Genomic DNA, 55,973 nt, shown 5'->3' on the forward strand with positions numbered 1-55,973 from the left:
GGTGACGTACGTGGGGCTCGTCGCCTTCCGCATGCACAGGATCGGATGGCTCGGGCTCCCGGGCATGCCCTACGTGGGCACCTTCCCCGAGACCAATGTGCGCCTGTACTCCGTGGACGGCAGGGGACAGCGCGGCGTGGTGTTCCGCTCGCTCGACGCCGCCCGCCTCATTCCGGTGGCCGTCGGAAGAGCAGCCTTCCGGCTGCCCTACGTGTGGTCCCGCATGACCGTGGACCGCGACGGGGATCTCCTGACGTACACCAGCCGCCGACGGGGCCCCGGACCGCCGGGCGCGTTCAGCAGGATCGGGCTGCGGATCGGGGAACGCGTCCGGGAGCCCAGCGAGCTGGAGCACTTCGTCACCGCGCGGTGGGGACTGCACACGAGCATCCTCGGCCGTCCGGTGTACCTGCCCAACAGCCACCCCCGCTGGCCGCTGTACCGTGCGGAGCTCACCGAGTGCGCCGAGAACCTCGTCGCGGCGGCAGGGCTCCCCTCGCCGGCAGCCGCCCCCGTCAGCGTGCTCTATTCCCCCGGCGTCGCTGTGCGGTTCGGCCGTCCCCTGCCCGCACGGTGAGCACCAGCACGTACTGAAAACCCCTGCGTTCCCGTCCGAAGACCCCATGGCATCCGCGCCGACCTGGCCATTCGCCTTTTAATAATGGCCAGCATTAAGGTAGGTGCATGGCGAGGACATCAGGACCCGAAACCCGGGAGAAACTGATCCGCGCGGCCGAGGAGATCTTCGCCGCACAGGGCGTCGACGGCGCACAGCTGCGCGACATCATCCGGCTGGCGGGACAGAGCAATCCATCAGCGGTGCAGTACCACTTCGGTTCGCGAGGTGGCCTGCTCGACACGGTGATGGCCGGACGCCAGCGGCGTACGGAGGCCGTCCTGGCGGAGCTGCTCGGCGACGGCGGACAGGACCTGCACGGACTGCTCACCGCCCTGGTCACCGCCGAGGCGACCGAGCTGCGCACGGAGCGCGGCCAGCGCTGTCTGCAGATCTCCGCTCAGCTCAGCCACGAGAGCGGGGTGCGCGCCCGCACCCCGCACCCGACCCTCGAAGGCACCGTCTACTGGCAGCTCATCGGCCGGCTGGACCGCTGCCTGGAAACGCTGCCGGAGCCGGTCCGGCTGGAGCGCGTGGACCTGGCGCTGACCCTGGTCGGCGCTTCGATGGCGGACCGGGCCCGCCAGTACCTCGCCGGCGCCGAGCCGCTCACCGGCGAACCGTTCTTCCTCGCCGACCTCGTGTCGATGACGGCCGCCCTGCTGACGGCCCCCGTACCGCATGAGGCTCACGACAGAGCCCGTGCACAAGCAGAACGAAGGAATGAATCATGAATGACCTCACCGGAAAGACCGTCGTCATCACCGGTGGCGCCCGCGGGCTGGGCGCCGAAGCCGCCCGGCAGGCCGTCGCAACCGGAGCCCAGGTGGTAATCACCGACGTCCTGGACGAGGAAGGCGCGGCCACCGCCGCCGAGCTCGGCGCACGGGCCCGCTTCCTGCACCACGACGTCACATCCGAGGAGGAGTGGGCGCGCGTCGTCGCGTTCGCGACCTCCGAGTTCGGCGGGATCCACGGCCTCGTCAACAACGCCGGCATATCGACCGGCGCGTATCTGGAGACCGAGTCCGTGGAGAGCTTCCGGCGGGTGCTCGACATCAACCTCACCGGGGTCTTCATCGGCATGAAATCGGTCATTCCGGCGATGCGGGAGAGCGGCGGCGGATCGATCGTCAACATCTCGTCGGCCGCGGGCCTGATGGGCCTGGCACTCACCGCGGGTTACGGCGCGTCCAAGTGGGGCGTACGCGGACTGACGAAGATCGGGGCCGTCGAACTCGGCACCGAGCACATCCGCGTCAACTCCGTACACCCCGGGATGACCCACACCCCGATGACCGCCGCGCTCGGCATCGAGAAGGGCGAGGGCAAGTACCCGAACACTCCGATGGGCCGGGTCGGCGAGCCCCCGGAGATCGCCGGCGCCGTCGTGTTCCTGCTGTCCGACGCCGCGTCGTACGTCACCGGCGCGGAGCTCGCCGTGGACGGCGGCTGGACCACCGGCCCCACCGTGAAGTACGTCATGGGCCAGTGAGCCGGCAACCGGCCCGTCCGCAGTCCCGCCGGAGGATTCCCCGGACGCCGCCGGCGGGACACGGCCGGGCGGCGGGGCAGGTCGGCGTCCCGGTTCTCTACACCCCCGGCGTCCCGCACGGAAGGCTTGTTCCACTCTGTACGGTGTCTGCGCCAACTGGGAGCCGATACCGACAGAACACGCCAACACCGCTTTGCCTTCTGGTTGTTCACAACACACTATCGGCCAATTCTGGCCGTTCCTCGCCGCGCATATCGGCCAAGGACCGTCTCGGGTCCAAGATGTACCCGTGGCGGGATATCTTCCGGTCGTCGCGACCAGTTTCGTCGGCAGGACCGGCGAACTGCGCGGTGCGGCACGGGCACTCGAAAAGCACCGTCTGGTGACTCTCACCGGCGGGGGCGGGGTCGGCAAGAGCCGGCTGGCTCTGAGCGCTGCCGAGCGGGCCGGAGAACGGTACGCCGACGGGGTGTGGTGGGCCGACCTCTCGCACCTCTACGACGACCGGCTGCTGATCGGCACGGTCTCCGACGCGGTCGGCCTCCTGGACCACGATCTGGCCCGGCCGGTGGAAGCGCTCTGCGAGCGGCTCGCCGACCGGAATCTGCTGCTGGTTCTCGACTGCTGCGAGCGGGTCCTGGCCTCCTGCAGCCATCTCGTCGGCGAACTCCTCGCTGCCGCACCGGGGCTGGCCGTACTCGCCACCAGCCGGGAACCGCTCGGGCTCCCGGCCGAATACCGTCTGGACGTGCCGCCGCTCACCGCTGACGGTGACGGCGAGGAGGCCATGCGGCTCTTCCGGGACCGCGCCGCCGCCGCTGCCCCGCGGCTGTCCCTCGACTCACCGGAGGCCTCAGCGACGGCGGCGGGCATCTGCCGGCGTCTGGAGGGCATCCCCCTCGCCGTCGAACTGGCCTGTGCCCGGCTCGCGGAGAACAGCCTCGACCAGATCGCCGAACGGCTGACCTCCCGGCTCGACTTCCTCAGCGACGGGCACGCCTGGCCGCAGCGCCACCGTGCGCTGCGTACCGCCATCGGCTGGAGTCACGAGCTGTGCACCCCGGCCGAACGCCTGTTGTGGGCACGGCTCTCCGTCTTTCCCGGCGCCGTCGACGAGGTCGACGTACAGGCCGTTTGCTCGGGCGGCCCGCTCGCCGCGGCGGACATCCCCGCCGTTCTGGGGAGGCTTGCCGCCCAGTCCGTACTGCATCGCGACGGGACGCGCTACCGGATGCTCGACACCCTGCGCGAGTACGGTGCGATGTGGCTCGGGGAGCTGGGAGAACAGCGCGCGCTCGCCGGACGGCACGCGATGCACTTCGCCGAACTGGCGCGCCAGGCCCACAGCGGATGGCTCGGTCCGCGACAGGTCGACTGGTACCGCCGGATCGCCGACACCGACGCCGACCTCTGCGCCGCCCTCGACCACCTCCTCACCGTGGACCCGGAGAAGGCAGTGGACATGGCCGGGTGCACCGGGCTCTTCTGGAGCTGCTGCGGGCATCTCCAGCGGGCCCGGGTCTTCCTGCAGCGGGCTCTCGCCCTGGAGACCGGCGGCGGCCCGCACCGGACCCGAGCCCTCTGGGCCCTCGGGATCACTCTCACCCTGCAGGGTGACCACGAGGCGGCACGCGGCCTCGGCGAGAGGTGCAGCGTGGCGGCCTGGCACGACCGTGACGCGGAGTCCATGCTCTCCGCAGCTCACGCCGTCAGCTTCAACTACCTGATGATGGGCCGCCCGCAGACCGCTCACGACGTCAGCGACCACGCACTGCGGAACCTCCCGGGCGATCCTCTCGAGGCCCCGTCGCAGATGCGGTGCCGGGTGATAAGAGTCTTCGCCCTCTCGGCCCTGGGCCGGCTCGACGAGGCGTACGAGGACGCAACCGCTCTGCAGCAACTCAGCCTGCGCTACGGCGAGTACTGGGCCCGAGCCTACGCCGACCACCAGCTCGCGCTGATACATCTGCTCCAGGGCAGGCCGCAGGAGGCGGAGAGCCACGCACGCTCGATGCTCTCGGGCAAGCACCAGCTCCACGACAGCCTCGGCATCGCACTCGGACTCGACCTCCTCGCCGGGGCCATCGCCGCCAGGGGCGACGGGGTGGAGGCCGCACGTACCTCGGGTACCGGCCATGTCTACTGGCTCATGATCGGCCACCCGCACCGCGGCACCCCTGAGCTGGCCGTGATCCGAGACGTCTGGGAGCGCCAGGCCCGCGAGTCGGCAGGGGATCCGGCCTACGAGCAGGCCTACCGCCGCAGCCTGACGGGGGACGCCGAGACCGGCCTCGTCCGCGCGCTTCAGGGGGACCTCCCGGGTTGACCCGCCGGGCAGCGCCGGCCTCCGCTGCCGTCCCCGGCGATGGCCGGTCATACGCACCTGCGCCATGATGCTGCCGCGACGGGCCCTCACCCCGGGCCTGGAACTCGCACAGCCCGGGGGCCACCCCTGCGGCGGTCAGTGGCTCCTGAGCCGGGCGCCGCCGCCCGTGACGGCGTACCGGCACAGCCCGACGGCCCACACCGGCAGCGCCCCGAGTCCGCGACCCAGTCCGTCGTGATCAGTGCCGCTCAGCCTGCCCCGTCGTGGTCAGCTACGGTTCGTCGCGACCGGCTGTGATCCGGCGCGAAGAAAAGCTGGTTTCGCCGGGACTTTCTTCGAAATCAGCGGGTGCGCGGGCAAGACACCCGATCCATACCATCGATTTTCACCCAAGCTGTGTCCGAAAACATTCGTTCACCCTGCTCAGAGCCTCTGAGATCTCGACAACGGCACATCCACGCCCATAGCGTCTCGCCCATGACAACCCCACCGGAGGACCGGCGGTTCCGGCGCGAGATGGCCGTGGCCCACAGGTCCGGATGGCATCTCATCGACTTGCTCAGCGCACTGCCCGAGCCAGGCGATTCACTGATGGTGACCATCCTGGGCGAACCCGTCGTCGTCTGCCGTAACGCAGCCGACGGAGAACTCGAGGCATTCCGGTGTCTGCGACGACCACGCGGCGCGCCACAGCCAGTCCGGTGCGTCATCCGGTACGGGATGATCTTCGTGAATCTCCAGCAGAGCGATCACGAAGAGGTTCCTGCCGACGCCCTGCGAACCGCCACCCCACAGAGCGCCTGAGACGGACCCCCGATTTACAGCAGACCGCCGGGCGCTCCCCCCGAACAGCGGCGCCACCGTGACCTGAACACGGTGGCGCCGCTGCGGTTTCCCGGCTCACCGGCACAGGGCCGGGCCGGAATGCCGATGCCGTTCACGGGGACGGCACGGCTGGGAAGGAAAGTCAGGAGACCATGAGCAGACGGCTTTCCACTCCGATGTACTCGCCGTTGACCCCGTCGGCGTCCGGAGAAGCGAGCAGTTTGACGTTCTTGGCCGCGGCGGCCACCAGCGGCGCATCGACCTGCGTCTGCCAGAGGGCTGCCGGTTGCGTGGCGCCGCGCAGCGAAACCCGCTGGCCCAGGGGTGAATTGAGAGTGACGACATTGCAGGTGATGCCGTGAAACGCCTCGTCACGGGCCATTCGGCTGACGAACCCCCGGAGCGCGGCCTCCGACGTGCTGCCGAACTGCCGGGCGGAGAGGCCGTCCTGAGCGGAGGTACAGAGAAAGATGATGCGCCCCTGGCCGCTCGCCCTGAGGGCGGGCACGGCCCTGCGGATCAGCCGGAAGGTGCCGATGATCCGGTTGTCCGCGACCGAGACGAACCGGTCGTCCCTGAGCATCAGATCGCACGACAGGTCGATGGAGGCGATGACGATGCCAACAGGTCCGTGCCGCTCCTCGACGAGAGCGAGCGCTCCGTCGATCTGGGACTCGTCCGTCACATCACACGCCACGGTCAGGTCCGGCCCCATGGGCGCTTCCGGACCGGAGTACAGCGCGGCGACGCTGTCGCCGCACTCTTGCAGCGCCTTCGTGATCCCCTGGCTCACCTCACTGTGACCATCAACGATGAGCACGGACCGCTGGGATGGCATTGCAAGTCCCCTACCTTTCGCGAATGCAGCAGACACTCTGCACTTTCCACCTGCGACTGGTCAGAGTCTGGCCGGAGCCGGCCCGTCTTTCCACGCAAAAGACCTGCAGATAATTGTGGACCCGCCACACAGCGGGCAGTTACGGGGGAAATATGACGCTCTCCACCCAGGAAACAGCAGCTCTGCGCACGCTGCTGGAGAGCCGCCGGGCGGCCATCGCGCCCGAGACGGTCGGCTATACGGAGCGAAGCGGAGCCGGGCGCCCGGTCAACGGGCTGAGCCAGGAGCAGATAGACGCACTGACACACAGGGCCCGGGGCACCTACGGGCGGCTCATCAACGGGCCCGAGCACCGACCCAATCCGGCATACCTCGGCGATCTCGCACGGTTACTGAGGATGACGGAGCAGGAGTGGACGACGCTGTACTGGCTGACGCGCCGCGAAGTCCCCGCCCCGCTCCACAACACCTCGGGCATGGAGGTCCCGGGGGCCTGGAAGGCTGTGGAGCTGATCCACGGCGTCATGGCCTATCTGGTCGACTCCGCATGGAATCTGATCACCTGCAACAAGGAGTACCGGGAGCTGTTCCCCGGTGGCGAGGCACCGCAGAACGCACTGATGTTCATGGCGGTCCACCCCGAACGGCACAGCGTACTGCTGGACTGGGAGCGGAGCTGGGCGCCCTTCGTGCTGGGCCAGTTGCGGCGGGCGACCCAGGAGCGCCCGGACAACAAGGATCTGGCTCGGATCGAGGAGTACGTACTGCACGATCCGGTGGCAGGTCCGCTGTACGAAGCAACTCCCTTCCTGGCGCTGCCATTTCCAGATGGGGCACAACGCCCAGTCTGTCACCCCCAGTTGGGCGAGGGAATGGTAAGCATATCCGCGGCGGAGCCAGTCACATCACCGGGCTCCCGGCTGATGCTGCTCACCTTCCGGCCCGGACCGCCGGGCGAACACCGCAGGAATGCGGACTTGCGTGCAGCGCACAACCTCATCGATCTATTGGACACCTGATGGACGATCACACGACGCCCCTCCGGGGTTAACGGGTGATCAGACTGCGGGACTTTCGTGAAAGATGGAACGCACTGGCGTACGTTGTTCGTACATGTAATCGAGCATTAATGGGAGCTGCCCATGCCCGCCTACGTCAGCCGTCCCGCGATCGTTCTGCCGGAGTTCGAGGTGAGCACCCGGGACATCATCGACGACATCGCGCGGAACCACCCGGACGACCCGCGACTGAAGGTGTACGAGCGGGTGATCGACAACCTCCAGGTGGACAAAAGGTACTTCGTGGCCCCGCTGGACTCGCCGGTCATCTCGGGGAACGCGGGGGTCACGGAGCGGGTGGGCACCGGCTTCGGCCACGCGGCACGAATGGGCGAGCAGGCCGCGCGGCAGGCCATGGCGCAGGCGGGTGTCGAGCCGTCGGAGATCGGCGCCATCGTCACGTCGCACGCCACCACCTGGGGCATTCCGGGACACGATGTGGTGCTCAGCAATGCCCTCGGACTGCCATTGCGGACCCGGCGCATCGCGCTGACCACGGTGGCCTGCGCCGGCGGAATCCAGGCGCTGATCCGTGCCTTACAGCTTGCCGCCGCCGAGCCGGGTACGAAGGTCCTCGTGGTCGTCTCCGAGGTGCTCAGCTCCATCTACAGCCACCGGGAGACGACGATCCAGAGCATGATCTACAAAGCGCTGTTCGGGGATTCCGCGGGCGCCTGCGTCGTCTCGACGACGCCTCCCGACGGGCCGGGAATCCGTATAGAGGATCCGGTGAGCGCGAACGCCTTCGAAATGCGGCTGCCCGATACCGAGGATCTGTACAGCGGGAAACTCGACACCACTGGGATCCACTTCGACAGCACGAAGGCGGGCCAGAAGGGCGCAGCGGATTCGATGCCCTCCGTCATCGACTGGCTGGACCACAAGGTGCCCGACTGGGCCCTCATCCATCCGGGAAGCCCCAGCATCATCACTGACGTCGCCAAGAGCCTCGGACTCACCGAGGAACATACCCGGCACTCACGCGCCGTTCTGGCCGAGATGGGGAATCTGGGCGGGGTCAGTGTCCTGGCGGTCCTGGACAAGCTGCACGCTGCGCCGCCCGCGCCGGGCGAGTCGGGCGTCGCGGTGGCTTTCGGGCCGGGATTCGTCACCGCGGCCCTGCGCTGTTCATGGTCGGCGCCGGCCGGAGACTGACGGAGCTCACAGCGGCTTCCGTGCCCGGACGCCCAGGACGACAGGGGTGGGCGCACCGTGCTCGGTGAACTCTTCCAGTACGAGTGCCGCGTTCAGGAAGGCCTGGAACAGGCGGGGCAGCGGCAGATGCCCCGCTCCCACCTTGTCCCGCAGGCCCTGGCCGGTCCAGGACTCCGTGGTCCAGCGGTTGTCGAGGTAGCCCGGCCTGAGCAGCACCGCGTCCGGGTCGCTCCGGTCGGCGAACCCGCCGCAGAAGCAGGGGTGGACACCGACGTGCACGAACACTCCGCCGGGGCGCAGAACCCTGGCGACCTCGTGGAGCACCGCCGGATAGCCGGGCATGCCGGTATGGACCATCACCGCGACGACCGCCGGAACCGCGCCGTCCAGGACGGGCAGCCGCGCGGCGTCGGCCTGCGCGACGGCCAGCCGGCCCCGGGCATGCCCCAGCATCCCGGCCGAGAGATCGACCCCGACCGGCGTCCAGCCGAGACCGCGCACCCGATCGGCATGGATGCCGGTGCCACAGCCCACCTCGAGGCAGACACCGCTTCCTCCGCCGAGGAGCCCCGCCAGCTGCCCGCCCAGGGCGCGGGGGTTGCCGTCGGAGGCCCCGGCGTCCCCGGCGCCCAGGAAATCCCGCTCGTACCAGTCGGCTATCCGGTCGTATGCCGCTTCCATGCGCGTACCCCTTCCGGCCGTTCCCGCTGGGAGTCGCCCTGTGCGGCGACCGATGTCGTTCCCTGCCCCGAGGCAACGGTCCTGCCCCCGATTCCGCCCCGGGCGCAATTGCCCTGCCACCCCTCCCCCACAGCCAACTCTCAGCCTTGAACAGCGGCTGACGGGGCGTCGCCACGGTGGCGGGCGCGGCCGGAAGCGGCCTTGTCGATCCTTCCACCCTCTTGACCGGGCACGGTCAGCTACCTGAGTGTGTGGTGGGCCCGGCCCGCACCCTTTCGCAGGAGGTAATCGTGAGACGTTGGAAGACTCGCGGCGTGGTCGCCGCAGTCGCGGCGCTGCTGTTCGCCGGAACAACAGCTCCGGCATCAGCCGCCTTGACAACGTTGTCCAACGCCGCCGCTCCACCGGGCGCACAGCTCGTCGCCGATCCCGCCGACTACGTGGACCCACTGATCGGTACCGGAAGCGGTGGCTCCACCGTGGGCGAGATCAACAACTTCCCCGGTCCCGCCACACCCTTCGGGATGATGCAGTTCTCGCCCGACACGGTCGGTTCGTACGCGGGCTACCAATACCACAGCGACACCCTGCGCGGGTTCAGCGTCGATCACGCGTCGGTCGGCTGCACCGCCTTCGGCGATGTGCCGATCCTGCCGGTGACGGGCGACATCGGCTCAGCGCCGTGGGACAGGACCGAGCACTTCTCCCACACCGACGAGAAGGCGGAGCCGGGGTACTACGCGGTCACCCTGGCCGACTCGAAGGTCCGCGCCGAGCTGACCGCGTCGACCCGCACCGGGCTCGCGGCGTTCACCTTCCCCAAGGGCGCAGACACGGCGCAGGTCCTGGTCAAGGGCGGCGCGAGTCTCGCGGGCGACAAGCAGGCCGATATGCACGTCGTCGGCGACCGGCAGGTCACCGGCTCCGCCACCACCGGGAACTTCTGCGGCAAGGGGAACGAGTACACCGTTCACTACGCCATCACCTTCGACCGCCCCTTCACCGCCCATGGCACCTGGGACGGCAAGACGGTGTCCGAGGGAAGTGACACGGTGGACGCGCCGAAGGCCGGCGCCTATCTGACCTTCGGCACGGTCGGGGCCGGCACCGTGCGCGCCAAGATCTCCATGTCGTACGTCTCGGTGGACGGCGCCAAGGCCAACATGGCGTCCGAGGTTCCCGGCTGGAGTCTCGACAAGCTGCGCGAGCAGACCCGTGACCGGTGGACGTCGGCGCTGCGCAAGGTCCGCGTCGCGGGCCGGGACGCCGGTCAGCTGAAGACGTTCTACACCTCGCTCTACCACTCACTGATGCACCCGAACACGTTCAATGACGTGGACGGGCGCTACATCGGCTTCGACGACAAGGTCCGCGAACTCCCCGAGGGCCGTACGCAGTACGCGAACTTCTCGGACTGGGACACTTATCGCTCACTCGCCCCGCTCCAGGCCATGCTCTGGCCCAAGGAGGCGAGCGACATGGCGCAGTCCCTGGTCAACGACGCCGTGCAGGGCGGCTGGTGGCCACGCTGGCCGTTCGCGAACGGCTACACGGGACAGATGACCGGTGACAACTCCGTGGCGCTCATCGCCAGTCTGTATGCGTACGGCGCCCGGGACTTCGACCTCAAGACGGCACTCAAGTACCTGGTCAAGGGTGCGACGACGGTGGACAGCACGCCCGGCGCCTACCACGAGCGCCCCGACATCGCGAACTACGTCAAGCGGGGCTACGCGCCGAACAACGATGCCTCACGCGGCGACCACCAGCGCGTCGGCGGCTCGGTGACGCTGGAGTGGGCGATCGACGACTTCTCCATCGCACAGCTCGCGACCGCGGCCGGGGACAGCAGGACGGCCCGGACGTTCACGCTCCGCAGCCAGAACTGGCAGAACATCCTCAATCCCGCGACCGACTACCTCCAGCCGCGCGGTGAGGACGGCCGCTTCCCCGACGGTCCTGGCTTCCAGCCACCGCCGGAGGGCAAGTTCGGCCAGGACGGCTTCGACGAGGGCAACGCCGCCCAGTACAACTGGCTCGTCCCGCAGAACACCGCGGGCCTGATCACCGCCATGGGTGGCCGTGACGCGGCGTCCCAGCGCCTGGACACGTTCTTCACCAAGCTCAACGCGGGCCCCAACGAGCCGTACATGTGGGCGGGGAACGAGATCGACTTCGGGGTGCCGTGGGTCTACGACTATCTCGGGCAGCCGTGGAAGACGCAGAAGGCCGTACGGGATGTGGCCACCTCGCTGTTCACCCCCACACCGGACGGCGAGCCGGGCAATGACGACCTGGGCGCCCAGTCGTCGTGGTACGTCTGGGCCGCGCTCGGTGTATATCCCTCGACGCCGGGCACATCCGATCTGGCCGTGCACAGCCCATTGTTCGAGCGGGCCGTGCTCGATCTGCCCGGCAAGGGCAGCGACCTGGACATCCGTGCCCCGAAGGCGTCGGCCGGCACTCCGTACGTCCACGATCTGAAGCTCGACGGCCGCGACTGGGAACGCACCTACCTGCCCAAGTCAGCGGCGTCCCGGGGCGGTCGGCTGGACTTCACCCTGTCCGGGACGCCCGACACCCACTGGGCGACATCGGCGGCGGCAGCGCCCCCGTCGTACCGCACGGGTGAACGGTCCTTCCTGGCGAACGCGACCCCCAACCAGGTCACCGCGGCGCCGGGTGGCGAAGGCGCCGACATCACGGTCGACGCGCAGCGCCTCGCCGGGCGGGACCAGAGCCTGACCGTGGCCGCTTCCCCGCCGAAGGGTCTGACGGTGTCCGCGACCACGAAGCAGCTCAAACTGGACAAGGGCACCGGTTCGGGGCGTGTCGGCCTGGCAGTCCAGGCGGGGCCGAAGACGCCCGATGGCTACTACGAGGTTCCGCTGACCGTACGGGGTTCCGGGAAGGGGAACACCGTACGGCTCTCCGCGATCGTGCTGGTGGCGGCGGACGGCAGTCCGGCTGCCGCGTACGACAACACCGGGCTCTCCGACGACGCGGACCACGGGCAGGCCGACTTCGACGGCGCGGGCAACAGCTACTCGCGGCAGGCGCTCGCCGCCGCCGGTCTGAAGGGCGGAGCCCGGATCGAAGCGTCGGGCACGTCGTTCGTGTGGCCGGCGGCTCCGCAGGGGCGCCCGGACAACGTGGTCGCGGGCGGCCAGACGCTCGATCTGTCCCGGAGCGCCAAGGACGCGAAGCGGCTGCTGTTCGTGGGATCGGCCACCAACGGGGATCACCAGGACAGCGCCGAGGTGACCTTCTCCGACGGCAGCACCGGCACCGCCGATCTCTCGTTCGGTGACTGGACTCTGCCGGGCGGCGGTTCGGATCCGGTCTTCGGGAACACGCTCGTAGCCCGCGCCGCACACCGGAACCAGTCGGGCGGCACCGGCGGCGCGGCGTACGTCTTCGCCACCGCGCCCTTCGAGATCCCGGACGGGAAGCAGATCAGGAGTGTGACGCTGCCGAAGAATCCGGAGTTGCACGTGTTCGCTGTCGGACTCGGCTGACAGCTTCGGCCGACGGGCCCTGCCTGTGGGGTGGGGCCCGTACCGTACGAAAGGGGAAGCGGAGGCCCTAGTGACCGCGGCGGTAGGCGCTGCCGTCTCTCGCCCGCGTCAGCAGGCCGGACACCACGAGGTAGCGGCGCAGCGCCGCACAGTCGTCGTGCACGGTGCGCAGTGCGTCGTTCACCTCGCGCTCGGTGTACTCCCGGCCGCGCTCGAACAGGGTCTCCGCCAAATGGCCGAGCAACTGCTCGCGTCGCGCGGCCTTACGGGGGATCGCTGTCAGGCGTCCCCGGGAGAACAGGGTCATGACCCTGTGCGAACCGCTGGATACGTTGTTGGACATGGACGGAAGCTTCCCCCGCCGGGCGGCAGCGGGCAATGCGTTTTCCGGCGTTACCGCCCTGTACCGGCCCGGGTTACGGACGGTACGCACCGGCGAGCAGTCTCTGCTCCTGCTGGGGTGTGTAGCCACGGCGGATGGGCGGTTCGCCGCGTTCGCGGTCCCAGGCCAGGACGTCCGCCGCGGTGACCTCCAGCGGTGTCGCCGTCAGACCGGCCGCCCGTGCCCGCGCAGGACTGCGTTGCTGCGTGGCCCAGTTGGGCCGGACAAGCGGGAACATCGGCTCGACACGCTCCGGAGTCACCGGCACGATCTCGACCTCGGTGCCGGCGGCTCGCGCGCACGTCTCGATCAGCCCGCCGAGTGTGGTGGGCTCGGCGGGCCCCACCGCGTGGAACACACCGGGCCGGTCGTCCGAGAGCAGGCGCACCACGAGGCGGGCCAAGTCCCGGGAGTCGATGACCTGTACGGGCTGAGCCGGGTCGGCGGGCAGGGCTACCCGCCCGCCGCGTGCGGCCCTGCGCACCCAGTAGGTGAAGGTGTCCGACGGGTCATGCGGTCCCGCGACCTTTCCGGGGCGCACGATGGTCGCGCGTGAGCCGTAGCGGGCAAGGGCATCGTCCTCACAGGCCACTTTGGCCGGTCCGTAGGTGTCATCGTCGAGCAGCTCAGTGGTCCGCTCCGGTGCACGACGCGGTGCGTCCTCGTTCGATCCGGGCTGGAGGCCGGAGCGCTCGTAAACCGCGTGACTCGAGATGAACAGGTACCTTCCGCACCGGTCCCCCAGCGCGTCCATGGCCTGGCACACATGGCGCGGGACATATCCGCTGACGTCCACGACCGAGTCCCAACGGCCGTCTGCCAGCGCCGTGCAGTCACCTGTGTCGCGGTCACCGATGAGCCGGGGCACGCCGGGGAACAGCCCCGTACCTGTCCTTCCCCGGCCGAACAAGGTCACTTCGGCCCCGCAGCGGAGGGCCTCCTCCACGATGGCGCGGCCCACGAACGACGTACCGCCGAGTACAAGAAGGTGCATGACTGCTCAGCGTATCGGCACCGCGGGACATGGGCGCCGGCCGCCTCAGGGGATATCTCCCTGCCAGTCCCACAGCCGTGCTCCCGGGGCTCGTGGGCCGTACCGCGCGTGGCCGCCGGGCCCGTGAGAGCCGATCTCGGTCGCGAGGGCGGCCCCGTCCGCGAGATGTGGGGCCTGCCAGCCGGTGACATCGAGCAGCAGGCCGTCGAGCGGCCCTCCCACCAGCTCCCGGTAGTCGCAGCCCGGCTGCGGGCCCGGATCGGGGTCGTCGTGGTCCGCGCCGTACACCCGGCGCCATGTCCGTTCACTCATATCAGCAGCATCCCAGCCACCACTGACAGTCCACCCGGTGTGGTGGTGCGAAGTCGTCGCGTTCCCGGCCGATGGCGGTGAACGCGCGGGGCTTGCCGTACCTGTTGCCGGGTCTTGACAGGAGCAGTCCGACCGGCCGACCGTTCGTCCATGACGGAACCGATCACCGGTGCCCTGCCGTGCTGTCGCGGGGCCGATGAAGCCGCCGTTCTCGGCGGACCGCACCGCTCCCGCGTGGACGGCGCCAAGTGAGCGCGTGCTGCGGCCCCGACCGGGCAGCGGCTGCGGCGGTCGCCTGCGCGGTGCCGTCTGCGCCTCCGCCGGCTGACTTCGCCGTACCGGAGCGCCGCCCCGCCGAAGTGCTGCGCGGCATGGTGGCCGTCTCGGGCGGACCGTTCCTGATGGGCGGGGACGACGCCGACGCGTTCCCCGCCGACGGCGAGGGACCTGTCAGAGAGGTGGCCGTCGGGGCGTTCCACATCGACGCGACATGCGTCACCAACGGGAGGTTCGCCGCTTTCGTCAAGGCCACCGGGTACCGCACCGAGGCCGAACTCATCGGCTGGTCCTATGTGTTCGGCTCCTCCGTCCCCCCTCAGGCGCGCCACGCGGTCCTCCCGGGCACTGTCCCCGGGGCGCCCTGGTGGCGGGCGGTCGCCGGTGCGCACTGGCGCGCTCCCGAAGGCCCCGGCTCGTCGGCCGGTGACCGACGGGGCCACCCGGTGGTGCATATGTCCTGGAACGACGCGAACGCCTACGCACGCTGGGCGGGCAAGCGGCTGCCCACCGAGGCCGAGTGGGAGAAAGCCGCCCGCGGCGGGCTGGTGCGGGCCCGTTTCCCGTGGGGCGACGAACTGACCCCGCGTGGCAGGCAGCGCTGCAATATCTGGCAGGGCGACTTCCCCGTTCGCGACGCCCGTGGCTTCACCGGCACCGCACCGGCCACCGCCTACTCCCCCAACGGGTACGGGCTCTACAACACTTCGGGCAATGTGTGGGAATGGTGCGCCGACCGGTTCAGCCCGGACTGGCACTTCGCCGACCACCGGGAGACACGGTCCGACCCCACCGGTCCGCCCACCGGTGGGAACCGGGTGCTGCGCGGTGGTTCGTACCTCTGCCACCGTTCGTACTGCAACCGATACCGGGTCGCTGCCCGTACCTCGAACACGCCCGACAGCACGACGGGGCACGGCGGGTTCCGCTGCGCGCTCTGAGCGATGGCGGCGCGTGCCGGCCGCCCGGTCAGGCGGCCCGGCGCTCCTCGCCGGCCCCGACCGGCACGTCGAGGGTGCGGGCGAGGCCGACCACCCCCTCGTCGAGACGCTGCAGATGGCGCAGTACGCGGTAGGTGACCGTGCCCGACCGCAGTACCTCGGACGAACCGCTCTCCAGCATCGCGGCGATGCTGGCACCCGACTCGACCTCACCGACGGCGTTCTCGTCCGCCAGCTGTGCCGCGATCACGTCGATGTTGTGCGCGATACGCTCGCCGGACCTCTCCAGGCGCGGGTCGGCAGCGATGGTCTTGCTGTACGGCACCAGTTCGGCCGTGGCGGCGAGCGAACGCGCGTGGTAGGCGCAGGTCTCCAGCACCGCCACCAGGTAGCGGGCAGTCTGCCGCCGTACCCGCAGCGGGGTGATCGGGTGCGTCAGCGGCCGGGTGGAGCGGCGCAGGTCGTCCAGGGCCGTATCCAGATCGCGTGCCATGTCGAGGAGGTCGACCGGAGGGCCACCGCTGAGCTGGGACACCGCGGCGGATGCGACGTCCCGCAGCCGGGACAGCACCGTGGCGAGCTCCTCGTCGGTGCGCCTGTCGGTGTGCACGGGGAGCACCAGGACGGCCGCGATGACCCCGCAGGCGGCGCCCAGGGCTGTCTCCTCGATCCGCAGCACCAGCACGGAGAGGCTGTAGGTGTGGAGCAGCGTGTAGAGCAGCCCCAGCATCGCCGTGACGAAGAATGACATCAGGGCGTAGGAGAGGGGGGCGGTGAAGAACATGCCGAAGATGAAGAGCAGCACCAGGGCGAACGCGGTCCAGGTGTGGTTGCCGACGAGTCCCGCGAGACCCACACCGGCGATGACGCCGAGGACCGTGCCGAGCAGCCTCCGATAGCCCTTGACGAGGATCTCGCCGGTGGACGCGGTGTTGAGGAAGACCACCCAGCAGGTTAGCACCGCCCAGTACCAGCGCTGGCTGGAGAGGAACTCACCGCCGACGATGGCCAGCATCGAGCCGACCGCGACCTGGAACGCGGCCCTGGTGGTGCGCCGCTGAAGCCCTGTGCGGTCCTCCTCGGTCTCTTCGGCCCGCACGGTGGCCGCTACGTCCTCGGCCTCGAACTCCTCGCGCGAGCGGGTGGTCTCCGGGGTGTCGTCCGACTCGTCCTGCGGTCCGTCGAGCGCCAGCCGCAGCCCCAGGACTGAGCGCGCGGCCTCACCGAGTCCGCGGAACACGTCCTGTACGGCGAGGGAGGCGGGCGGCAGATTCTTCTCGTCGCGGTAGCCGAGCAACCTGTTGCGCAGATGGGCAAGGGCCGTGCCCCGCTCGTCGGGGGCCAGCCGGCCCACCAGCAGGTGCAGTGCGTTCAGGTCCCTGCGCAGGCGGGCCGTGATGTCGTCGGCGCCGTCGGTGCTCCCGGCGCTGCTGCCGGACTGGACACGGCTCGCGGCGGCGGGGGCCGGTGCGTTGGGCAGGTGCAGGGTGAGGGTGTCCGCCCGTTCGGCGCTGCGCGCGTTCAGCAGCAGCATTCCGAGTCGCTCCGCGGCGATCTCCGCGTCCGCGATCCTGCGCTGCACCAGCGCCGCCGTGGCCGCGTCCCGGGTGCCGGATTCCAGCTGACCCTGGATCATCAGCGCCGTCTCGTGCAGCCGCGCGGTTCGCCTGCGCAGCTCGTCGAGAACCTTGTCCAGCTGTTCGGGGGTGGCGTCCAGGAGCGCTGTCTGAGTGGCGACGAGCTGGGCGAGCCGAGCCCTGAAGGCCCCCCTCAGCCGGCCGAGGGTCCGTTCAGGGGTCTCCGGCACGACGGCGAACCGTACGACCGCGCTGCTCACGAAGGCGATGGTCAGTGTCAGGTACAGCTGGGGCAGGGTGGCGACGGTGGCGTGCACGAACAGCGAGACGAAGTAGACCTGGAACCCGATCAGGCCGAGCGATGTGCCGCGATCACCGAAGCGGCGGGAGTAGACGGCACCGAAGATCAGCAGCACGAAGAAGAGGTCGCCTGCGACGATGCGGGTGTTGAGCAGCGCACCCAGTGACATCGACGTGAGGGCGACGGGCAGGCCGAGTCCGAGCGTGATGGCCTGGCTGCGCACCTCCTTCTCCCTGATCGCGAAGGTGGACACCATGGCGGCCATCGCTCCGGCGACAAGGAGAGTGACCGGCGTGTGGAACAGCGCGAGCACGACGAGGGCGAGTCCGATCGCCGCGACGGTCCGCAGCCCCGCCATCAGTCGCAGAAATCCCGGGTCGGATGCCGCGTAGCGGTCCCAGGTTCCGGTCCGTGTCCGCCGTGTTGCTGCCATCGCGCTGCCGTACTCCCCTGTTCTCCGGCCCTGATCCGGTTTCGTCCCCCAGCATCGCACGGCCGGGTTCTTCAGTATCCGAGCAGGTCAGGGGCGGGTTGGATCGGGCAGGCCGGGCACACCGCCAGGTCCGGCCGCCGAACGCGACCTCAGGTGGCCGGCGCCTGAGCGGACCGCCCATCCGAAGACCGCCAGCGATACGGCTCCCACTGTCACGGAGTCGTACGGTGCCGGCAGCCGGCCCGACCCGCCGAAGCTGCCGAGCCACGACAGCAGCGTCAGGGCTGCCAGATAGAAGACCAGCCAGGCTCCGTGCCGCAGCTCGTCGAGGGGGGCAGGCCCGTCCGTGCCGCGCCGCAGCATCAGGAACAGCGGAACGCCGACGAGCACCAGCGGCAGCGCCAGGCGCAGATCGTGCCAGCCGGACCAGAATACGAACTCGCCGGCCACCATGAAACTGACCGGGGCGATCCAGCGCACTCCGGGCACCTGGCCGTCCGCGCGCGTCACTCCCCGCTCACGGTCGTGTGCCCGGAACACGGCGGCGGCGACCCCCGATGCCGCGTAGATGAGCAGATACATGTCGCCCATGACACTCACGATGTCCTGCCAGCCGCCGAACGGCAGCATGAAGACGATGATGACCGCGAGATTGAGCAGCAGCGCCCGGTGCGCCATACCGGACCTGGGATCGATCCGCATGAAGAAGCGGGGCAGCAAGCCGTTCTTGGCCAGTGCGTAGGTGTGCCGCGCGTCGATGGCCACGCCGACGTACGCCGAACCGCCCGGTGAGAGCACGGCGTCCGCGTAGAGCAGGGTCGCGAGCCAGTGCAGATTGAGCACCAGGGCGAGCTGGCCGAACGGTGACTCGAAGTTGACACCGTGCCAGCCGTGTCCCAGCAGGGAGTCGGGGACGGTGAAGAGGAACGCCAGCTGGAGCGCGAGGTAGACGAGGACGGCCAGGCCGATGCCGGTGAGTACGGCGGCGGGTACGGTCCGGCGCGGGTTGCGGGCCTCACCCGAGAAGTCGAGAGGCGCCTGGAAGCCGTTGACGGAGTAGACGATGCCGCCGCCAGCGAGGGCGGTGAGGCAGGCCGCGTACCCGTAGGGTGCGAAACCACCGTGGTCGGTGAGGCGACCGGAGTGGGTGCCGGAGAGGAAGAGGGCGATCACCGTGACGACGGGGATGACGACCTTGAGCAGCGACACCAGATTGTTCAGACGGGCGAAGACACGCACCGCGAACCAGTTGAGCACGGTGAGCAGCACGCTCAGCGCGGCGGCGACGCCGAGGCCGGTCGCGGTGAGTCTGCTTCCGCTGTAGAGGCCCGGCACGTAGTGCGCGGCGTACTGCATGATGGCGCTGATCTCCGCGGCCGTGCCACCGACCGACAGCAGAACGGACCAGCCGATCACCGTGCCGACGAGTCGCCCGCTGGCGTACAGCGGCCAGCGCACGGTGCCGCCGCCCTCCGGGCGCGTCGCCCCGAGTTCCACCATCACCAGGGCCACCAGGGCGCAGAGCAGCCCGGCCCCGATCCAGGAAAGCAGGGCGGCGGGCCCGGCGGTCTGGGCGGCGTAGAGAGCGGCGAACAGCCAGCCGGACCCGAGGATGTTGGAGAAGCCGATCGCGGTCAGGCCCCAGAAGCCGAGGTCCTTGCGCAGCCGGTGTTCCTGCGCGAGTGCCGCCGGGACGGAACCTGCCTCCGGTGGCTGATTCTGCGGCACGTGACACGTCTCCTCGGGCTGGTGCGTGACTCAGGACTCCTTATGGGTGCCCAGCGTGCCACGCGTTACCGCGGTCACCGCCGGGAAACTGCCGCGCGGCGCGGTCAGTGCTCCAGGGCCGGTGCCGTCTCCGGTGCCGTGGCGTCCGCCGGCGCTCCGGCCGAGACCAGTTCCACCCAGGCCTCGGCCAGCACACGATGGCCGAACGGCGTGGGGTGCACGCCGTCCCCGGCGATATGGGCGGCTCCGCCCGCACTCCGGGCGGCCTGGTTGAGCAGGCCGTCGGCTGCGAGCAGTGCGGCGCCGAACTCCTCGGCGAGCCTGCGTACCACGTGGATCCGCGGGTCGAGATCCTCCCGCCAGGCCCACTGTTCCGACGAGACCGGCACCAGGAAGGGCTCGATGAGGAGGAGTTGGGCGCCGCTGCTTTCCCGTACCCGGGTCAGGATGTCGCGGTAGTCGTGCTCGTACGACTCGATGGTGGTGACGAGTCCCCCGTCGTAGCGGCGCCAGGTGTCGTTGACCCCGATCATGACGGACAGCAGGTCGGGCGCGAGCGTGACGGCGTCCTCGTGCCAGCGGGCACGCAGGTCGGCGATGCGGTCGCCGCTGACGCCGCGGTTGATGAAGGTGAGGTCGCTGTCGGGGTGGAGTGTCCGCATCAGCTCGACGCTCATTCCGGCATATCCGTGGCCGAGTTCGTGCGTGGGGTGGATCACACGGTCCGCGTCGGTGATGCTGTCGCCCTGGAAGAGAACCGTGGCGCGGCTGGGCAGCTGAAGGGGCACTGGGACTCCGTGGAAGCGGTGTATGCGTCGGACCTGCCTGGATGGCCGGGTCCGCAGCAACGTACTAGGTGTATTGGCCCGGAGCGTTGTTCACGCGGTTGATGGACGGGTGTCCGCAAAGTCGCGTCGTCGCCCGGAGGGCGGGCGCGCGGCGTCCGCTGCGGCCGTCCCGCGTAGCCGGGGGCTCAGTCCTGGGCAGGGAGCAACGGCCCGAATTCGTCTCCGGCGAGAGACTGCAGAAGAAATACCGGAGGACCGAGAAGAAGGGGAGACGAAAAAGGGAATCCACGGGGTGGGGGCCACAAGTGCGGCGAGGGAATCACAGGCGGGACCGGACTTTCCGTTGTCCGGCCGACCGGATCAGTATGGATACATCTGTGCGCGCCGAGCACGGTGCGGAATGGCGCGGCCGCCGAGAACTTGCAGATACTCTCGCGCGAGCCGGCTCATGCGCTCAGGCGCTGATCACTTGCCTCAGAAGACGAACGGTCCGGGCGACTGGGCCGTCGTGGCATTGCAGTTGACCGTAACGCCGAAGATCGTCATCGACAGCGCTGTACCGCCGGTGTACGAGTCGAGGCTGTCGCCCGCGGCGACCGTACCGGTCAGTGGCCCGATGGTGACGGCGGAGCCCGCCGGGAGGTCCGGGTTCCTCGCGCCCGTGAACACCGTGGTGCCGCTGCCGTTCTTCGCGAGGGCGAGTGTCGCGTCCATGGAGTCCTGGGCGACGTGGACGGGGGTGGTCACTGCGGACGTCAGCGTGATCGTCGCGGCTGTGCCGCTCTGAGTGGCGGCCAATGTGGCCGAACCGCCGCCCCAGGTACCACAGTCGTACGTGGCCGTAGCCGTCTGCGGCGTGACGGCCGACGCGGAGGAGGTGAAGCCGAGTCCCACCACCGCCGCCGCTCCGACGGCGACCGCCGCGCGCAGGACTGCTCTGCCGCTTCTGCTTCCGTGCCTCATGTGTGTGTCTTCCTTCCAATTGGTTGGCCATCAGATCTTCAGGTGACCGACACCCGTCCCGTTTCTCCCGTGGGCTTCACTCCTGGGCACTCGGCCGGATCCTCGGCATGCTTCCCGCTCAGGATCCGGCGGGAATTTCCGACCACCCTGCCGAAGACCGGAGTGCTCACAGATTTCACGCGGACTACGCATCGCAACATCACCGATATCCGATACCGGCCCTGCCGAAGTCATCTGACGGGCCGTCGGATGTCGTTGTTCATTGATGCGCGGGAGGCAAGTGATTTCAAGGGATACGGCCTTGATTCTTAACAGCCCCTCACGCACCACGGGACTCAGAACAAGCCACGTCCGTGCTCGGCCTGTCCATCCGGCGAAAACGGACGGCATGACCGGGCACCCCGACGGAAGACCCCCCACTGCCATCGACGCCCGCCGCTTCGAAAGCTGCCCTCCCGTCCGCCGCGGCTGGAGGCGACCGAAGGGCGAGACCGGTCCGGGACGCCGTTGGTGGCGGATCCGGGGCAACGTCCCCCATTACCCCAGGTCCAGGCATCATTGCAGGTCAAGGCGGGTGGCGTAACAAAAGCGAAACATCTGGCCCTTAGTTTGGGTGACCGACGGTGAACGTCACCGCCAGGCCCTGCCCCTGAGCGGTGGCGTACGGGAGGAACAGGAGCGGCCCGCATGGAACACATCTCGGCGGCGTCCTCCGAGCGCTCCCCGGCGCGGCGCGCCGACCGGGCGCGTAACGTCGCGGAGGTGCTGCGGCAGCAGGCCGCTGCGGGCCTGTACCCCGACGGGTTCCTGCCGGACGAGCGCTTGCTCGCGGCGGATTTCGCTGTCTCCCGCAACACCGTCCGCCAGGCCCTGCAGATCCTGCGGGACGAAGGCCTCGTCGAACGCCGGCGGGGTGTGGGAACGGTCCTGCTCAACCGCAAGCACTCTCATCCACTGGAACGGCTGGCCGGACTGGCCGAGACACTGCGGTCGCACGGCACGGTGGACAACGAGGTCAGAGCCGGCGGCACTGTCGTACCGCCCTCGCAGGTCGCCCGACGGCTGTCGGTGCCGGAAGGCGAACCGGTGGTGCGACTTGAGCGCCTGCGCAGGCTGGACGGTACGCCGCTGTCCCTGGACCTCACCTATCTGCCGGTCGATATCGGCCTTCCGCTGCTGGACCTGGACCTGGAGAACCAGGATGTGTTCGCCCTGATCGAGCAGACCTGCGGACAGCGGCTCGGCGCCGCGGAAGTGACGGTCCAGGCCGTCAACGCCGACCCCCACACCGCCCGGATCCTGGCAGCACCCCCGGGGACCGCGCTCTTCGCCGTGGAGCGGCTCAGCAGGCTCGCCGACGGCCGGCCTGTCGACCTGGAATTCCTCTCCGTGCGCGGCGACCGGCTCTCGCTCCAGGCCGATCTGCACCGCGGCGGGCCTGACGCCGGCTGATTCGCCCCCTCCCCTTGCTTCGCTCCGCGTTTCGTTGCTCATTCCTTTCCTCACGCCCCCGGCCAGATCCTCAGCTCCGCCTCACACACGGGTCTGCCATCCGCGGCCGCGGCCCGCCCCGGCCCCTCTCCCCCGTCCGCGATCGGCAGCCGTATCGTCCGGTTGCCCTCATCCCCCTGTCCGCGCCGCGCCGCGGGCACTCGACATGCCTGCCGACCTGGAGGGTTCCTTGACCCGTTGCCCGGCCCTTCCAGTCCCCATCAGGCCCCGGCCCGGCCGCGCGGCCGGCGGCCCGACGGCCGCACCGCGCGCGACCGTCGTCGTCATGTGTCTGTGCGTCACCCTCGTGGTGGGCATGGTCTCGGCGGTCAACCTGGCGATTCCATCGCTGTCGGCCGGCTCGCTGCACCCGTCGGCGGCGGCTGTGCTCTGGGTGGTGGACGGCTACGTGGCCGTCTTCGCGTGCCTGGTTGTGCCTGCCGGCGCGGTGGCCGACCGCATGGGCCGCAAGGGGGTGCTCCTCACCGGCCTGGCCCTGTTCACCCTGGGCTGCGCACTCGCCGCCGCCTCACCCGGTGTGGGCGTGCTGATCGCCGGACGGATGCTCAGCGGAGTGGGAGCCGCAGCCGTACTGCCCACCACCCTGGCGCTCATGGTCGCCGGCGCACCCGAGAGCGGGAGGTCGCGCCCCATCGCACTGTGGGCCTCCATGACAGGACTGGCCGCCGTGCTCGGCAACGTCGGCGGCGGAGCAGCGATCCAGAGCGGCTCCTGGCGCTCGCTGTTCCTGTACGCGGCGCCCTTGTCACTCGTTGCCCTGCTGCTCGCCGCACTCGTCGCCCCCGCGTCGCCGCGTCTCGCCCGTCCGGTCGGCCCGGTCAGCGCGATGCTGTTGACCCTGGGGTTCCTGGCCCTGCTCTTCGGTATCGTCTCCGGACCGGAACGGGGCTGGGGCAGCGTGCAGGTCCTGGGCCCTTTCGCGGCCGCAGCCGCCCTGCTGGCGCTCTGGACCGTCCACGAACTGCGCGCGGCGCATCCGATCCTGGACCCGAGGCTTCTCACCAGACCGTCGGTGCGGGCGGGAGCCGTGGGCATGGTGTCCGTATTCCTCGGCATGTTCGGTCTGTTCTATCTGAACGGCCAGTACCTCCAGTACGTGAAGGGCTACTCGGCCCTCGGCGCCGGGATCCGCCTGCTGCCCATGGCCGCGGCCCTGCTGCTGGCCCCGCGCTGTGCGACGGCGCTCCGGCACCGTCTGCACAGCCGGACAGTCATCAGCCTCGGGCTGCTCGTGCTTGCGTGCGGACTGTGCACCGTCTCGCGGGTCGGCCCGGGTACCCCTTACGCGGTGTACGCGTTCGCTGCCGGACTGACCGCCGCCGGGTGCGGGCTCGCAACGCCCCTGCTCTCCGAAACACTCATGTCGGCCCTGCCACCGGACCGGGCAGGGCTCGGTTCGGGGCTGCAGAGTCTGACCCGCGAACTGGGCAGCGCACTCGGCGTTGCCCTGACCGGCACCCTGATCACCGCGGGCTTCACGGCCCGGCTCCCCGCGCCGCTGCGGGGCACCGGCGCGCCCACCACGGTGGCCGGAGCTGAGGCCATGACTCACGGCCCGGCGATGCACCGGGCCGTGATCACCGCCTTCACGGACTCGCTCGGCACCAGCATGCTGGTGCTGGCCGGACTCGTGCTCGCCGCGGGCGCTCTCGTCCTGGCCTGGCTGCCGGTGGAATCACGCGAAAGCACCTGACCCACGGGAACCAGCGCTCCTCGCCTCAGTGGGCCGCGCTGCGATGAGTTCCGGTCCGCGCGAGAGTCAGTACAGATGCAGAAGCGACATCACGACGACCGATGGAGAGACCCATGCCCCGGATCACCCCGAACCTCTGGTTCGACACGGAGGGCGAGGAGGCCGCCGCGTTCTACGTGTCGGTGTTCCCACACTCGGAGATCAAGAACGTCACGCATTACACCGCGGCCGGCCCCCGGCCCGCGGGCACCGTACTGACCGTCGGCTTCGTCCTGGACGGCCAGGAGTACACCGCGATCAACGGCGGCCCCGATTTCCCGTTCACCGAGGCGGTTTCGCTGCTGGTCAACTGCGCCGACCAGGAAGAGATCGACTACTACTGGGCCAAGCTGAGCGAGGGCGGCCAGGAGGGGCCGTGCGGCTGGCTCAAGGACAAGTACGGCGTGTCCTGGCAGATCGCTCCCGTGGCGCTGCACGAGTTCCTGAACGACCCCGATCCGGCACGCGGCGAGCGGGCGATGAAGGCCGTGTACTCCATGAAGAAGCTGGATCTGGCAGCGATCCGCGCTGCTGCCGACCAGGCCTAGGCCAAACCCGGGCGGTCCGCCGAAGCCGGGACGTCCGTGGCGCACCCCGGCTCGGTATGCCCCGGTACGGCCGGTGGCACCGCGTCACGCCGCTGCGCCGACCGGAAGCGCTGCTGGTAGGTGCGCGGAGACACCCCGAGACGTGACACGAAAGCCCTGCGCAGTGTCTCCGCGCTGCGGTAACCGGCCCGCACCGCTGTCTCACCGATGGTGTGCCCCGCGTCCAGCGCACGTTTCGCGGTGTCAAAACGCACCGACTCGACGTAGCGCGCGGGCGTGGTGCCGACTTCCTCGCGGAAGAGCCTGGTCAGATGGCGTGGGCTCAGGGCCGCCCGCGCCGCGAGTTCAGCGATGGAGTGTCCGGCCGCCGGATCGGCAAGCACCGCGTCGAACACCGCACGCAGCGCCGACGTCTGCGGCCTCGGGCCCTGAAGGGCCGGAGAGAACTGGGACTGGTCACCCGGCCGCTGGAGGAACACGACCAGCGAGCGGGCCACCTGTCGGGCCATGTCCTCACCGTGGTCGTCCTCCAGCAGTGCCAGCGCCAGATCGATACCCGCCGTGACGCCGGCCGAGCTGAACAGCGTGCCGTCGCGCACGAAGATGGCATCGGGCTCGACGGCGATCGCGGGATAGGCGCTGCGGAGCAGTTCGGTGTGGCGCCAGTGGGTGGTGGCACGGTGTCCGTCCAGGAGACCGGCCTCGGCCAGGATGAAGGCTCCCGTGCAGATCGAGCAGACCCGGCCGGAACGGTCGGCCAACGCGGCGACGGCATCGCGCAGCGCGTGGCTGATCGGGTAGGTCGGGAGCGCGTCCCCGCCCATGACGAGCAGCGTGTCGTAGCCCAGGCCGCTCCGGGCGGCGTCGGTGTCGACGGGGATCCGCATACCGGTCGACGAGAGAACTTCGCCGCCGCCCGGCGCGCACAGTTCCAGCGCGTAGTCGGCGCCCAACTGGTTCGCTTCGCTGAAGACCTCGCTGGGGCCGGCGACATCGAGGAGTTTCACGCCGTTGAAGACGACGACCCCCACCCGGTGCGGGCGGCGGGTCCCGACGACGGTCATAGGAGCTCCTCGGGAGGGATCTGCGTCCGGATTCGTGTGGAGTGTGGCCGGCCTCGGGGAGCACGACACCCCTGGCCGGCCCCACGCTATAGGTACCGAAGCAAGCGGCCGACACCGACGGAGACCACGATGACCGAGACGATCGCGGGGATCACCATCCCCGACACCGCACTGGCCCAGGAGGCCACCGAGCTGGTCCGCGAGGCCGCCGGTCCGCTGCTTTTCGACCACTCGCGGCGAGTGTTCCTCTTCGGCTCCCTCAAGGGGATGCAGCGGGGGCTCTCACCGGACCCCGAGCTGCTCTATGTGGGGTCGATGTTCCACGACCTGGGGCTGACCGAGCGCTACCGGCGTACCGATCAGCGGTTCGAGGTGGACGGGGCCGATCTCGCCCGGGACTTCCTGCTGGAACACGGCCGCAGCGAGACGGAGGCACGCGCGGTGTGGCTCTCCATCGCCCTGCACACCACACCTGGGATCCCCGAGCACCTCGACCCGGAGATCGCTCTTGTCACTGCGGGCGTGGAGACGGACGTCCTCGGTCTTGGCCTCGACGAGATCGCCCCAGGGCAGATCGCGGCAGTCACCGACGCCCACCAGCGGCCCGACTTCAAGCGGCGCATCCTGAAGGCCTTCACCGACGGGATGAAGAACCGCCCCGACACCACCTTCGGCACCATGAACGACGATGTGCTCGCCCACTTCGTGCCGGGCTTCACCCGGCAGGACTTCGTGGACATCATCCAGAACTCCGCATGGCCCGAATAGGTGTCTGGCACTGAAGCCCCAGCCGCTGCCGGGGGCCGGCCGTCCCCGTAACCTGACGCGCATGAGTGGCGAGAAGGACCTGCGGAAACTGCTGAGTGGTATGCGCCCGGAACTCAATCCGGGCTGCTACGTCTTCACGACTGTCGCTCCGTCGGCACCTGTCCCTCCGGGACTGGACCCAGTTGTCACGGTCCGGGAGCGGGAGGGTCTCACTCTCGTCGTCGCTCAGAAGGACGCCGACGCCGCTGGACTGGCGTACGACTACGCGGCGGGCTGGATCACCCTGCGCGTCCACTCGGCTCTGGAGGCTGTCGGGCTGACCGCAGCTGTGGCCCGGGAACTCGCCGAGTACGGGCTGAGCTGCAATGTGGTGGCGGGTTTCCATCACGACCACCTGTTTGTGCCGCTGGACCGGGCCGAGGAGGCCGTCACCGTGCTGACCGGGCTCGCCCGACGCTCCGGCTGACACACCGCCGCTGCGGCCCCTGCCCGGTGCGGCTGCACCGGGCAGGGGCCGCAGCGGGCTCAGGCCACCGGCGGACGCCGGTAGGAACGTCCGGGGCCGCGGGCCATCGAGTATCCGGCGACACCTGCGAGCGCGCCGAGGACTCCGCCGCCCACCGTCCAGATCCAGCGGTCGGACCACCAGCCGGACGACCAGCCGTCCTCCGGTTCGGCAGCGGTACCCGCAGGCGTCGGTGTGTCCGGCGCACCGGCGTCGTCCGAGGGGGATGTCGCGGACGGTGAAGCGTCGGGCGCTGTGACAGCGGTCAGCGGCGCGGAGAGCGAACCGCCCACGGCGTGTGATCCGCCGCCGTCGGACGATGTGGCCACCACATCGGCCTGCACCGGCAGCCCGAGGTCCTCCTGAGGAAGGTCGAGGACCGTAAGCCGGATGTAGTAGCTGCCCGGCAGCGGGTCGTTGGCCCAGGGTTCCGCCCAGGACCGGACCGTACGCAGATGGCAGGTCATGGTGACGGATGCGGCATCGTCCGGCGCCACCCGGGTCTGGCTGCCGTAACGGCACGACTGCCGCCTGCGCAGCCCGTCGTAGACGTCGAGCTGCCAGGTCGAGGCGCCGTGGCGCACCGATTCCGGCAGTTTCACCGTGGCGTCGACCGTGGCCGACTGGCCCGCGTCGGCGGGGAAGACCCAGTACAGGTAGTCGCCTGTCGAGGCGCTCGCGGTGGCGTGCTGCCCCTGCCGGACGGCCGTCGCCGTACGGAATGACGTGCCGGCCTGGGAGGGGGCGCCCCCGCCGTCCGGCGAGGAGGACGACGAGGGGGAAGGGGACTCCGAGTCGGCGGCGGCGGCGCCCGCCCCGCCGATGAGAGCCAGACCGGAGAGCGCGGCCAGTGAGAGTGTCCGGGCGATACGCATCAGCTGTTCCTCCCGGCAAGACGCAAGCGTGAGATCCAGCCCCACAGCACACCCGAGACCAGGCCGGTGAGCGCGAGGACACCGAGCAGCCACCAGCCCCGGCCGAGCCCGAAGGCGGCCACGTCGGAGGCGTCGTCGGGGGCATCCACGACGGCGATGTTCAGTTCGACGGGCAGACCGGGCGTGGACTTGACCGACGCCGGCGCCGAGAAGGAGTTGCTGACCTGGAGGCAGACCGTCTCCGCAGCGCTCTGTGCGTCGTCCGGATCGACGGACGGCTTCGGGTAACGCAGGCCGGTGGAGATGGCGTCGGTGCGCCCGGTGCCCGATTCCTGCCCCCGCACGATCTCCCGCCCGTGGACGGTCAGCGCCCGGAGCAGTACACCGTAGTCGTTGTTGACGGCCCGGTCGGCGGCGACGCTGACGGAGGCGCGCAGCTCCTGGCCGGGGCGGACGTCCACCCGGTACCAGCGGTGCTCGGCGAACCTTTCCCGGTCGCTGTAGAGCCCGGCCTTCAGCTGGGGGGCGTTCGTACAGGTGTCCGCCCCCTCGGTGGCCACGGGTGTGGCGACCGGGTCCGCCGCGCGGTCCACCAACTGTGTGACGCGGCCGGAGAGTTCATTGGTGTGGCGTACGGAGGTGTACGTTCCGCCGGTGGCCTCGGCGATGCAGGTCAGCTGCTTGCGGGTCTTGGCGTCGGGCACCAGGCCCAGTGTGTCGATCACGAGGTGGATGCCCTGGGCCGCGATGTCACGTGCCACCACACACGGGTCCAGCGGCGCGCAGGTGTCCTCGCCGTCGCTGATGAGCACGATACGGCGGGTGGCCTCGCCGCCCTTGAGATCCCGTGCCGCGGCCTGGAGGGCGGGTCCGATCGGTGTCCAGCCGGTGGGCGCGAGCGTGGCCACCGCCGTCTTGGCCTCGGTCCGGTCGAGTTCTCCGACCGGGTAGAGCTGCCGGGTGTCCTTGCACCCGGTCTTCCTGTCGTCGCCGGGGTAGTCGGCCCCCAGCGTGCGTATGCCCAGCTGCACTTGCGCGGGCACCCCGTCGAGCACTTCGTTGAAGGCCTGCTTCGCCGCGGTCATCCGCGAGCCGCCGTCGATGTCACGCGTCCGCATCGACCCGCTGACGTCGAGCACCAACTCGACCTTGGGTGAAGGTTTTCCGGACGGTTCGTCGGCAGCGGCGGCGCCGGTGGGGAAGGTTCCGACGACCAAGGCGGCCAGAAGTGCGCACACTCCGGTCGCCAGCCGTTTTCTCATGATCATCACCGGATGGTACGGAGCCTGCCCCCATATCTCCAAAACGGTTCCCGGGGCGGGGAGTTCGGGCCGCACACGCCGTACGCCGAATCCGTACGAGTCCCCGGAACCCGCGCGAACCGGTGAGGGGTCCTTGCACTGTTGGGCGTCCGATGAGGTCGCCCGCCCAGGTGCTGTGCACCGCAGGACGCCGGAGAGTCCAGGATGGGGGTCCCCCTGGTCCTCAAGGCCTTGGGGGAGGAGCTGCCTGGGCTCTCGGCGACGCCGCGAGCCGCGGTGCCTGACCACCCGACGCGGGCGGGCACAGTGCAAGAACCCCCTCATTAGGCCAGGTCATGGGGCCAGGGTGAGTACGGCGGCCGTCGCCGCACCGAGCGAGGCGCCGGCGACCGTCTGCGCGACGGAGTGGTAGGCGAGCACGACACGGGACCAGCAGACCACGGCCACCAGAGCGTATCCGGCGGCCCACCACGGCGTGTGAACGGCAGCCAGCATCGCGACGACCGCCGACGACACCGCCGCGTCCACGCTGATCTTCCATACGGTGTTGACCGCCAGCAGGACGACGGTCATCGCCCACAGGGCGAGCATGGCCAGCAGGACGCCCCGCGGCGCACCGCCCGCGATCATCAGTGCGGCGCCGGTCCCGACCGAGCCGAGGATGACGAGGAAGATCGGGGCGCGCTGCCTCCGGTCGACCACATGGCGGTCGCCCCAGGTGCCGCGCCGGCGCTCCCACTCGATGAACGCCGCCGGCACCAGGCCCGCACACACGGCGCCGAGCACGCCCCAGGGGACGCCGGTCCAGTCCCCTGCCGCAGCAATACCGATACCGGGCATTCCGGCCAGCAGGACGTTGCGTGGCTGGAGTACGTCGCTGACGGTACGGGCCACCGTCTCACCGGGCATACGGCGATACCCACCGGCAGAGGCCTGTGAGCCGTCCCTCGCGGTGTCCGTGTCGGTCTTCATGGATCCGCACGATACCGGCGCACGGGACCGCCTCCCCAACTCGCCGCCTTCACCGGCACGATGACGGATCACCGCGGTACGGACGCGATGGAGCGCCCGCCGGTCCGGGACCCGCGGAAGCCCTGGCGGTCTGCTCAGACGGGCCGGTGGGCGATGACGCCGAATATGGTGACCGACATGTGGAGTGCACTGCGCTCCGCGGCGGCCGTGAGGTCCGCGTACAGCTGGTCCCGCTGCTGCTCAGTGATCAGTTCGCGCTTCACGCCCGAGTCCCCGAGCATCCGGACGAGGGGCCAGTTGACCTTGCGGTGGTCCTGGATGAGCGCCTGCGAGCCGAGGTCGTCGATCTCCAGCCCCGCGGCGGCCAGTTGGCCGGCCAGCTTGCGCCCCGCATGCGGATTGGCCGCCATCGACAGAGCGCCGCCGGTGAGGATCGCCACGACCTCCGCGTTCCCGGGGTGCAGGAGCGTGGTGGCCCAGTCGGTGTCGAGGAGGGCGACCCGGCCCCCTGGCCGCAGCACGCGAGCGATCTCCGCTGCCGCCCTGTCCGGTTCGTCGAGGTGCTGGAACACTCGCTCGCACCAGACGACATCGGTTGCGGCGTCCTCCACGGGAAGCGCACATGCGTCACCCGGCACGAAACGCGCACTGCTCCGCGCTTGCGCCGCACGCTGCTCGGCAACCGCGCGCAGGCCGGGGTTCGGCTCCACCCCGGTCGCCGCTCCCCCGGCCACCGCAGAGGCGAGCACCTGGGTCTCGGAGCCCGTCCCGGCCCCGATATCGAGCGCGAACTCGCCGGGGCGGGCAGTCAGCGCCCGGTGCGCCCAGTCCCGCAGCCGGCGCACGCCCGCACTCGCCGCCTGCGCGTCCAGCGCCCCGACCAGCCGATCGGTGGCCGAAGGTGTGATGTTCTGCGAATGGAACGCCGATGCCGGCCGCGAATCCCCCATACACGCCACTCTAGAGGCCCGGTACTCCGGACGTCAGGCAGGAACCGCCGGGGCGGCACCCGGCCGGCGCGGTTCATGCGACGCGCGGTCACCGAGGGGTCGAACGGGGCCCGGCGGACGCCCCGGCCGCGCACCCTGGGCACCCCCGGCGGGACCCTTCCGTGGGGTTCAGCAGGCGGACTCCCCTCCGGCCCGCGAAGATGGAATGTGCCAGGCAGCGGTCGGGCCGCGATTCACACGTGGCGTCACCCGTCCCACGGGGCAGGCGGGAGGGGACGACCGTGCAGACCTGAGAAGGGACGAACACCGTGGGACGACCCAGGATTCTCGTAGTGGGCGCCGGCTTCGCCGGAGTGGAGTGCGTACGCCGCCTGGAGCGGAAGCTCTCCGTGGGAGAGGCGGAGATCGCGCTCGTCGCGCCCTTCTCCTACCAGCTCTATCTGCCACTGCTGCCGCAGGTCGCGTCCGGCGTGCTCACACCGCAGTCGGTCGCCGTCTCACTGCGCCGAAGCCAGAAACACCGCACCCGGATCATTCCTGGCGGGGCCATCGGTGTCGACACCAAGGCAAAGGTCTGCGTCGTCCGCAAGATCACCGGCGAGATCGTCAACGAGCGCTACGACCAGATCGTGCTCTCACCGGGCAGCATCACGCGCACGTTCGACATCCCCGGTCTCACCGACAACGCGCGCGGAATGAAGACGCTCGCGGAGGCCGCGTACATCCGCGACCATGTGATCGCCCAGCTCGACCTGGCGGACGCCAGTCAGGACGAGGACGAGCGGATCTCCAGGCTCCAGTTCGTGGTGGTGGGCGGCGGCTACGCCGGCACCGAGACAGCCGCGTGCCTGCAGCGCCTCACCACGAACGCCGTCAGGCACTATCCGCACATCGACCCGAAGCTGATCAAGTGGCATCTGATCGACATCGCGCCCAAGCTGATGCCCGAGCTGGGGGACAAGCTCGGCCGCAGCGCGCTGGAGATCCTGCGCGGACGCGGCATCGAGGTCTCGCTCGGGGTGTCGATCGCAGAGGCCGGGGCCGACAAGGTGACGTTCACCGACGGCCGGGTCCTCCCCTGCCGCACGCTCATCTGGACGGCCGGTGTCGCGGCGAGCCCCCTGATCGCCACTCTGGGTGCGGAGACGGTGCGCGGGCGCCTCGCGGTGACACCCGAGATGACGGTGCCGGGTCTCGACGGGGTCTTCGCGCTCGGCGACGCCGCCGCCGTACCGGACCTCGCCAAGGGCGACGGGGCGGTCTGCCCGCCCACCGCACAGCACTCCATGCGACAGGGCCGGAAGCTCGCGGACAACATCGTGGCGTCGCTGCGCCACCAGCCGCTCCAGCCGTACGTCCACAAGGACCTGGGGCTCGTGGTCGACCTCGGCGGAAGGGACGCGGTCTCCAAGCCGCTCGGGATCGAACTTCGCGGCCTGTCGGCGCAGGCCGTGGCCCGCGGCTACCACTGGTCCGCGCTGCGCACCAATGTGGCCAAGACCCGGGTGATGACCAACTGGATGATCAACGCCATCGCCGGCGACGACTTCGTACGCACCGGCTTCCAGTCGCAGAAGCCCGCCACCCTGCGGGACTTCGAGTACACGGACTCGTATCTCACGCCGGAACAGGTGCGCGAGCACACCGCTTCAATGAACGCCCGCGGCTGACGCGCCACCCCGCCGGGCCACCGCCGGGGACGTATCCCGGTTACGCGTCGTGCTCCGAGCCGTGCTTGGCACGGCTCGGCTGCACGCGCTTGGGCTCCCCCGGCATCTTCGGGTATTCGGGCGGATACGGGAGGTCGCCCAGACCGCGGTCCCGCTCGTCCCTGTCGGCCAGTTCGAGCAGGGCGTCGAGACTGAAGCGGTGGTCGTCCATGTCCGCGTGCACGTCGCCGAGGTCGGCGTACCGGTCCCGCATGGAGGCGATGTCGAAGTCGGCGGGGTGCACGCTGCCGACCTCGTCCCAGCGCAGCGGCGCCGACACCTGCGCGCGGGGGTGCGGGCGGACCGAGTAGGCGGAGGCGATCGTGCGGTCGCGGGCCGTCTGGTTGAAGTCGACGAAGATCCGTTCGCCCCGCTCCTCCTTCCACCAGGCCGTGGTCACCCGTTCCGGCATCCGGCGCTCCAGTTCGCGGCCGCAGGCGATGGCGGCCCTGCGTACCTCGGTGAAGGTCCACCGCGGCTCGATGGGTACGAAGACATGGAGCCCGCGGCCGCCGGACGTCTTGGGCCAGCCGCGCATCCCACCGAAATCGTCCAGTACGGCGCGCAGTTCACAAGCCGCCGGCACAGCGTCGTCGAAGTCGGTGCCCGGCTGGGGATCGAGATCGATCCGCAGCTCGTCCGGGTGGTCCGGATCCTGGCGCCGCACCGGCCACGGGTGAAAGGTGAAGGTGGCGAACTGCGCGGCCCACAGCACCGCGGCCGGCTCCGTCGGGCACATCTCGTCGGCCGTACGGCCACTGGGAAAGGTGACAGTGCCGGTCGGGATCCAGTCCGGCAGGTTCTTCGGCGCGCGCTTCTGGTAGAAGGATTCGCCGGACAGCCCGTCCGGGTAGCGCTGCAGCGTGGTGGGGCGGTCCCGCAGCGCACGGGTGATGCCCGCGCCGACCGCGATGTAGTACTGGGCCAGATCGAGCTTCGTGAAGCCCCGCTCCGGAAAGTAGATCTTGTCGGGACTGGACAGCCGTACCGTCCGCTCCCCTGCTTCCAGCTCCACTGCTGCACCCATGCGCGTCACGGTAGGCGCGGGGCGACTACTTCGCATATCGGGCGGGACGCGACACCCGACCGCAGAATCGGGGTATGGATCTGCCTGTTCTGCCGCCTGTCAGGCCAATGCTCGCCAAGTCCGTGAAGAAGATCCCTCCCGGCATGCAGTACGAGGGGAAGTGGGACGGTTTCCGCGCGATCGTCTTCCGGGACGGCCCGGAGGTCGAGTTGCACAGCCGTACGGGCAAACCGCTCACCAGGTACTTCCCCGAACTGGCGGAATCGCTGCTGCGGAATCTGCCCCCGCGGTGCGTGCTGGACGGAGAGATCGTCATCACCCGGGACGGCCGGCTGGACTTCGACGCTCTCACCGAGCGGATCCACCCCGCGGCCTCCCGCGTGAAGCTGCTCGCCGAACAGACCCCCGCCTCCTTCATCGCGTTCGACCTGCTGGCTCTCGGGGACGAGTCACTCATGGCGACCGGCCAGGCTGTCCGGCGCGAGCGGTTGACGGCGGCGCTGGCCCCGGCCGCGCCGCCGGTGCACATCGCTCCCGCGACGACCGACGCGGCAGTGGCTGACGAGTGGTTCCACACCTTCGAGGGCGCCGGCCTCGACGGCGTGATGGCCAAGCCGCCCGACTTGCGGTATCTGCCCAACGAACGCGCGATGTACAAGATCAAGCACGAACGCACGGCCGACGTGGTCGTGGCGGGCTACCGCCTCCACCGGACCGGTCCCGTCGTCGGGTCACTGCTGCTGGGCCTGTACGACAGCGAGGGCGTTCTCCAGCACGTGGGGGTCTGTGCGGCGTTCTCCATGAAACGCCGCGCGGAACTCGTCACCGAGCTGGAGCCGCTGCGGATGGATTCGGCCGACTCGCACCCGTGGGCGGCCTGGACGCAGGAGCAGGCTCACGAGACGGCGCGGCTGCCGGGAGCGCCGAGTCGCTGGAGCGGCAAGAAGGATCTGTCCTGGGTTCCGCTGCGCCCCGAGCGGGTGCTGGAAGTGGCGTACGACCACATGGAGAACGGCGTGCGGTTCCGCCACACCACCCAGTGGCGGCGATGGCGTCCGGACCGGGATCCGCACAGCTGTACGTACGCGCAGCTCGACGAACCGGCCGGGCCGGGTCTCGCCGACATCCTCACCGCCGGGCGGGCCTGACATCTCTCGCGGCACTGGAGGGCCGTTCGTTCGACGGGGTGACCCGGCACGGCAAGGTCCGCCACCATCCCCGGTGCCACTCCGGTGACGTTCATCAGGCACCGCCCGCCAGCCTCATGTCCGGCCACCGGCCGGGCGAAGCACGCGTCGGCGCACCTCGTTGTAGGTCGTCATGCGTCGTCATACCCCGCCGACGCATGGAGGCGGAGCGATACTTGCAGGCGCGGCATAATCGCAGGCGCACTATAGTGGTGTACGCGGCGGATGCGAGCCACTCCGGGCGACAACAGCCCCGGAGAGCTTCCGTCGGAGGAGGCACCGATGACCACGACGGACCCGGCGATGACCGCCCTGAGCCAGGGCTGGTGCGCGCTCTCCCTGCTGCACGGAAGGATCGAGGCGCACATCGAGCGCGCGCTCCAGCGTGGCCATGGACTGAGCGTGCGCGAGTACTCACTGCTCGACGTCCTGAACCGGCAGCACAACGGGGAGGGCGGTCATCTTCAGATGAAACAGGTCGCCGACGCCGTGGTCCTCAGCCACTCCGCCACGACCCGGCTGGTCACCCGGCTGGAAGACCGGGGACTGCTCTCCAGGTACCTCTGCCCGACCGACCGGCGCGGCATCTACACCGACGTCACCACCGCCGGATCGGCCCTGCTCGAAGAGGCGCGCCCCACCAACGACGCCGCGCTGCGCGCCGCCCTGGACCGGGCAGCGGCCGATCCCGAGCTGGCCCCGCTCGTCAGAGCGGTCGAGGCAGTGGAGACCACCGCCACCGGGCGACCGGCGCAGGGACACGCCGCGTCCGAACGGTGAATATTTAAATTCCTCCGACGGGAATAACGGCCCGATGCGCCGATTTCCCACGATCCGGGCCGGCCGCAGAGAAAGCCCACCACACATCGCGGCGCTCACCGTGCTAGTGTCGTTACCAGTTGCAGTTGTGGTTCCCAAAGACTTCAAGTGCTCTCACTGGCTTTCTGTGCCGGTGAGCGCACTTTTGTATTTTCGGAGCAATCCGGACGTGGTAATCATCGCGGCGACGTGGGGTTCGCACAGTGCGAGCCTCCGGGCATTTTTGCCCCGAAGGAGAGTTTGACATGGCATCTGGCACCGTTAAGTGGTTCAACGCGGAAAAGGGTTTCGGTTTCATCGAGCAGGAGGGTGGCGGCGCTGACGTCTTCGCCCACTACTCGAACATCGCCGCCCAGGGCTTCCGCGAGCTCCAGGAAGGCCAGAAGGTGACCTTCGACGTCACGCAGGGCCAGAAGGGCCCGCAGGCCGAGAACATCGTTCCCGCCTGACGCTTGACACGCAGCTGGGGCCCGCACCTTGGGGTGCGGGCCCCAGCTCGTTGCTTTGTTCGGGCCGCCCCCGGTTCGCTGTTACCGTTCCGGGGGCGGCCTGACGCCAGGCGTGCACCGATGCCCCGCAAGGGACGGGGTGCACCGCCCATCGCTCCGGAGGACGGACGAGGGCCCGCCTGAGCCCCACATGCCGGCACACCAGCCGCTTCCGTTCGGCAGTCGCCGGCATTCCGATCTCATCGTCCCGGCTTTTCTTCGACCTGCCCGGCTTTGATTTCGCTCTTTACTTCGGCTCGTTCTTGCGATTCTTCGGCCCTGTATGTGCTGCCGAGAATTCCTCGATACGTGCCACATCGAGGGAGGATCCGCATGGACCGCACAGCCCGTACGAACGACCGTTACTCACGTACCCGCACCGGTGGTGGCGCAGGTTCCGGCAGGGGTGGCTTCCGCTCCCAGGCGCCGAGCCGCTCAGGTGGCTCCGGACGCTCGGGCGCACCCAGCCGCTCCGGCGGCCGCAGCCGCAGGCCGGCGCAGCAGGGCGAGTTCGCACTGCCCGTCACGATCACACCGGCGCTGCCCCCGGCCGCCACGTTCGCCGATATGGACCTGCCGCCCGAGCTGCTGAAGATGCTCACCAGTCTGGGGATGAACGAGCCGTTCCCGATCCAGTCCGCCACGCTGCCGAACTCGCTGGCCGGCCGGGACGTACTGGGACGCGGGCGCACCGGATCGGGCAAGACCCTCGCCTTCGGCCTGGGCATGCTCGTCCGTACCGCCGGTCAGCGCGCGCAGCCGCGCCAGCCTCTGGCCCTCGTCCTCGTGCCCACCCGCGAACTTGCCCAGCAGGTCACCGACGCGCTCACCCCGTACGCCCGGTCGCTGAGGCTGCGGCTCGCCACAGTGGTGGGCGGCATGTCGATCGGCAGGCAGGCGAGCGCGCTGCGGGGCGGCGCGGAGATCGTCGTAGCGACACCCGGCCGGCTCAAGGACCTCATCGAGCGCGGTGACTGCCGCCTCGACCAGGTCAGCATCACGGTGCTGGACGAGGCCGACCAGATGGCTGACATGGGCTTCATGCCTCAGGTCACCGAGCTGCTCGACCAGGTCCGCCCCGACGGACAGCGCATGCTGTTCTCGGCCACGCTGGACCGCAACGTCGACCTGCTGGTCCGCCGCTATCTGCACGACCCGGTGGTCCACTCCGTCGACCCCTCGGCGGGCGCGGTGACCACGATGGAGCACCACCTGCTGCACATCCAAGGATCCGACAAGTACGCGACGACGACGGAGATCGCCGCCCGCGACGGCCGGGTGCTCATGTTCCTCGACACCAAGCACGCCGTGGACCAGCTGACCAAGCACCTGCTGAACAGTGGCGTGCGCGCCGCCGCACTGCACGGCGGGAAGTCACAGCCGCAGCGCACCCGGACGCTCGCACAGTTCAAGACGGGTCATGTCACCGTGCTGGTGGCCACCAATGTGGCAGCCCGCGGCATCCACGTCGACAATCTCGACCTGGTGGTCAACGTCGACCCGCCCAGCGACCACAAGGACTATCTGCACCGCGGCGGGCGTACGGCGCGCGCGGGTGAGTCCGGCAGTGTCGTGACGCTGGTGCTGCCCAACCAGCGGCGCGAGATGAGCCGTCTGATGGCCGACGCCGGTATCACCCCGCACATCGCCCAGGTGAGGTCCGGGGAGGCCGAGCTGAGCCGCATCACCGGCGCTCAGGCCCCTTCGGGCATCCCGGTCACCGTCTCGTCGCCGGTCGCGGACCGGGCCAAGGGCAGCCCCTCGTCGGCGCGCGGCCGGCGCAGCCGCCCCGCGCAGGCGCGCCGTACCTCGGGCGCCCCCCGTGGCCGCTCCGGCAATCCGCCGCAGCAGGCGTCCTCGTTCAAGAATGTCGCCTGACGTACGCCCCTTCACCGGGTGAGCCACTGATCGCCGCTCCGCATCCGCGGGGCGGCGATCCGGCTGTTCCGGTGGGTCCGTCCGGTGATCCGCACCGGGCGTCAAGAGGCACATCTTGACTTCCGTTCGCCGGGATCTCTACCGTCGGCGCCTTGAACCGGTCCGCCCCGACGAGCAGGAACCCCATGGTCTCGCAACCCCGCCCTCCGGCCGACAACGGGCTTCCCACGGCCGGACACGACGCGTTCCACCCCGACTTCGCCCAGCAGGCCGGCGGCGGGAAGCCAACGTCGCTGAGCAGCAGGCTGCACCACGTACGCGCCGGCTCGCTCGACGAGGGAACCGCACAGACGGGCGGCATGACGCGGTTCGCCGCGATCAGCGGACGTACCGTCGGATCGGAGCGCATCTGGATGGGAGAGACGCACGTCGCCCCGGGTACGGCGTCCTCCGACCATCATCACGGGGCGTCGGAGACGGCTATCCATGTCATCGAAGGGCACCCGGAGTTCGTCTTCCTCGACGATGCGGGTGGTACGCCCGAGGAGGTGCGGATCCGGACGGCGCCCGGCGACTACATCTTCGTCCCGCCCTACGTTCCGCACCGCGAGGAGAATCCCAGCCCTGACGAGACGGCGGTCGTCGTCATCGCCCGGAGCACGCAGGAGGCCGTGGTGGTGAACCTGCCGGGGCTGTACGTACTGGGCGAGCCGACTGTCTGACAGCAGGACACCGGGCCGGGAGGCCGCTGTGTGCCTCCCGGCCCGGTAGCCGCCTGCCCTTCAGCAACTCAGGTTGGATCCCGCAGTGGTGCCCAGGATCTGGACGAAGCGCTGGTAGCTGTCGATCCGGCTCTGGACCTGCGCCGGGTTGCCCCCGTCGCATTCGATGCTGCCGTTGATGCTGCGGATGGTCTGGCCGAATCCGGCGCCGTTGACCATGGCGTTGTGCGGGGTCATCGTCCCCGGGCCGGTCTGGGTGTTCCAGTACCAGAGGCCGGTCTTCCAGGCCACGGCCGCGTCGGTCTCCACCAGGCTCGGGTTGTCGAGCAGGTCGATGCCCAGGGCGTCACCCGCCGCCTTGTAGTTGAAGTTCCAGCTGAGCTGGATCGGTCCCCTGCCGTAGTAGGAGGCCGTGCCCGCGGGGCATCCGTAGGACTGCGAGGTGTCGCAGTAGTGGGGGTAGTTGGAAGTGTTCTGCTCAACGATGTAGACGAGGCCGCCGGTCTCGTGGCTCACATTGGCGAGGAACGCGGCGGCTTCCTGCTTCTTGACCGTGTCGCTGCCGGTGTTCGCGAAGGCGGGGTAGGCGCTCAGCGCCGCCGTCAGCCCGCTGTAGGTGTAGAAGGAATTCCGGTTCGGGAACATCTGGTTGAACTGCGCCTCGCTGACGACGAAGTCCGAGTCGACGGGCGGCACAGTGCCGCCGTCACCGCAGGCGCCCTGGTCCGACCAGACATCGGCGGAGCCGGGGGTCTCGTTCTGGGTCCACCATTTCGCCGACCAGTTGTGCCCGTTGTACGAGGCGACAAGTCCTCCCGTATACACGGACGAGGAATTCCAGGCGGAGGCGCAGGTGGCGGCCGAGGCCGGCGTCATCGGCAGGAAGACAGCGAATCCGATGGCCGCCACCAGGGCGGTGAGCAGAGCCGTGAGGCGTCGTGACACGTGATCACTCCTTCGCGCGGCCATCGGGACAACGATGTCCGCTTGTGGGGTGAGGGCACTCAAGCGCGATTGGTCTGGACCTGTCAAGAGGTCGGTCGCATACTGGTGCACGTGCGGGGAGTCGTGGCGGCCTCGGGCCTCAGCGGGTGAGGCCGTAGGGTCGGAGCTGTTGTTCCAGCACGGTATGGAGGGTCTGTTGCACGCAGTAGCCACGCCCCTGTTCGACCCCGGCGCGGGCCAGGGGGCACGTCAGTTCGCCGAACTCGGCCTGGCCCTTCTCCTGTCGACCCTCATCGGTGCCGAACGGGCCACCCGGCAGAAGAGCGCCGGGCTGCGCACCCACACGCTGGTCGGCGTGGGCAGCGCCCTGTTCATGGAGGTGTCGCAGCACGGGTTCAACGCCGTCCTCGCGCTGCACAACGTCTCCTTCGACCCGTCACGGGTCGCCGCCCAGGTCGTCTCCGGTATCGGATTCATCGGTGGCGGGCTGATCTTCGTACGCCGGGACGCCGTTCGGGGGCTGACCACGGCGGCCACGGTCTGGCTCACCTGTGCCATCGGCATGGCGTGCGGCGGCGGGCTGCCCCTCCTCGCCATCGGCGCGACCATGGTGCACTTCCTCGTGGTCCACGGATACTCCTGGGTGACGCGCCGCATTCCCTCGATCGCGACCACGGAGCAGACCCGGCTGCATCTCGCGTACACCATCGGCACCAGCGTCCTCACCCGGATTCTGGAGCGCGCAACCAGCAAGGGATTCCAGGTCGTTCAGGTACGCGTGGACCGTGCGGACGGGAAGGCGCCCGAGGACACGGAGCTCAGACACGACGAGGCGGGAACAGCCTTCGTCCACATGGACATCGAGGGGACGGGCAGCGTCCATCAGCTCGTCGCCGAGCTGTCCGAGTTCGAGGGCGTACTGAGCGTCTCGTCCATCAGGGGCGAACTCGCCGACTGATGCGCCGCGGCCCCGGGCGGTGAGGTCCGGGAGAGCCGGACCTCACCGCCCGGGGCCGGAGCCGCAATGAGCAGCGAGCGAGATGTGCGCGGGGCGGTCAGGTCCGGGGCTGGTCGTTTCCGTCCCCACCGAAGCGGTTCTTGAGCTGGTCCTGGCCGGTGTCGACCTGACTCTTGTACTTGTCGCCGGTCTTCTTGTCGACGGCGTCTCCCGCCTTGTCGACCCCCTTCCCGACCTGGCTCTCGTGGCCCTTCATCATCTGCTTCAGCTTGTCCATCATGGACATGAGTCGTCCTCCTCGCAGCGGTTCCCCCTCCACTCCAGGGTGTGCGCAGTTCCCCAGGTCCGCATCCCGGCCGGGAGCCAAGGCCGCATCCGCCGTCCGGCAGCGGCTTCATGGGGTGCCGGAGCCTGCGGGTGCGCCTCTCCGGGGCCCTCGTCCGACCCAGCCGGTCATGAGGACCGCGCTGACGGCTGCGAAGGCACACCAGGTGGAGACGAACTCCAGCTTCCACAGCAGAAAACAGATCAGAGCACCCGCACCGGCGACCGCGCCGAAGAGTCTGAGCAGCGGGTCCGGGGTGAGCAGCAGCGATCCGACGGTGGCCAGGAAGTACCCGGTGATGACAAGCGCGGGAAGCGGCAGCGCGACCGCGTATCCAAGGGTGTGGCCGCGGACTTCGGCGGTCACAGGGCGGCCGGCGATACAGAGCGCGAGGACGGAAGCCGTGACGAGTCCTGCCACGACGGGAATCAGCAGCCTGCGCCGCGCGGCCGGCGGCGCGGCGAGCAGTACTCCGCAGGGGACCCAGAGGGCCAGCAGGGGCAGCGCGACCACAGCCCATGCCGTGGTGGCCGGGCCGGCGCCTCCTCCGGAGTTCCAGACAGCCGCCTCGATCACCTGATGGGCTCCGAGGAGCAGCGGTAACGCGGCCAGTGGCAGATCCCGTGCCCGGCGTACCCGTGCGAGGCAGGCGACGCCGATGAGCGCGATACCGGAGCCCGCCACCACGTCGGCCGTCGCGCTCCAGCACATGGCGCCTCCTGGTCATGGGCGTTCGTCATGGTCGAATCGGGATCGGGTGCCGGCGCCCGGTCCGCCCGTCAGGGCTCCGGTTCACGGGACGCCGCCGACAGGGCGAGCGCCAGGGCTCCGGCGGCGAGCAGCGGCGGCGGCAGCGCCGCCCAGGCCGGCACCCAGGTACGGAGCGCGGCTGCGCCCACCGCACCGGCCAGCAGCGCCGCGAGCCGGACTGCGGCGGGGCGGCCGCCCGCCGGATCTGTGAGCAGGGAGCTGAGGGTCCCGGTGAAGTACGTCGTCGGGGCACCGCTCGGGCCCGCAGCGAACATCGCGGCTGTCTGGAGCCCCATCGCCACCGACAGCACGGCGATCAGCACGGCGCGGCCATCACCGTCCGGATGGCCTTCTGCGGCCGCCCAGGTCACACCCACTGCGGCCAGGAGGGTGACCTCGACCGCGAGACAGACGAAGACCCCATCGCTCCATGCCGCTCCCGTGGCGCCGCTTTTCGTACGGGGACCGCCGCCCGTCCGGCAGAAGCGGCCGGCGACGACCACAGAGAGTGCGAATCCCGCCAGGGCGACCAGCGGAAAGGCCGCATCGCCCGGCGATCCGCTGCCCAGTCCGATCGCCAGCAGGATCAGGTTGCCGGTCATCACACCGGCGAAGACGTGACCGAGAGCGATGAACGCGAGGGCGTCGACAGCACCCGCAGCGGCCGCCAGCAGGGGCAGCACCGCGACATCGGACATCCTGGCGGCGCACGTCTTCAGCAAGATCGACCTCCGGCCTCATGCTCGCCGCATTCCCCGGCCGGCACAACGCCACACAGCGGAGTCGCGGGCGGGACACGGCCACCGGGCGTCCACCCCCCAGCCCCCGAATTCACTCGAATGGCGTAACTGGTCGCCGTCGTCTCGAACGGGGCGTCAGGGCGCGCCGACCGCCCTCCCCGGGCTTTCCGGCAGTCGGCCAGGTCCATTCGTGTTGCCGGGAGGCGGGAATGAGGACCCGATGGAAGAACGCGTGCAATCCGCGGGCGGGGCCGTCCGAGCCTCTGCCGGACCACGTACAAGGGAGTGATCACAGATGGCAGCCGACTTCCGCAGCCCCGATGAACTGACCGGCCTGATGGTCTACGACATCACCGGGGACAAGATCGGCGGCGTCGAGCAGGTCTACCTCGACGACCAGAGTGGCCGCCCCGAGTGGGCGACCGTGAAGACCGGCCTGTTCGGCACCAAGGAAACCTTCATCCCGCTCGAAGGTGCCCGGCGTGAGGAGAACGCCCTGCACATCCCCCACGCCAAGGAACTCGTCAAGGACGCCCCGCGCCTCGACGCCGACCAGCACCTCGATCTCGCCCAGGAGCAGGAGCTGTACCAGCACTACGGCCTCACCCATCCGGGACAGTCCGCCGGTGCTCCTGCAGCGGCCGGCGCCGCGGGAGCCGCGAGCCGGAAGGCAGCCGGTCCGCTGCACGGCGAGGCGGCCGACACCGCGGGCACCCGGGGCAAGACGAAGGCAGCCGGCGGCACGACACCCGGCATGGGTGGCCGTGACGTACACGGTGGCATGCACGGCGGGCTCGACGCCCCCAGCACCGGCACGACCGCCGGCGCGCAGGGTGTTCCCGCCGGTATGGGCTCCCGTGCGGGCATGAACGAGAACGAGGAGCTCATACGCTCCGAGGAGCAGCTGCGAGTCGGCACCGAGGAGCATGAGTCGGGCCGCGCGCGGCTGCGCAAGGTGGTGGTCACCGAGAACGTGACGACCACCGTTCCCGTCAGTCACGAAGAGGTCCACGTGGTGCGGGAGCCGATCAAGGAGGGCGACCGCAGCACCGCGGGCCGCGAACGCATCGGCGAGGCGGAGTCCGAGGTGATCCTGCACGCCGAACAGCCCGTGGTCAGCAAGGAATCGGTGGCCGTCGAGCGAGTGCGGATGGAGACCGAGAAGGTCACCGAGCAGAAGGAAGTGTCCGCCGAGGTACGCAAGGAGCAGATCCAGTACGACGACGGTCAGAGCGATCAGGAGCGCGGTGACACGAAGGGCACCGGCCACTGACTGAGGCCACGGACCCGGCGCGGGTCCGGCTGCGGCTCGCGGTCGGCTCCAGGTCGATGAGGGTGGTGTGTCTCCCGCTGGGGACACACCACCCTCTGCTGTGTGGGGAGTGCCGGGCCGCCCGGATGAGCACCTACTCTGGGGGCTCCGGGGCAGGTCCCGTCGGGACGACGACCGGTCCACCGGGGCTACGAGCAGCCGGACAGGACCCACGATCAGGGAGCCGCTGCACACATGGTCTGCGCCAAGCCCGTCCGCGGGCATCGGGACACCCGCCGCCATGGCTGAGTTCCGCATCGAACGACGCAGCGCGCTGTCACCGGACGACGCATGGCGGCGCCTCACCCAGTGGGAACGGCACGCCGCCCACGTGCCACTGACGAGGATCACCGTCGTCACCCGGGGGCCGAACGGCCTGGGGACCAGATTCGTGGCGCGCACGGGCATCGGGCCCGCGGGGTTCGACGACCCGATGGAAGTCGTTCGCTGGGAGCCGCCGGAACCCGGACATCCCGGCTTCTGCGAACTGGAGAAACAGGGCACGGTGGTGCTGGGCCGGGCCGGGATCGAAGTGCGCCCCGAAGGCCGCGGCTGTCGCGTCGTGTGGCACGAGGAGATGCGGATCGCGCGGCTGCCGGCGGCCTTCGACGGGTTGACGGCTCAGTCGGGGCGGCTGCTCTTCGGGCGTGCGGTGGCGGGGCTGCTGCGTGGTTGACGCGCAGCCCGCCGGTGCGACCGCGGGCGGCCGCGGCACTCGCGGGAACGGAACCACCGGAACCACACGTGCCCTGCGCGGCTGAAACTGCCTGCGCAGGGCACGGTGGAACCGGTGCTGTCCTGCGGCACCGCAGAGCCGCAGGACTGTGACAGGGTCAGGAGCCGGCGTCCACGAGTTCCGGGAACCGGGCGTCCTCTGCCCGCCGTTGCGGCAGCCCGGAGCTCTCCGTGATGGCGAGCCGGCGTGCCGCCGTCGATACGGCGGGCAGAGTGGCACGGGGCGCGAGCGGGCTGCCGGTGACGGCCTGGGCGCGAATCGTGAACCAGACGACCTTGCCGTCATCGGTGGCGTGCGTGCCCCAGCTGTCGCTGAGGGTCGCCACCATCGGCAGACCCCGGCCGTGGGTGACCAGCGGGCTGGCACAGCGCAGCTGGGGCAGCCGCGGGCTGGCGTCCAGCACGGCCGCGGTCAGGTTGCGGCCGGTCCAGCGCAGTTCCAGGGTGCAGCGTTTGTCCGCACCTGCGTGCAGATGAACATTGGTGAGCAGCTCACACACGCCCAGACTGACCGGCTGGATCAGCTCTTCGAGCTGCCAGTGGCGAAGATGCGCTGCGACGATACGCCGGACCTGCGGGACCCTGTCGGGCGTTGCATCCAGATCCAGTACGTACTCGCGGGGTGTTTCAGTGATCACGACTGCGTCTCCTCATCAGGGTGGGCGGCGGTGTGCCGACCTCACCGCGTCTGACATGACAGCCCCGAGGACACCGAAAGTAATCAGATGGACACACTCTGACTTCCACCAGAATCTCCCCATCCGGGTGAATTCGCAACGCGCGGCAGCACCACCGGCTTGACCTGGCCCTTTACCCCCTCCCGTTCCTCGCGCCGGAACGGGCGGACGGGCAGCAGCCGTGAAGCGGGTTACGGATTACGGGCGGGCGGCCGCAGTAGTGCGACCGCCCGCCCGGCTGCCTCAGGACAGCTTCAGCTCCGGCTTGTAGAGGTCGAGCCAGAGCGCGAGATCGAGGGTGCGCTCCAGGCCGCGCCGGGACGCCTGGGTGATCTGCGGGACGTCACGCTCGGCGGCGCGGCGTACCCGGTCCGCGTCGACCAGTTCGAAGACCGGGTGGGAGGGGTTGAGCAACAGGTCCTTGGCGTGGTCCTGGAGGGCGACGGCGTACTTGGGGTCCTGCGTGGAGGGGTACGGGCTCTTCACCCGGTCGTAGACGGACTTCGGCAGCACGTCCGCCGTCGCCTCACGCAGCAGGCTCTTTTCCCTGCCGTCGAAGGACTTCAGCGACCAGGGCGTGTTGTACACGTACTCGACCAGCCGGTGATCGCAGAAGGGTACCCGGACCTCCAGGCCGACGGCCATGCTCGCCCGGTCCTTCCGGTCGAGCAGCACTCGGACGAAGCGGGTGAGGTGCAGGTGGCAGATCTTGCGCATCCGGTACTCGAAGTCGCTCTCGCCGGTGAGCCGTTCGATGCCGGAGACGGCTTCCGTATAGCTGTCCCGTATGTACCCGGGCAGATCCAGAGTGCTGCTCAGGTCCGAGCGCAGTACGTCGGAGTCGTCCCCGAAGTGCTGGGAGAAGCGCACCAGCCACGGGAACATGTCGGCGTTCCTGGCCTCCTCGTCGAAGAACTGGAGGTATCCGCCGAAGACTTCGTCGGCGGACTCGCCCGACAGCGCCACGGTCGACTGTTCCCGGATGGCCTTGAACAGCAGGAACAGGGAGGCATCCATGTCGCCGAAGCCCATGGGCATATCCCGGGCGGTGATCATCCGGGCCCGCACATCCGGGTCGGCCAGCGCCTGCGAGTCGAGCACGATGTCCCGGTGGTCCGTGCCGGAGGCCTGCGCGACGTCGTGCACGAACGGGGTGTCGGGCGTGCCGCGCAGTTCGTCGGCGACGAAGTTCTCGGCCTGTCCGACGAAGTCGACGGCGAAGCTGCGGACGGTCTCGCCGGTCTCCGCGAGCTGGCGAGCCGCGATGGCGGTCATCGCGGAGGAGTCGAGCCCGCCGGAGAGCAGTGTGCAGCGGGGCACATCGGATACGAGCTGCCTGCGGACGATGTCGTCGAGGAGCGTGCGCACATGGGCGATCGAGGTCTCCTGGTCGTCGGTGTGCGGCCGGGTCTCCAGAGACCAGTAGACGTGCCGGCGCAGCCCGCCGTGGTCGACGGTCACGACCGTGCCGGGCTCGACCTCGTGCATACCGTCCCAGAAGGCGTGACCGGGGGTCTTGACGAAGGCGAAGAGCTCGCGCATACCGTCGAGCCCGACCTTCGCGCGAGCCAGCGGGTTCGCGAGGATCGCCTTGGGCTCGGAGCCGAAGAGCACGCCGTCCGGGGTGGGGTAGTAGTAGAACGGCTTGATACCCATACGGTCGCGGATCATCACGAGCTTCTGGTGCCGGCTGTCCCAGATGGCGAAGGCGTACATGCCGTTGAGCCGCTCGGCCACCCCTTCGCCCCACTCCAGATAGCCGTGGAGCACGACCTCCGTGTCGGATTCGGTGGTGAACCGGTGCCCGCGACCGGTCAGTTCACGACGGAGCTCGGTGAAGTTGTAGGCCTCGCCCGAGTAGACGATGCCCACGTCGCCCCGGTCGGTCGCAACGGTCATCGGCTGGCGTCCGCCGGGAAGGTCGATGATGGCCAGCCGGCGGTGTCCGAGACCCGCAGGACCGCTGATCCAGGTGCCACGGTCGTCGGGGCCCCGGCACGCCATCGTTTCGGTCATCGCGTCCAATGTTTCGGACTCGTTCCGCAGATTACGGTCGAAAGAGACCCAGCCAGTGATCCCACACATGCGTTTCCTCCTGCTTCCGACCACGGCCGGAGCCTCGCACCCCCGCATTGACCAGCGGATATACGGGAGACGGAAGGCCCGGCCGGATCAGTTGTAATCAGCACCTATATCCGGAGCCTGAGTCACACGACTGCATGCAGTCAACGCACGGACAACAGGCGCGGCGCCACCGACCCAGCCATTTCAGCCGTTCGGGATTCAGGGCTGCGGCTCGTCCGGAAGCGGAGGCCGTGCCGGAACCGCCCTGCGGCGTCACTTCCGACCGGAAGAACGGACAGTTCAAGCCATGGGCAAAGACTTCTTCAATCCCGCTCGGCGCCGCCCGATGCCCTCGGCCCGCCGCGCCGTCAGGCACCGACCGTCCCGGCCGCTTCGGGCGTGCGCCCAAGGGGTCCTTGCACTGTGAGCGTCCGACCCGGACAAGCACAGTGCAAGGGCCCCTTAGGGAGCGGGAACTCGGCTTCGCGGAGGAATGCGCCGCCCGGCCGGGGGTTACCCGCCGCGGGACCCGCCGGCGGCGGCCCGGCCGACGGGGAGCGGTCGGCAGTCCTACGGCTGACGGGCGGCGCCTGGGGTCGGTATACGGATTCCCAGCTGTTCCAGACGCTGTTGCAGCAAGGGGAGTGCCCCGCGCTGACGTCCGGGAACCCGGCGGCGCATTTCCATCAGGTCCGGCGCAAGGGTACGCATCCGTACGGCGTCGGGTATCTGCTCCCACTCGTGGTGCGCCCGGTCCACGGCCGCCTCGACCTCAGTGTCGTTCTCAGTCTGGCCACTCTGCAGTCGGGCACCCGCGGCCATCAGCCACAACTCGCAGCTGCGGCCCGCGTCCCCGGCGAGGTGCGCGAGGTCGGCCCGCACTTCGAGCCAGTGCAGTGCCTGAACCGAACCCGGGCCGTACGCACGGAGGGCTTCACTCTCCCAGGCGGCAGCAGCAGCGGCGGCCTCCGTGTGACGTCCGGCGCGAGCAGCCGAGAGTATCGCGGGGTGCGGGTCCGGGACAGGGTCCGGCACGGAGGCCTGAGCCGCGACCACCGAGGGGTCCGGAACCGGAGAGGAAACCGGCGCGGAGGACGGAAGCGGGGCAGGAGGGGTGGCGCCGGGGGCAGAGGCCGCCGAGCCGGGAACGGCGGCCGTTGCTGCCACGTCCAGAACGGCGCTCCGGGCAGCATTCCGACTGGACTGGTGCGGGACAGGGGCTTGTTCGTGCTGGGGATTGAAGGCGGGCGCCGACGCCGCCGGAACGCCTTCGGCCGCGCCCAGCAGCAGGGCGCCATCGGATCCGCTCCGCTCCGCGGCCAGTTGGTGCAACTGCACCATCGGGGGCCTCGCCCCGGTACGCCAGATCTCGGCCATGGACCTCAGATAACTGGGTCCGCCCGTCGCACGGCGCCCGGGGGGCGGTGCGACCCGCCCGTACAGCCGCACGCCGGGCCCGAGCCCGAAGTGCCCGTGCGCGAGCTGTGTCCAGGCATCCGAGTCGGCCACCAGATCGACGACCGCGGTCGTGGCGCCCGGAGGCCGTACCGCCAGTTCGGCAGCGAGCCAGTGCCACGGCAGGCCGTTGTAGCGGACCGTGGCCGGCGTGGTGCGGGCCAGGGCGAAATGCATCTGCCGCTGTTTGCGGTCGAGCAGCAACTGGCCCGCGATGTACAGATGAAGCGGCCCGTGAGACGCCGCGACCGCGCGCAGCCGCGTCAGGACGGTCTGAGGCTCCATGGGGTCCGCGAGTTCGACGACGTTCGCCACCACAGTGCCGGTCAGGGCGCTCGGGGGCACCGCTGCGAGCGTTGCCAGAACCGAGGTCGCGTCTGTCAGACGGCCCTTGCCCTCCGGGGCTGCCGCGAGCAGTAGCGCGGTTCCCGGTGTCATGTCGTCCGCATTGATCACCACACCAGAACCGTATCCGGTGGGAGGTGTGATCAGTACCGCAGCCGGTGGCTTCGGTTCGCAGACCGCCACCCGCGGCCCCCTCCGGCGCGCGGGCTTCAGCGCGACCGGCCCCACGCGGCGGACCGCGCGCTGTCACCGGTGCCCGGCCGTGGGGCGTCCGGAGTCGCTCGGGCCTCATCCAGGGCCAGGATCAGACTGGTCCTGCACCACAGGATCTCGTCTGGGTCGTCCGGCGACAACAGGCGCTGCACCACTTCCCGCGCCGCCGGGGAATTCGTTCGCACGGAGACCGGCTCAGGCGGCCGGAGCCTGTTCAGATACGCGCGCTCGTACGGATCGTTCACCAACTCCGCGAGCTGCACCGGGTCGAGGGCGTCAGCCAGCACCGCCGCACGGGCCCAGGCGCCCTCCGCTCCGCGCAGCAACAGCCCTTGACGGCGCCCCCGCCAGTTCCGCGCCCGCCAGTCCTCCCCCGCTTCCAGCCTGCCCCGCAGCACTTCCGGAGCCCGCCCCGTGAGCAGACCGGGCTGGCCCGCCGCGAACTCCTTTACCTCCGCAGCGAGATACATCCAGACGACGGTGCGGTAGCGGTTCAGATGGAACGAGACAGGTGAGAAACAGCCCGCGCGCGCCAGCCCGGCGAACCGGGCCGGGCTCACGCCGATGAGCTCCGCGGCTGCCGCCGTCCCCACCGTCCGAACCCGCTCACTCAAGATGTCCGGAAACCCGTCCATCGCAGTGAGCCGGCCGATCTCGTCCCGGGCGATCCGGCACCCCGCACCACCTGCGCCCGTCATGGCCTTGATATGCCCGAGCTGGACGGCCAGCTCGAACTCGCCGCTCCTCAAGCCCAGTTCCCGCGCCGCGCGGCCGGGAGGCAGCGCCTTACCCGCACCGCCGGCCGTGGCGGTCCTGTCACCCCGGTTCGCTTCGATTACAGCCATGAGGCCCTCCCCCGTGAGGAATGAATACTCTCTGTAACCAGAGTAGCCGGGGCGGGCCACCCTCCGGCCGGCCTGTGGAAAACTCCGTAAGCCGGGTGGACGACGCAGGTCAGCGACTTGTCACCACGTGGTGGAGGCAGCGTCGTCGGGCTGCCTCGCGGCCACTGCGAGATGCTCTCCGACCCGGTTGACCAGCAGAGTCATCTCGTACGCGATCTGTCCGATATCGGCGTCGGCCGTACTCAGGATGGAGAGGCAGCTGCCCTCCCCCGCCGCGGTGACGAAGAGAACCCCTTCGTCGAACTCGATCATCGTCTGCCGGACCCCGCCCGCCCGGAAGTGACGCCCCGACCCTTTCGCGAGGCTGTGCAGCCCTGAGGCGACGGCGGCCAGATGCTCCGCGTCCTCCTGCCCCAGCTCCTTGCTCGCCCCCGTCACCAGCCCGTCGTTGGACAGCACCAGCGCATGCCGCACGTGTTCGACCCGGTTCGTCAGGTCGTCCAACAGCCAGTCGAGTCCCTTGCTCAGCGCCATGTCCCGGCCCTCCCCGTTGATTCGTTCCCCGGTCCCGTGAACTCCGGCCAGCCTTCACCACTGCCGCGCTCCGGGCAAGGAGACGCGTTCGGGGCGTGTTCGGTTCGCGACGCGCCTCTCCACGACCGATGATGTCGTCATGGCACAGCAGATGAGCGAGGACCAGTGGCGGGCTTTCGTCTCGCACTCCACACGAACCGGCAAGCTGTCGACCGTACGGGCCGACGGGAGCCCGCACGTCGCCCCGGTCTGGTTCGTCCTGGACGGACAGGACCTGGTGTTCAACACGGGCAGCAGCACCGTCAAGGGACGCAACCTTGCCCGTGACGGACGGGTGGCCCTGTGTGTGGACGACGACCGTCCGCCGTTCTCGTTCGTCGTACTCCAGGGACGCGCGACGCTGAGCGAGGATCTGGCCGAAGTCCGGCACTGGGCGGGCCGGATCGCGGCCCGGTACATGGGCGAGGAACGCGCGGAGGAGTTCGCCGGACGCAACGGCGTGGCGGGTGAACTGCTCGTCCGGGTGCGTATCCAGAAAGTACTGGCGCAGGCCGACCTGGCGGACTAGCGGCACCGGACAGCGCCGAGCGGAGCAGTCGCACAGCGCTGTCGGGACGAGCGGCTTCGTCGCGGACGGTCAGTACGCGCCGGGTCGGCCGAGCAGCGCCCGCCAGCGTGCGAGGCCGGTGGAGAACCGTCCCGGTGATTCCTGCCGAACGCCTCCGATCCCGTCGAGAACCCGAACCTTCAGCCCGGCGGGAACACCGGTCCGCAGCGCGCTTCCGAGACGCGCCGCGGTCTCGGCGAACTCGTCCGCCTCCCGCGAGCACGGGTGGCACTGGGCGCAGTGCGCCAAGAACCGCACCCTCTCGTCATCGCCGAGCGCGTGCAGCGCATAAGCACCGATCGCCGTATGCGCATCATCGACTGCCACCGCACCTCCCAGACTCCGTGCCGACCGGAAGGCCGGCATCCCTGTCGCTCCTTATTCGGTGGTGAAGGAGCAGGGGATTGGTCACGTACGCCTCAGGTCAGCCGAGTGGCGCAGCGATCACCGCTTTCGCCGCTCGACCAATCCGGGGGACGGTCGGTTCCGAAGACCAGACCGTGACGAAAACTCCCCGCAAATGGATCCGCATGCCGCTGGCGGCGCTGTGCGGGCTGCTCTCAGGTTATGCGGCCCTCGCGGTCGCCGAGTTGGTCTCGGCCGCCGTCCGCCCCGAATCGGGGCCGGTCGTGGCCGTCGGCTCTGCTGCCATCGACCGCACGCCCCCAGCGCTGAAGGACTGGGCGATCCGGCACTTCGGCACCAACGATAAACTGGTACTCCAGCTCGGCATTCTCGCCGTCCTTACACTGCTGGCCGCCGCCCTGGGGATATTGGCGCTGCGCCACCGCCGGGTCGGTGCCGCCGGTGTCCTGGTCTTCGGCGTGATCGGCAGTGCGGCGGCCACCAGCCGCCCCGACTCCACCGGTTTCGCCGACGCGCTGCCCTCGGTCGTCGGTGCGGTCGTCGCGGCGTGTCTGCTGTACTGGCTGGTCGGGCGCCTGGCTCCGGTGTCCGGGACTGCCGGTCCGGATACGGCCGGGCCCGCGCACGAGCAGCCGGATCCGGACGGGGAACGGGGCTGGGACCGCCGTGGTTTCGTCATCGCCGCGACCGCCGCAGCCGCTGTCTCGACGGGCGCCGGAGCCCTGGGAAGGTCCCTCAACGACGCCAGCGGGGGCAACGCTGTGGCCTCCCGGAACGCGGTCACGCTGCCGAGGCCCGGCTCCCCGGCCGCTCCCGTCCCCAGGGGCGCTCAGCTGCGGGTCCCCGGGGTCAGCCCCTTCGTCACACCCAACGCGGACTTCTACCGGGTGGACACCGCTCTGGTCGTACCCAAGGTCAATGCCAACAGCTGGAAGCTGCGCATCCATGGCAAGGGCGTCACCCGCCCCCTCACCATCGGCTACACGGACCTGCTGAACCGTGACCTCATCGAGCGCACCATCACGCTGACCTGCGTGTCGAACGAGGTCGGCGGGCCGTACGTCGGCACCGCACGCTGGATCGGGGTACGGCTGGCCGATCTGCTCAAGGAGGCGGGGGTGAAGCCGCCGTCCAAGGGCGGCGGCGCCGACCAGCTGGTGGCCCGCTCCGTGGACGGGATGACGATCGGAAGCCCTGTCGAGGACGTGATGGACGGCCGGGACGCGATGCTCGTGGTCGGGATGAACGGCCGGCCGCTGCCGTTCGAGCACGGATTCCCGGTACGGATGCTCGTCCCGGGCCTGTACGGGTACGTCTCCGCGTGCAAGTGGATCGAGGACATCGAACTCACGACGTTCGACGACTACGACCCGTACTGGGTGAAGCGCGACTGGTCCAGACTCGGGCCCATCAAGACCGAGTCCCGGATCGACACACCCAAGCCGTTCGCCCGCCCGAAGACCGGCCACACGGTGATGATCGCCGGGGTCGCGTGGGCGCAGACCCGCGGCATCGACCGCGTCGAGGTGCGCGTCGACGACGGCCCCTGGAACCATGCCCACCTCGCCGCGCAGGACACCACGGACACCTGGCGCCAGTGGTCCTTCCCCTGGAAGCCCACGTCGTCGGGGAGTCACACCCTGACCGTCCGGGCGACCGACCGCACCGGCAGGACGCAGACATCCAAACGCACCGACACGATCCCGAACGGTGCGAGCGGGTGGCACTCGGTCGTGGTCACGGCGGAGTGAACACCCCACTCGCACCCGGTCGGACCGGATCGGCATACTCGACGGTATCCCCGTACTTCCCTGGAGTGACTGATGGCATCAACACCCTCGCCCGGCCGAGCCGTTGCGGACTTCTCCCTGCCCGGCGGAGTCCTCAGGAACGATGTCTTCGAGCGGCAGGACTTCGTACTGAGTGAGCAGCGTGGGCATCCACTCGTCCTCGCGTTCTATCCGGGCGACGACACCAGTGTCTGCACCAAGCAGCTCTGTTCGTACTCCAGCGGTCTCGAGACCTTCACCGACTGCGGGGCCGAAGTCTGGGCGGTCAGTCCGCAGAGCGTGGACAGTCACGAGGAGTTCGCCAGGAAGTACGGCCTCCGGATGCCGCTGCTCGCGGACACCGACCGGTCCGTGGCGCGGGCGTTCGGCATCGCAGCACCGGGCATCGGCCTGCGCCGCGCCGTGTTCCTCATCGCACCTGACGGGACGCTCCACTGGAAGCATGTCGCCCTGCTGGGAGCGACGTTCCAGTCCAGGGAGACGCTGGCCCAGCAGCTGGCCGGGATCAGCGCCACCGGCGGCTGACCGATGCGTCCCCGGTGCGTCAGCGCGCGGCAGCGTGCCGGCGCGGTCCCTCGTGCTTCTCGTGCTTCTCGTGCCTGGCCCGCCAGTACGGGTTGTCGTGCGGAAGGCTGCCCGACACACGGCCGTACATCCCGAATGTCATCAGCAGGAGACCGACCACAAAGCTGAACAGGACGTTCTGCATGTGGAAGGCCAGGAAATTGGCGCTCGTGCCGATCAGAGCGAGATTGACGAAACCACTGATGATGAAGAGCACGCCGATGACCATATTGAGCATCGACGAGATGTTTCCGCCGATGACCGCGCCCACGAGCAGGATCAGGCCGATCACGATCGACAGGACACTGAGCGCACCGTTGGTGTTCAGGCCGGCCACCATGTCTCCACCGGTGTTGAAGAAGCCGATCTTGTCGACCAGGCCGAGTATCCCGAAGGCAAGCAGAACGAGACCCATCAGGCCGGCACCGAAGCGGTAGACGCGGCTCAGTCTGTGGTCGACCGGCAGATGTTCGTCGAGGACGAAGCGGTTTCGGGGGGCGCGCGCGGCATGGCTCGTAGCCATCTCTGGTCCTCCTCCGTTCCGGAGACACCCCCACCCTGTCGGCCGTCCAGGATCCTCACGACGGTCCGATATGCCCCATTTTCTGCTCTTCATGGTATTCGATCCTGCGGGTCATGGGGCCGAGACGGCCGTCCACCGGCATCAGCGGCTCCGGGCGGATGCCCCGAAACGGGGCAGCCGCGTCCCGCCCGGGGCATCCGGCTGCCGGGCTGGGGGATCATCTGCTCATGAGGGATGACCACACGCACATCCAGGAGTTCTTCGGCGCCCGCGCCCGCGACTGGGACGCCCGGTTCCCGGATGACGGACCCGCCTACGCCGCCGCCGTCGCCCGGCTGGGGCTGCGCCCCGGAGACGCCGTCCTCGACGCGGGGTGCGGCACCGGGCGGGCGCTGCCGGCGCTGCGCGGGGCGGTCGGGGACGCGGGGGTGGTCATCGGAGCAGACCTGACGTCCGCGATGCTGGCAGCGGCGGTACGGGCCGGGCGGCACCGGGACGGCCGGCTTCTGCTCGCGGATGTCACGCGGCTGCCCGTCCTGTCACAGTCACTGGACGCCGTGTTCGCCGCGGGGCTGATCGCCCATCTTCCCCGGCCCGAGGACGGCGTGCGGGAACTGGCCCGAGTCGTCAAGCCGGGCGGGCTGCTGGCATTGTTCCATCCGATCGGCCGGGCGGCGCTCGCCGCCCGGCAGGGACGCCGGCTCACGGATGACGACCTGCGCGGTGAGGGGCGGCTGCGCCCCCTGCTCGCCGCCGCGGGCTGGCAGCTGTCCTCATACGCCGACGAGCCCAGCCGTTTTCTCGCGCTGGCCGTGCGACAGCCTTGACGGCCCGGCCGGGAGCCTCCCCGGCCGGCGCGGGAGCACCGGGACCGGCAACCGGAGCCAGTTCCTCCGCTCAACCACTCGACGCTGGGGTTACCGACTGGTTAGGGTGCGCCGACGACTGATCAACAGGAGGCTCCAGTGACGGGGACGGACGATGCCGGCGACGATGCGCT

At 69.7% G+C, this 55,973-nt stretch carries 54 protein-coding genes (2 of these 54 running past the window's edge); 28 read left to right on the plus strand and 26 right to left on the minus strand.

Annotated elements, in window-relative coordinates; all coding sequences use genetic code 11:
- From OG584_RS01050 to OG584_RS01070, 5 genes are all read left to right on the plus strand, one after another.
- On the plus strand, positions 1-577 hold the 3' portion of the coding sequence (locus OG584_RS01050) for a YqjF family protein (RefSeq protein ID WP_405773991.1). 173 nt of this gene lie to the left of the window's left edge; only the last 577 of its 750 coding nucleotides appear in the window; its start codon lies beyond the left edge, outside the window; it ends in the stop codon at positions 575-577.
- A 107-nt stretch (positions 578-684) separates the two neighbouring features.
- Positions 685-1,350, plus strand: coding sequence for a TetR/AcrR family transcriptional regulator (locus tag OG584_RS01055; protein ID WP_405773993.1), 666 nt, complete (start codon positions 685-687; stop codon positions 1,348-1,350).
- Positions 1,347-2,111, plus strand: a complete 765-nt coding sequence (locus OG584_RS01060; RefSeq protein ID WP_405773995.1) for an SDR family oxidoreductase — start codon at positions 1,347-1,349, stop codon at positions 2,109-2,111. Before OG584_RS01055 ends, OG584_RS01060 begins: the two co-directional genes overlap by 4 nt.
- 289 nt (positions 2,112-2,400) lie before the next feature.
- Complete coding sequence (locus OG584_RS01065; RefSeq protein ID WP_405773997.1) at positions 2,401-4,437, plus strand: ATP-binding protein; 2,037 nt, start codon at positions 2,401-2,403, stop codon at positions 4,435-4,437.
- Between the two features lie 477 nt (positions 4,438-4,914).
- Positions 4,915-5,241: a (2Fe-2S)-binding protein gene (locus tag OG584_RS01070; RefSeq protein WP_405773999.1), complete on the plus strand. Its 327-nt coding sequence runs from the start codon at positions 4,915-4,917 to the stop codon at positions 5,239-5,241.
- Positions 5,242-5,404: 163 nt separating this feature from the next.
- Here OG584_RS01070 and OG584_RS01075 read toward each other — a convergent pair whose 3' ends face one another.
- Positions 5,405-6,100, minus strand: a complete 696-nt coding sequence (locus OG584_RS01075) for an SDR family NAD(P)-dependent oxidoreductase (RefSeq protein WP_405774001.1) — start codon at positions 6,098-6,100, stop codon at positions 5,405-5,407.
- Between the two features lie 152 nt (positions 6,101-6,252).
- On the opposite strand from OG584_RS01075, the gene OG584_RS01080 reads away from it, so the two are divergent.
- Positions 6,253-7,119 (plus strand): helix-turn-helix domain-containing protein, encoded by an 867-nt coding sequence (locus OG584_RS01080; RefSeq protein WP_405774003.1) that lies wholly within the window; start codon positions 6,253-6,255, stop codon positions 7,117-7,119.
- Between the two features lie 123 nt (positions 7,120-7,242).
- Positions 7,243-8,313, plus strand: a complete 1,071-nt coding sequence (locus OG584_RS01085) for a 3-oxoacyl-[acyl-carrier-protein] synthase III C-terminal domain-containing protein (protein WP_405774005.1) — start codon at positions 7,243-7,245, stop codon at positions 8,311-8,313.
- A gap of 6 nt (positions 8,314-8,319) precedes the next feature.
- Here the strand turns inward: OG584_RS01085 and OG584_RS01090 are convergent, their stop codons facing one another.
- Positions 8,320-8,994 carry a class I SAM-dependent methyltransferase gene (locus tag OG584_RS01090; RefSeq protein WP_405774007.1) on the minus strand — a complete coding sequence of 225 codons (675 nt, stop codon included), beginning with the start codon at positions 8,992-8,994 and terminating at the stop codon, positions 8,320-8,322.
- Between the two features lie 290 nt (positions 8,995-9,284).
- On the opposite strand from OG584_RS01090, the gene OG584_RS01095 reads away from it, so the two are divergent.
- Positions 9,285-12,512: a GH92 family glycosyl hydrolase gene (locus OG584_RS01095; protein WP_405774009.1), complete on the plus strand. Its 3,228-nt coding sequence runs from the start codon at positions 9,285-9,287 to the stop codon at positions 12,510-12,512.
- Positions 12,513-12,579: 67 nt separating this feature from the next.
- Here OG584_RS01095 and OG584_RS01100 read toward each other — a convergent pair whose 3' ends face one another.
- The 3 genes from OG584_RS01100 to OG584_RS01110 all read right to left on the minus strand — a co-directional run bounded on the left by OG584_RS01100 (position 12,580) and on the right by OG584_RS01110 (position 14,200).
- Positions 12,580-12,855: a DUF2087 domain-containing protein gene (locus OG584_RS01100; RefSeq protein ID WP_405774011.1), complete on the minus strand. Its 276-nt coding sequence runs from the start codon at positions 12,853-12,855 to the stop codon at positions 12,580-12,582.
- Positions 12,856-12,928: 73 nt separating this feature from the next.
- A complete protein-coding gene (locus OG584_RS01105) occupies positions 12,929-13,888 on the minus strand; it encodes an NAD-dependent epimerase/dehydratase family protein (protein ID WP_405774013.1) in 960 nt (319 codons plus the stop codon).
- Positions 13,889-13,933: 45 nt separating this feature from the next.
- Positions 13,934-14,200 (minus strand): hypothetical protein, encoded by a 267-nt coding sequence (locus OG584_RS01110; protein ID WP_405774015.1) that lies wholly within the window; start codon positions 14,198-14,200, stop codon positions 13,934-13,936.
- Positions 14,201-14,448: 248 nt separating this feature from the next.
- Here OG584_RS01110 and OG584_RS01115 point away from each other — a divergent pair, with 248 nt between their 5' ends.
- Positions 14,449-15,417, plus strand: a complete 969-nt coding sequence (locus tag OG584_RS01115) for a formylglycine-generating enzyme family protein (protein WP_405774017.1) — start codon at positions 14,449-14,451, stop codon at positions 15,415-15,417.
- Positions 15,418-15,445: 28 nt separating this feature from the next.
- Here OG584_RS01115 and OG584_RS01120 read toward each other — a convergent pair whose 3' ends face one another.
- The 4 genes from OG584_RS01120 to OG584_RS01135 all read right to left on the minus strand — a co-directional run bounded on the left by OG584_RS01120 (position 15,446) and on the right by OG584_RS01135 (position 21,207).
- Positions 15,446-17,728: an FUSC family protein gene (locus OG584_RS01120; protein ID WP_405774019.1), complete on the minus strand. Its 2,283-nt coding sequence runs from the start codon at positions 17,726-17,728 to the stop codon at positions 15,446-15,448.
- An 87-nt stretch (positions 17,729-17,815) separates the two neighbouring features.
- Positions 17,816-19,456 (minus strand): APC family permease, encoded by a 1,641-nt coding sequence (locus OG584_RS01125; protein WP_405774021.1) that lies wholly within the window; start codon positions 19,454-19,456, stop codon positions 17,816-17,818.
- A 104-nt stretch (positions 19,457-19,560) separates the two neighbouring features.
- Positions 19,561-20,244 (minus strand): SGNH/GDSL hydrolase family protein, encoded by a 684-nt coding sequence (locus tag OG584_RS01130; protein ID WP_405774023.1) that lies wholly within the window; start codon positions 20,242-20,244, stop codon positions 19,561-19,563.
- Positions 20,245-20,718: 474 nt separating this feature from the next.
- Positions 20,719-21,207: a hypothetical protein gene (locus OG584_RS01135; protein WP_405774025.1), complete on the minus strand. Its 489-nt coding sequence runs from the start codon at positions 21,205-21,207 to the stop codon at positions 20,719-20,721.
- Positions 21,208-21,894: 687 nt separating this feature from the next.
- Between OG584_RS01135 and OG584_RS01140 the strand changes: the two genes are divergently transcribed.
- From OG584_RS01140 to OG584_RS01150, 3 genes are all read left to right on the plus strand, one after another.
- Complete coding sequence (locus OG584_RS01140) at positions 21,895-22,659, plus strand: GntR family transcriptional regulator (RefSeq protein ID WP_405774027.1); 765 nt, start codon at positions 21,895-21,897, stop codon at positions 22,657-22,659.
- A gap of 325 nt (positions 22,660-22,984) precedes the next feature.
- Positions 22,985-24,412 carry an MFS transporter gene (locus tag OG584_RS01145; RefSeq protein WP_405774029.1) on the plus strand — a complete coding sequence of 476 codons (1,428 nt, stop codon included), beginning with the start codon at positions 22,985-22,987 and terminating at the stop codon, positions 24,410-24,412.
- A gap of 113 nt (positions 24,413-24,525) precedes the next feature.
- On the plus strand, positions 24,526-24,999 hold the full coding sequence (locus OG584_RS01150) for a VOC family protein (RefSeq protein ID WP_405774031.1): 474 nt from the start codon (positions 24,526-24,528) through the stop codon (positions 24,997-24,999).
- Here the strand turns inward: OG584_RS01150 and OG584_RS01155 are convergent.
- The gene (locus tag OG584_RS01155) at positions 24,996-26,063 is read right to left on the minus strand and encodes a GlxA family transcriptional regulator (RefSeq protein ID WP_405774033.1); all 1,068 of its coding nucleotides are present in this window, start codon (positions 26,061-26,063) and stop codon (positions 24,996-24,998) included. The genes OG584_RS01150 and OG584_RS01155 overlap by 4 nt on opposite strands.
- Positions 26,064-26,192: 129 nt before the next feature.
- Between OG584_RS01155 and OG584_RS01160 the strand changes: the two genes are divergently transcribed.
- Positions 26,193-26,831 (plus strand): HD domain-containing protein, encoded by a 639-nt coding sequence (locus OG584_RS01160; RefSeq protein ID WP_405774035.1) that lies wholly within the window; start codon positions 26,193-26,195, stop codon positions 26,829-26,831.
- 61 nt (positions 26,832-26,892) lie between these two features.
- Positions 26,893-27,297 (plus strand): ACT domain-containing protein, encoded by a 405-nt coding sequence (locus OG584_RS01165; RefSeq protein ID WP_405774037.1) that lies wholly within the window; start codon positions 26,893-26,895, stop codon positions 27,295-27,297.
- Positions 27,298-27,356: 59 nt separating this feature from the next.
- Here OG584_RS01165 and OG584_RS01170 read toward each other — a convergent pair whose 3' ends face one another.
- The 4 genes from OG584_RS01170 to OG584_RS01185 form a co-directional block, all read right to left on the minus strand.
- Positions 27,357-28,211: a hypothetical protein gene (locus tag OG584_RS01170; RefSeq protein ID WP_405774039.1), complete on the minus strand. Its 855-nt coding sequence runs from the start codon at positions 28,209-28,211 to the stop codon at positions 27,357-27,359.
- Positions 28,211-29,479: a VWA domain-containing protein gene (locus tag OG584_RS01175; RefSeq protein ID WP_405774041.1), complete on the minus strand. Its 1,269-nt coding sequence runs from the start codon at positions 29,477-29,479 to the stop codon at positions 28,211-28,213. Before OG584_RS01175 ends, OG584_RS01170 begins: the two co-directional genes overlap by 1 nt.
- Before the next feature lie 327 nt (positions 29,480-29,806).
- A complete protein-coding gene (locus OG584_RS01180) occupies positions 29,807-30,382 on the minus strand; it encodes a hypothetical protein (RefSeq protein WP_405783807.1) in 576 nt (191 codons plus the stop codon).
- 197 nt (positions 30,383-30,579) lie between these two features.
- Positions 30,580-31,395: a methyltransferase domain-containing protein gene (locus tag OG584_RS01185; RefSeq protein WP_405774043.1), complete on the minus strand. Its 816-nt coding sequence runs from the start codon at positions 31,393-31,395 to the stop codon at positions 30,580-30,582.
- A gap of 308 nt (positions 31,396-31,703) precedes the next feature.
- On the opposite strand from OG584_RS01185, the gene OG584_RS01190 reads away from it, so the two are divergent.
- Positions 31,704-33,065, plus strand: coding sequence for an NAD(P)/FAD-dependent oxidoreductase (locus tag OG584_RS01190; protein ID WP_405774045.1), 1,362 nt, complete (start codon positions 31,704-31,706; stop codon positions 33,063-33,065).
- Between the two features lie 40 nt (positions 33,066-33,105).
- Here OG584_RS01190 and ligD read toward each other — a convergent pair whose 3' ends face one another.
- Entirely contained in the window at positions 33,106-34,131 is a 1,026-nt protein-coding gene (ligD, locus tag OG584_RS01195; protein WP_405774047.1) for a non-homologous end-joining DNA ligase, read from the minus strand.
- Between the two features lie 74 nt (positions 34,132-34,205).
- On the opposite strand from ligD, the gene OG584_RS01200 reads away from it, so the two are divergent.
- From OG584_RS01200 to OG584_RS01220, 5 genes are all read left to right on the plus strand, one after another.
- Positions 34,206-35,279: an ATP-dependent DNA ligase gene (locus OG584_RS01200; protein ID WP_405774049.1), complete on the plus strand. Its 1,074-nt coding sequence runs from the start codon at positions 34,206-34,208 to the stop codon at positions 35,277-35,279.
- 321 nt (positions 35,280-35,600) lie between these two features.
- On the plus strand, positions 35,601-36,098 hold the full coding sequence (locus tag OG584_RS01205) for a MarR family winged helix-turn-helix transcriptional regulator (RefSeq protein WP_405774051.1): 498 nt from the start codon (positions 35,601-35,603) through the stop codon (positions 36,096-36,098).
- A gap of 284 nt (positions 36,099-36,382) precedes the next feature.
- On the plus strand, positions 36,383-36,586 hold the full coding sequence (locus OG584_RS01210) for a cold-shock protein (protein WP_164265153.1): 204 nt from the start codon (positions 36,383-36,385) through the stop codon (positions 36,584-36,586).
- A 372-nt stretch (positions 36,587-36,958) separates the two neighbouring features.
- Entirely contained in the window at positions 36,959-38,503 is a 1,545-nt protein-coding gene (locus OG584_RS01215) for a DEAD/DEAH box helicase (RefSeq protein WP_405774053.1), read from the plus strand.
- 185 nt (positions 38,504-38,688) lie between these two features.
- On the plus strand, positions 38,689-39,225 hold the full coding sequence (locus tag OG584_RS01220) for a cupin domain-containing protein (RefSeq protein WP_405774055.1): 537 nt from the start codon (positions 38,689-38,691) through the stop codon (positions 39,223-39,225).
- Between the two features lie 60 nt (positions 39,226-39,285).
- Here OG584_RS01220 and OG584_RS01225 read toward each other — a convergent pair whose 3' ends face one another.
- Positions 39,286-40,170: a glycoside hydrolase family 19 protein gene (locus tag OG584_RS01225; protein ID WP_405774058.1), complete on the minus strand. Its 885-nt coding sequence runs from the start codon at positions 40,168-40,170 to the stop codon at positions 39,286-39,288.
- A 196-nt stretch (positions 40,171-40,366) separates the two neighbouring features.
- On the opposite strand from OG584_RS01225, the gene OG584_RS01230 reads away from it, so the two are divergent.
- Positions 40,367-41,128, plus strand: a complete 762-nt coding sequence (locus tag OG584_RS01230) for an MgtC/SapB family protein (RefSeq protein WP_405774061.1) — start codon at positions 40,367-40,369, stop codon at positions 41,126-41,128.
- 97 nt (positions 41,129-41,225) lie between these two features.
- Here the strand turns inward: OG584_RS01230 and OG584_RS01235 are convergent, their stop codons facing one another.
- The 3 genes from OG584_RS01235 to OG584_RS01245 all read right to left on the minus strand — a co-directional run bounded on the left by OG584_RS01235 (position 41,226) and on the right by OG584_RS01245 (position 42,925).
- Complete coding sequence (locus tag OG584_RS01235) at positions 41,226-41,414, minus strand: antitoxin (RefSeq protein ID WP_405774063.1); 189 nt, start codon at positions 41,412-41,414, stop codon at positions 41,226-41,228.
- Positions 41,415-41,522: 108 nt separating this feature from the next.
- Positions 41,523-42,164 (minus strand): DUF6629 family protein, encoded by a 642-nt coding sequence (locus tag OG584_RS01240; protein WP_405774065.1) that lies wholly within the window; start codon positions 42,162-42,164, stop codon positions 41,523-41,525.
- 68 nt (positions 42,165-42,232) lie between these two features.
- Positions 42,233-42,925, minus strand: coding sequence for a YoaK family protein (locus tag OG584_RS01245; protein ID WP_405774067.1), 693 nt, complete (start codon positions 42,923-42,925; stop codon positions 42,233-42,235).
- Positions 42,926-43,238: 313 nt separating this feature from the next.
- On the opposite strand from OG584_RS01245, the gene OG584_RS01250 reads away from it, so the two are divergent.
- Together OG584_RS01250 and OG584_RS01255 are read left to right on the plus strand one after the other, a co-directional pair.
- Positions 43,239-44,216: a PRC and DUF2382 domain-containing protein gene (locus OG584_RS01250; protein WP_405774069.1), complete on the plus strand. Its 978-nt coding sequence runs from the start codon at positions 43,239-43,241 to the stop codon at positions 44,214-44,216.
- A 280-nt stretch (positions 44,217-44,496) separates the two neighbouring features.
- Positions 44,497-44,931 carry an SRPBCC family protein gene (locus OG584_RS01255; protein ID WP_405774071.1) on the plus strand — a complete coding sequence of 145 codons (435 nt, stop codon included), beginning with the start codon at positions 44,497-44,499 and terminating at the stop codon, positions 44,929-44,931.
- A 157-nt stretch (positions 44,932-45,088) separates the two neighbouring features.
- On the opposite strand, the gene OG584_RS01260 is transcribed toward OG584_RS01255, so the two are convergent.
- The 5 genes from OG584_RS01260 to OG584_RS01280 all read right to left on the minus strand — a co-directional run bounded on the left by OG584_RS01260 (position 45,089) and on the right by OG584_RS01280 (position 51,123).
- Complete coding sequence (locus OG584_RS01260; protein WP_405774073.1) at positions 45,089-45,628, minus strand: ATP-binding protein; 540 nt, start codon at positions 45,626-45,628, stop codon at positions 45,089-45,091.
- Between the two features lie 282 nt (positions 45,629-45,910).
- The gene (gene asnB, locus OG584_RS01265) at positions 45,911-47,752 is read right to left on the minus strand and encodes an asparagine synthase (glutamine-hydrolyzing) (protein ID WP_405774075.1); all 1,842 of its coding nucleotides are present in this window, start codon (positions 47,750-47,752) and stop codon (positions 45,911-45,913) included.
- 549 nt (positions 47,753-48,301) lie between these two features.
- Positions 48,302-49,645 carry a hypothetical protein gene (locus OG584_RS01270; RefSeq protein ID WP_405774077.1) on the minus strand — a complete coding sequence of 448 codons (1,344 nt, stop codon included), beginning with the start codon at positions 49,643-49,645 and terminating at the stop codon, positions 48,302-48,304.
- Positions 49,646-49,740: 95 nt separating this feature from the next.
- The gene (locus OG584_RS01275; protein ID WP_405774079.1) at positions 49,741-50,589 is read right to left on the minus strand and encodes a DUF6397 family protein; all 849 of its coding nucleotides are present in this window, start codon (positions 50,587-50,589) and stop codon (positions 49,741-49,743) included.
- Positions 50,590-50,709: 120 nt separating this feature from the next.
- Positions 50,710-51,123, minus strand: coding sequence for a roadblock/LC7 domain-containing protein (locus OG584_RS01280; RefSeq protein WP_405774081.1), 414 nt, complete (start codon positions 51,121-51,123; stop codon positions 50,710-50,712).
- 139 nt (positions 51,124-51,262) lie between these two features.
- Between OG584_RS01280 and OG584_RS01285 the strand changes: the two genes are divergently transcribed.
- Complete coding sequence (locus OG584_RS01285) at positions 51,263-51,691, plus strand: PPOX class F420-dependent oxidoreductase (protein ID WP_405774083.1); 429 nt, start codon at positions 51,263-51,265, stop codon at positions 51,689-51,691.
- 69 nt (positions 51,692-51,760) lie between these two features.
- On the opposite strand, the gene OG584_RS01290 is transcribed toward OG584_RS01285, so the two are convergent.
- Positions 51,761-52,057, minus strand: a complete 297-nt coding sequence (locus OG584_RS01290; protein ID WP_405774085.1) for a hypothetical protein — start codon at positions 52,055-52,057, stop codon at positions 51,761-51,763.
- Positions 52,058-52,260: 203 nt separating this feature from the next.
- On the opposite strand from OG584_RS01290, the gene OG584_RS01295 reads away from it, so the two are divergent.
- Together OG584_RS01295 and OG584_RS01300 are read left to right on the plus strand one after the other, a co-directional pair.
- Positions 52,261-53,847 (plus strand): molybdopterin-dependent oxidoreductase, encoded by a 1,587-nt coding sequence (locus OG584_RS01295; protein ID WP_405783808.1) that lies wholly within the window; start codon positions 52,261-52,263, stop codon positions 53,845-53,847.
- Positions 53,848-53,919: 72 nt separating this feature from the next.
- Positions 53,920-54,411, plus strand: a complete 492-nt coding sequence (locus OG584_RS01300; RefSeq protein WP_405774087.1) for a peroxiredoxin — start codon at positions 53,920-53,922, stop codon at positions 54,409-54,411.
- A 19-nt stretch (positions 54,412-54,430) separates the two neighbouring features.
- On the opposite strand, the gene OG584_RS01305 is transcribed toward OG584_RS01300, so the two are convergent.
- Complete coding sequence (locus OG584_RS01305) at positions 54,431-54,973, minus strand: DUF4383 domain-containing protein (protein ID WP_405774089.1); 543 nt, start codon at positions 54,971-54,973, stop codon at positions 54,431-54,433.
- 227 nt (positions 54,974-55,200) lie between these two features.
- Between OG584_RS01305 and OG584_RS01310 the strand changes: the two genes are divergently transcribed.
- Positions 55,201-55,800 carry a class I SAM-dependent methyltransferase gene (locus tag OG584_RS01310; protein ID WP_405774091.1) on the plus strand — a complete coding sequence of 200 codons (600 nt, stop codon included), beginning with the start codon at positions 55,201-55,203 and terminating at the stop codon, positions 55,798-55,800.
- 138 nt (positions 55,801-55,938) lie between these two features.
- Positions 55,939-55,973, plus strand: the beginning of a protein-coding gene (locus OG584_RS01315) for a hypothetical protein (protein ID WP_405774093.1). 811 nt of this gene lie beyond the right edge of the window; 35 of the gene's 846 nt are visible here — the first part of the coding sequence; the start codon lies at positions 55,939-55,941; its stop codon lies off the right edge, out of view.

The organism is Streptomyces sp. NBC_00859 (assembly GCF_045161865.1).
Taxonomy (GTDB): Bacteria; Actinomycetota; Actinomycetes; order Streptomycetales; family Streptomycetaceae; genus Streptomyces.

Bases quoted from the DNA above. Each gene is read 5' to 3' on its own strand.
- OG584_RS01055 (WP_405773993.1), top strand. From the start codon at position 685: ATGGCGAGGACATCAGGACCCGAAACCCGGGAGAAACTGATCCGCGCG.
- OG584_RS01060 (WP_405773995.1), top strand. From the start codon at position 1,347: ATGAATGACCTCACCGGAAAGACCGTCGTCATCACCGGTGGCGCCCGC.
- OG584_RS01070 (WP_405773999.1), top strand. From the start codon at position 4,915: ATGACAACCCCACCGGAGGACCGGCGGTTCCGGCGCGAGATGGCCGTG.
- OG584_RS01075 (WP_405774001.1), bottom strand. From the start codon at position 6,100: ATGCCATCCCAGCGGTCCGTGCTCATCGTTGATGGTCACAGTGAGGTG.
- OG584_RS01080 (WP_405774003.1), top strand. From the start codon at position 6,253: ATGACGCTCTCCACCCAGGAAACAGCAGCTCTGCGCACGCTGCTGGAG.
- OG584_RS01085 (WP_405774005.1), top strand. From the start codon at position 7,243: ATGCCCGCCTACGTCAGCCGTCCCGCGATCGTTCTGCCGGAGTTCGAG.
- OG584_RS01090 (WP_405774007.1), bottom strand. From the start codon at position 8,994: ATGGAAGCGGCATACGACCGGATAGCCGACTGGTACGAGCGGGATTTC.
- OG584_RS01100 (WP_405774011.1), bottom strand. From the start codon at position 12,855: ATGTCCAACAACGTATCCAGCGGTTCGCACAGGGTCATGACCCTGTTC.
- OG584_RS01105 (WP_405774013.1), bottom strand. From the start codon at position 13,888: ATGCACCTTCTTGTACTCGGCGGTACGTCGTTCGTGGGCCGCGCCATC.
- OG584_RS01110 (WP_405774015.1), bottom strand. From the start codon at position 14,200: ATGAGTGAACGGACATGGCGCCGGGTGTACGGCGCGGACCACGACGAC.
- OG584_RS01120 (WP_405774019.1), bottom strand. From the start codon at position 17,728: ATGGCAGCAACACGGCGGACACGGACCGGAACCTGGGACCGCTACGCG.
- OG584_RS01135 (WP_405774025.1), bottom strand. From the start codon at position 21,207: ATGAGGCACGGAAGCAGAAGCGGCAGAGCAGTCCTGCGCGCGGCGGTC.
- OG584_RS01140 (WP_405774027.1), top strand. From the start codon at position 21,895: ATGGAACACATCTCGGCGGCGTCCTCCGAGCGCTCCCCGGCGCGGCGC.
- OG584_RS01145 (WP_405774029.1), top strand. From the start codon at position 22,985: ATGTGTCTGTGCGTCACCCTCGTGGTGGGCATGGTCTCGGCGGTCAAC.
- OG584_RS01150 (WP_405774031.1), top strand. From the start codon at position 24,526: ATGCCCCGGATCACCCCGAACCTCTGGTTCGACACGGAGGGCGAGGAG.
- OG584_RS01155 (WP_405774033.1), bottom strand. From the start codon at position 26,063: ATGACCGTCGTCGGGACCCGCCGCCCGCACCGGGTGGGGGTCGTCGTC.
- OG584_RS01160 (WP_405774035.1), top strand. From the start codon at position 26,193: ATGACCGAGACGATCGCGGGGATCACCATCCCCGACACCGCACTGGCC.
- OG584_RS01165 (WP_405774037.1), top strand. From the start codon at position 26,893: ATGAGTGGCGAGAAGGACCTGCGGAAACTGCTGAGTGGTATGCGCCCG.
- OG584_RS01170 (WP_405774039.1), bottom strand. From the start codon at position 28,211: ATGCGTATCGCCCGGACACTCTCACTGGCCGCGCTCTCCGGTCTGGCT.
- OG584_RS01175 (WP_405774041.1), bottom strand. From the start codon at position 29,479: ATGATCATGAGAAAACGGCTGGCGACCGGAGTGTGCGCACTTCTGGCC.
- OG584_RS01180 (WP_405783807.1), bottom strand. From the start codon at position 30,382: ATGCCCGGTGAGACGGTGGCCCGTACCGTCAGCGACGTACTCCAGCCA.
- OG584_RS01185 (WP_405774043.1), bottom strand. From the start codon at position 31,395: ATGGGGGATTCGCGGCCGGCATCGGCGTTCCATTCGCAGAACATCACA.
- ligD (WP_405774047.1), bottom strand. From the start codon at position 34,131: ATGGGTGCAGCAGTGGAGCTGGAAGCAGGGGAGCGGACGGTACGGCTG.
- OG584_RS01200 (WP_405774049.1), top strand. From the start codon at position 34,206: ATGGATCTGCCTGTTCTGCCGCCTGTCAGGCCAATGCTCGCCAAGTCC.
- OG584_RS01205 (WP_405774051.1), top strand. From the start codon at position 35,601: ATGACCACGACGGACCCGGCGATGACCGCCCTGAGCCAGGGCTGGTGC.
- OG584_RS01210 (WP_164265153.1), top strand. From the start codon at position 36,383: ATGGCATCTGGCACCGTTAAGTGGTTCAACGCGGAAAAGGGTTTCGGT.
- OG584_RS01215 (WP_405774053.1), top strand. From the start codon at position 36,959: ATGGACCGCACAGCCCGTACGAACGACCGTTACTCACGTACCCGCACC.
- OG584_RS01220 (WP_405774055.1), top strand. From the start codon at position 38,689: ATGGTCTCGCAACCCCGCCCTCCGGCCGACAACGGGCTTCCCACGGCC.
- OG584_RS01235 (WP_405774063.1), bottom strand. From the start codon at position 41,414: ATGTCCATGATGGACAAGCTGAAGCAGATGATGAAGGGCCACGAGAGC.
- OG584_RS01240 (WP_405774065.1), bottom strand. From the start codon at position 42,164: ATGTGCTGGAGCGCGACGGCCGACGTGGTGGCGGGCTCCGGTATCGCG.
- OG584_RS01250 (WP_405774069.1), top strand. From the start codon at position 43,239: ATGGCAGCCGACTTCCGCAGCCCCGATGAACTGACCGGCCTGATGGTC.
- OG584_RS01255 (WP_405774071.1), top strand. From the start codon at position 44,497: ATGGCTGAGTTCCGCATCGAACGACGCAGCGCGCTGTCACCGGACGAC.
- asnB (WP_405774075.1), bottom strand. From the start codon at position 47,752: ATGTGTGGGATCACTGGCTGGGTCTCTTTCGACCGTAATCTGCGGAAC.
- OG584_RS01275 (WP_405774079.1), bottom strand. From the start codon at position 50,589: ATGGCTGTAATCGAAGCGAACCGGGGTGACAGGACCGCCACGGCCGGC.
- OG584_RS01280 (WP_405774081.1), bottom strand. From the start codon at position 51,123: ATGGCGCTGAGCAAGGGACTCGACTGGCTGTTGGACGACCTGACGAAC.
- OG584_RS01285 (WP_405774083.1), top strand. From the start codon at position 51,263: ATGGCACAGCAGATGAGCGAGGACCAGTGGCGGGCTTTCGTCTCGCAC.
- OG584_RS01295 (WP_405783808.1), top strand. From the start codon at position 52,261: ATGCCGCTGGCGGCGCTGTGCGGGCTGCTCTCAGGTTATGCGGCCCTC.
- OG584_RS01300 (WP_405774087.1), top strand. From the start codon at position 53,920: ATGGCATCAACACCCTCGCCCGGCCGAGCCGTTGCGGACTTCTCCCTG.
- OG584_RS01305 (WP_405774089.1), bottom strand. From the start codon at position 54,973: ATGGCTACGAGCCATGCCGCGCGCGCCCCCCGAAACCGCTTCGTCCTC.
- OG584_RS01310 (WP_405774091.1), top strand. From the start codon at position 55,201: ATGAGGGATGACCACACGCACATCCAGGAGTTCTTCGGCGCCCGCGCC.